At 61.8% G+C, this 57,671-nt stretch carries 46 protein-coding genes and 4 pseudogenes; 32 read left to right on the top strand and 18 right to left on the bottom strand.

The window, feature by feature from the left end:
* Positions 1 to 24 precede the first annotated feature (24 nt).
* From DID99_RS28780 to DID99_RS28755, 6 genes are all read left to right on the top strand, one after another.
* Positions 25 to 801 carry an SDR family oxidoreductase gene (locus tag DID99_RS28780; protein ID WP_124668038.1) on the top strand — a complete coding sequence of 259 codons (777 nt, stop codon included), beginning with the start codon at positions 25 to 27 and terminating at the stop codon, positions 799 to 801.
* 12 nt (positions 802 to 813) lie between these two features.
* The gene (locus DID99_RS28775; RefSeq protein ID WP_124668037.1) at positions 814 to 2,358 is read left to right on the top strand and encodes a sugar ABC transporter ATP-binding protein; all 1,545 of its coding nucleotides are present in this window, start codon (positions 814 to 816) and stop codon (positions 2,356 to 2,358) included.
* A 19-nt stretch (positions 2,359 to 2,377) separates the two neighbouring features.
* Positions 2,378 to 3,415: an ABC transporter permease gene (locus DID99_RS28770; protein ID WP_124668036.1), complete on the top strand. Its 1,038-nt coding sequence runs from the start codon at positions 2,378 to 2,380 to the stop codon at positions 3,413 to 3,415.
* A gap of 98 nt (positions 3,416 to 3,513) precedes the next feature.
* Complete coding sequence (locus DID99_RS28765; protein WP_124668035.1) at positions 3,514 to 4,455, top strand: ABC transporter substrate-binding protein; 942 nt, start codon at positions 3,514 to 3,516, stop codon at positions 4,453 to 4,455.
* 43 nt (positions 4,456 to 4,498) lie between these two features.
* Entirely contained in the window at positions 4,499 to 5,389 is an 891-nt protein-coding gene (locus tag DID99_RS28760) for an amidohydrolase (protein ID WP_124668034.1), read from the top strand.
* A gap of 77 nt (positions 5,390 to 5,466) precedes the next feature.
* Positions 5,467 to 6,228, top strand: coding sequence for a FadR/GntR family transcriptional regulator (locus tag DID99_RS28755; protein WP_124523174.1), 762 nt, complete (start codon positions 5,467 to 5,469; stop codon positions 6,226 to 6,228).
* Between the two features lie 16 nt (positions 6,229 to 6,244).
* Here the strand turns inward: DID99_RS28755 and DID99_RS28750 are convergent, their stop codons facing one another.
* Both DID99_RS28750 and DID99_RS37990 read right to left on the bottom strand, forming a co-directional pair.
* Entirely contained in the window at positions 6,245 to 7,486 is a 1,242-nt protein-coding gene (locus DID99_RS28750; RefSeq protein ID WP_124485219.1) for an FAD-binding oxidoreductase, read from the bottom strand.
* 424 nt (positions 7,487 to 7,910) lie between these two features.
* Positions 7,911 to 8,036 (bottom strand): hypothetical protein, encoded by a 126-nt coding sequence (locus DID99_RS37990; protein WP_260444726.1) that lies wholly within the window; start codon positions 8,034 to 8,036, stop codon positions 7,911 to 7,913.
* A gap of 107 nt (positions 8,037 to 8,143) precedes the next feature.
* On the opposite strand from DID99_RS37990, the gene DID99_RS28745 reads away from it, so the two are divergent.
* From DID99_RS28745 to DID99_RS28725, 5 genes are all read left to right on the top strand, one after another.
* Positions 8,144 to 8,875: a hypothetical protein gene (locus DID99_RS28745; RefSeq protein WP_124668033.1), complete on the top strand. Its 732-nt coding sequence runs from the start codon at positions 8,144 to 8,146 to the stop codon at positions 8,873 to 8,875.
* 418 nt (positions 8,876 to 9,293) lie between these two features.
* The gene (locus tag DID99_RS28740; RefSeq protein WP_124668032.1) at positions 9,294 to 10,001 is read left to right on the top strand and encodes a YfiR family protein; all 708 of its coding nucleotides are present in this window, start codon (positions 9,294 to 9,296) and stop codon (positions 9,999 to 10,001) included.
* Entirely contained in the window at positions 9,998 to 11,266 is a 1,269-nt protein-coding gene (locus DID99_RS28735; protein ID WP_124668031.1) for a diguanylate cyclase domain-containing protein, read from the top strand. Before DID99_RS28740 ends, DID99_RS28735 begins: the two co-directional genes overlap by 4 nt.
* A gap of 88 nt (positions 11,267 to 11,354) precedes the next feature.
* Positions 11,355 to 11,864, top strand: coding sequence for an OmpA family protein (locus DID99_RS28730; RefSeq protein WP_044847820.1), 510 nt, complete (start codon positions 11,355 to 11,357; stop codon positions 11,862 to 11,864).
* 398 nt (positions 11,865 to 12,262) lie between these two features.
* A complete protein-coding gene (locus tag DID99_RS28725) occupies positions 12,263 to 15,484 on the top strand; it encodes an RNA-directed DNA polymerase (protein WP_124668030.1) in 3,222 nt (1,073 codons plus the stop codon).
* A gap of 586 nt (positions 15,485 to 16,070) precedes the next feature.
* On the opposite strand, the gene DID99_RS28720 is transcribed toward DID99_RS28725, so the two are convergent.
* Complete coding sequence (locus DID99_RS28720) at positions 16,071 to 19,160, bottom strand: NB-ARC domain-containing protein (RefSeq protein ID WP_124668029.1); 3,090 nt, start codon at positions 19,158 to 19,160, stop codon at positions 16,071 to 16,073.
* Positions 19,161 to 19,875: 715 nt separating this feature from the next.
* On the opposite strand from DID99_RS28720, the gene DID99_RS28715 reads away from it, so the two are divergent.
* Positions 19,876 to 20,094 carry a hypothetical protein gene (locus DID99_RS28715; RefSeq protein ID WP_044846844.1) on the top strand — a complete coding sequence of 73 codons (219 nt, stop codon included), beginning with the start codon at positions 19,876 to 19,878 and terminating at the stop codon, positions 20,092 to 20,094.
* Positions 20,095 to 20,179: 85 nt separating this feature from the next.
* Here DID99_RS28715 and DID99_RS28710 read toward each other — a convergent pair whose 3' ends face one another.
* The gene (locus DID99_RS28710) at positions 20,180 to 20,824 is read right to left on the bottom strand and encodes a hypothetical protein (protein ID WP_124668028.1); all 645 of its coding nucleotides are present in this window, start codon (positions 20,822 to 20,824) and stop codon (positions 20,180 to 20,182) included.
* 784 nt (positions 20,825 to 21,608) lie between these two features.
* Between DID99_RS28710 and DID99_RS28705 the strand changes: the two genes are divergently transcribed.
* The 5 genes from DID99_RS28705 (at position 21,609) to DID99_RS28685 (ending at position 26,593) form a co-directional block, all read left to right on the top strand.
* The gene (locus DID99_RS28705; RefSeq protein ID WP_044846845.1) at positions 21,609 to 22,727 is read left to right on the top strand and encodes a branched-chain amino acid ABC transporter substrate-binding protein; all 1,119 of its coding nucleotides are present in this window, start codon (positions 21,609 to 21,611) and stop codon (positions 22,725 to 22,727) included.
* Between the two features lie 185 nt (positions 22,728 to 22,912).
* Positions 22,913 to 23,839 (top strand): high-affinity branched-chain amino acid ABC transporter permease LivH, encoded by a 927-nt coding sequence (gene livH / locus DID99_RS28700; protein WP_044846846.1) that lies wholly within the window; start codon positions 22,913 to 22,915, stop codon positions 23,837 to 23,839.
* 11 nt (positions 23,840 to 23,850) lie between these two features.
* Complete coding sequence (locus DID99_RS28695; protein WP_124668027.1) at positions 23,851 to 25,122, top strand: high-affinity branched-chain amino acid ABC transporter permease LivM; 1,272 nt, start codon at positions 23,851 to 23,853, stop codon at positions 25,120 to 25,122.
* Positions 25,119 to 25,892: a high-affinity branched-chain amino acid ABC transporter ATP-binding protein LivG gene (livG, locus tag DID99_RS28690; RefSeq protein ID WP_044846848.1), complete on the top strand. Its 774-nt coding sequence runs from the start codon at positions 25,119 to 25,121 to the stop codon at positions 25,890 to 25,892. The genes DID99_RS28695 and livG overlap by 4 nt, the downstream gene beginning before the upstream one ends.
* A complete protein-coding gene (locus DID99_RS28685; protein WP_044846849.1) occupies positions 25,892 to 26,593 on the top strand; it encodes an ABC transporter ATP-binding protein in 702 nt (233 codons plus the stop codon). The genes livG and DID99_RS28685 overlap by 1 nt, the downstream gene beginning before the upstream one ends.
* A gap of 186 nt (positions 26,594 to 26,779) precedes the next feature.
* Here DID99_RS28685 and DID99_RS28680 read toward each other — a convergent pair whose 3' ends face one another.
* Complete coding sequence (locus tag DID99_RS28680; RefSeq protein WP_124485249.1) at positions 26,780 to 27,631, bottom strand: LysR substrate-binding domain-containing protein; 852 nt, start codon at positions 27,629 to 27,631, stop codon at positions 26,780 to 26,782.
* A gap of 133 nt (positions 27,632 to 27,764) precedes the next feature.
* Here DID99_RS28680 and DID99_RS28675 point away from each other — a divergent pair, with 133 nt between their 5' ends.
* From DID99_RS28675 to DID99_RS28665, 3 genes and pseudogenes are all read left to right on the top strand, one after another.
* Positions 27,765 to 28,745 carry a hypothetical protein gene (locus DID99_RS28675; protein WP_044846851.1) on the top strand — a complete coding sequence of 327 codons (981 nt, stop codon included), beginning with the start codon at positions 27,765 to 27,767 and terminating at the stop codon, positions 28,743 to 28,745.
* A gap of 35 nt (positions 28,746 to 28,780) precedes the next feature.
* The gene (locus DID99_RS28670) at positions 28,781 to 29,767 is read left to right on the top strand and encodes a 2OG-Fe(II) oxygenase (protein ID WP_124668026.1); all 987 of its coding nucleotides are present in this window, start codon (positions 28,781 to 28,783) and stop codon (positions 29,765 to 29,767) included.
* A 14-nt stretch (positions 29,768 to 29,781) separates the two neighbouring features.
* Positions 29,782 to 30,585, top strand: a pseudogene (locus tag DID99_RS28665) (DMT family transporter); the annotation flags it as partial.
* A 136-nt stretch (positions 30,586 to 30,721) separates the two neighbouring features.
* On the opposite strand, the gene DID99_RS28660 reads toward DID99_RS28665, so the two are convergent.
* The 3 genes from DID99_RS28660 to DID99_RS28650 form a co-directional block, all read right to left on the bottom strand.
* Positions 30,722 to 31,129, bottom strand: coding sequence for a DUF2000 family protein (locus tag DID99_RS28660; RefSeq protein ID WP_124485251.1), 408 nt, complete (start codon positions 31,127 to 31,129; stop codon positions 30,722 to 30,724).
* Between the two features lie 44 nt (positions 31,130 to 31,173).
* The gene (locus DID99_RS28655; RefSeq protein WP_124668025.1) at positions 31,174 to 32,043 is read right to left on the bottom strand and encodes an AraC family transcriptional regulator; all 870 of its coding nucleotides are present in this window, start codon (positions 32,041 to 32,043) and stop codon (positions 31,174 to 31,176) included.
* A gap of 86 nt (positions 32,044 to 32,129) precedes the next feature.
* Positions 32,130 to 33,431: an aspartate aminotransferase family protein gene (locus DID99_RS28650; protein WP_124523218.1), complete on the bottom strand. Its 1,302-nt coding sequence runs from the start codon at positions 33,429 to 33,431 to the stop codon at positions 32,130 to 32,132.
* A gap of 77 nt (positions 33,432 to 33,508) precedes the next feature.
* On the opposite strand from DID99_RS28650, the gene DID99_RS28645 reads away from it, so the two are divergent.
* On the top strand, positions 33,509 to 34,393 hold the full coding sequence (locus DID99_RS28645) for a LysR family transcriptional regulator (protein ID WP_185733834.1): 885 nt from the start codon (positions 33,509 to 33,511) through the stop codon (positions 34,391 to 34,393).
* Between the two features lie 170 nt (positions 34,394 to 34,563).
* Here DID99_RS28645 and DID99_RS28640 read toward each other — a convergent pair whose 3' ends face one another.
* Positions 34,564 to 35,724 carry an IS30 family transposase gene (locus DID99_RS28640; protein ID WP_124573287.1) on the bottom strand — a complete coding sequence of 387 codons (1,161 nt, stop codon included), beginning with the start codon at positions 35,722 to 35,724 and terminating at the stop codon, positions 34,564 to 34,566.
* A 149-nt stretch (positions 35,725 to 35,873) separates the two neighbouring features.
* Complete coding sequence (locus DID99_RS28635) at positions 35,874 to 36,752, bottom strand: PhzF family phenazine biosynthesis protein (RefSeq protein WP_124668023.1); 879 nt, start codon at positions 36,750 to 36,752, stop codon at positions 35,874 to 35,876.
* 126 nt (positions 36,753 to 36,878) lie between these two features.
* On the opposite strand from DID99_RS28635, the gene DID99_RS28630 reads away from it, so the two are divergent.
* On the top strand, positions 36,879 to 37,244 hold the full coding sequence (locus DID99_RS28630; RefSeq protein WP_124668022.1) for a nuclear transport factor 2 family protein: 366 nt from the start codon (positions 36,879 to 36,881) through the stop codon (positions 37,242 to 37,244).
* A 160-nt stretch (positions 37,245 to 37,404) separates the two neighbouring features.
* Here the strand turns inward: DID99_RS28630 and DID99_RS28625 are convergent, their stop codons facing one another.
* From DID99_RS28625 to DID99_RS28610, 4 genes are all read right to left on the bottom strand, one after another.
* Complete coding sequence (locus tag DID99_RS28625) at positions 37,405 to 38,043, bottom strand: SGNH/GDSL hydrolase family protein (protein WP_260427234.1); 639 nt, start codon at positions 38,041 to 38,043, stop codon at positions 37,405 to 37,407.
* A 301-nt stretch (positions 38,044 to 38,344) separates the two neighbouring features.
* Positions 38,345 to 38,728: a cytochrome c gene (locus DID99_RS28620; protein WP_124668020.1), complete on the bottom strand. Its 384-nt coding sequence runs from the start codon at positions 38,726 to 38,728 to the stop codon at positions 38,345 to 38,347.
* Positions 38,729 to 38,822: 94 nt separating this feature from the next.
* On the bottom strand, positions 38,823 to 39,077 hold the full coding sequence (locus DID99_RS28615) for a hypothetical protein (RefSeq protein WP_185733833.1): 255 nt from the start codon (positions 39,075 to 39,077) through the stop codon (positions 38,823 to 38,825).
* 108 nt (positions 39,078 to 39,185) lie between these two features.
* A complete protein-coding gene (locus DID99_RS28610; RefSeq protein ID WP_260444724.1) occupies positions 39,186 to 39,914 on the bottom strand; it encodes a helix-turn-helix transcriptional regulator in 729 nt (242 codons plus the stop codon).
* Between the two features lie 202 nt (positions 39,915 to 40,116).
* Between DID99_RS28610 and DID99_RS28605 the strand changes: the two genes are divergently transcribed.
* A complete protein-coding gene (locus DID99_RS28605) occupies positions 40,117 to 41,463 on the top strand; it encodes an MFS transporter (RefSeq protein WP_260444723.1) in 1,347 nt (448 codons plus the stop codon).
* Between the two features lie 457 nt (positions 41,464 to 41,920).
* Here the strand turns inward: DID99_RS28605 and DID99_RS28600 are convergent.
* Positions 41,921 to 42,223 (bottom strand): annotated as a pseudogene (locus tag DID99_RS28600) (aminotransferase class III-fold pyridoxal phosphate-dependent enzyme); the annotation flags it as partial.
* Between DID99_RS28600 and DID99_RS28595 the strand changes: the two are divergent.
* A pseudogene (locus tag DID99_RS28595) lies at positions 42,178 to 42,333 on the top strand (LysR family transcriptional regulator); the annotation flags it as partial. The pseudogenes DID99_RS28600 and DID99_RS28595 sit on opposite strands and share 46 nt — an antisense overlap.
* Before the next feature lie 723 nt (positions 42,334 to 43,056).
* Positions 43,057 to 44,211 carry a right-handed parallel beta-helix repeat-containing protein gene (locus DID99_RS28590; protein WP_311767503.1) on the top strand — a complete coding sequence of 385 codons (1,155 nt, stop codon included), beginning with the start codon at positions 43,057 to 43,059 and terminating at the stop codon, positions 44,209 to 44,211.
* Positions 44,212 to 44,344: 133 nt separating this feature from the next.
* Here the strand turns inward: DID99_RS28590 and DID99_RS28585 are convergent, their stop codons facing one another.
* A complete protein-coding gene (locus DID99_RS28585) occupies positions 44,345 to 44,974 on the bottom strand; it encodes a response regulator transcription factor (protein ID WP_124668017.1) in 630 nt (209 codons plus the stop codon).
* 375 nt (positions 44,975 to 45,349) lie between these two features.
* On the opposite strand from DID99_RS28585, the gene DID99_RS28580 reads away from it, so the two are divergent.
* Both DID99_RS28580 and flhC read left to right on the top strand, forming a co-directional pair.
* Positions 45,350 to 45,751 carry a flagellar transcriptional regulator FlhD gene (locus DID99_RS28580; protein ID WP_124668016.1) on the top strand — a complete coding sequence of 134 codons (402 nt, stop codon included), beginning with the start codon at positions 45,350 to 45,352 and terminating at the stop codon, positions 45,749 to 45,751.
* Positions 45,748 to 46,341: a flagellar transcriptional regulator FlhC gene (gene flhC / locus DID99_RS28575; protein ID WP_124668015.1), complete on the top strand. Its 594-nt coding sequence runs from the start codon at positions 45,748 to 45,750 to the stop codon at positions 46,339 to 46,341. Before DID99_RS28580 ends, flhC begins: the two co-directional genes overlap by 4 nt.
* A gap of 35 nt (positions 46,342 to 46,376) precedes the next feature.
* Here the strand turns inward: flhC and DID99_RS28570 are convergent, their stop codons facing one another.
* A complete protein-coding gene (locus DID99_RS28570) occupies positions 46,377 to 48,203 on the bottom strand; it encodes a hybrid sensor histidine kinase/response regulator (protein ID WP_124668014.1) in 1,827 nt (608 codons plus the stop codon).
* Positions 48,204 to 48,637: 434 nt separating this feature from the next.
* On the opposite strand from DID99_RS28570, the gene DID99_RS28565 reads away from it, so the two are divergent.
* The 3 genes and pseudogenes from DID99_RS28565 to DID99_RS28555 all read left to right on the top strand — a co-directional run bounded on the left by DID99_RS28565 (position 48,638) and on the right by DID99_RS28555 (position 52,042).
* On the top strand, positions 48,638 to 50,992 hold the full coding sequence (locus tag DID99_RS28565) for an RICIN domain-containing protein (protein ID WP_311767504.1): 2,355 nt from the start codon (positions 48,638 to 48,640) through the stop codon (positions 50,990 to 50,992).
* 74 nt (positions 50,993 to 51,066) lie between these two features.
* Positions 51,067 to 51,456: pseudogene (locus DID99_RS28560) on the top strand (hypothetical protein); the annotation flags it as partial.
* Positions 51,443 to 52,042 (top strand): SCO family protein, encoded by a 600-nt coding sequence (locus tag DID99_RS28555; RefSeq protein WP_124668012.1) that lies wholly within the window; start codon positions 51,443 to 51,445, stop codon positions 52,040 to 52,042. The pseudogene DID99_RS28560 and the gene DID99_RS28555, both read left to right, overlap by 14 nt.
* 109 nt (positions 52,043 to 52,151) lie before the next feature.
* Here DID99_RS28555 and DID99_RS28550 read toward each other — a convergent pair whose 3' ends face one another.
* Positions 52,152 to 52,736 carry a recombinase family protein gene (locus tag DID99_RS28550; RefSeq protein ID WP_124668011.1) on the bottom strand — a complete coding sequence of 195 codons (585 nt, stop codon included), beginning with the start codon at positions 52,734 to 52,736 and terminating at the stop codon, positions 52,152 to 52,154.
* 675 nt (positions 52,737 to 53,411) lie between these two features.
* Here DID99_RS28550 and DID99_RS28545 point away from each other — a divergent pair.
* Both DID99_RS28545 and DID99_RS28540 read left to right on the top strand, forming a co-directional pair.
* Complete coding sequence (locus tag DID99_RS28545) at positions 53,412 to 54,311, top strand: EAL domain-containing protein (RefSeq protein WP_185733832.1); 900 nt, start codon at positions 53,412 to 53,414, stop codon at positions 54,309 to 54,311.
* Between the two features lie 655 nt (positions 54,312 to 54,966).
* A partial coding sequence (locus DID99_RS28540) for an ESPR-type extended signal peptide-containing protein (RefSeq protein WP_311767502.1) occupies positions 54,967 to 57,671 on the top strand: 2,705 nt, incomplete at its 3' end.

Genomic DNA, 57,671 nt, shown 5'->3' with positions numbered 1-57,671 from the left:
CAACATGAACGACGGAGACGCGAAGTGGATTTGAATCTGCAAGACAAGGTCGTGATCGTGACCGGCGGCGCGTCGGGCATCGGCGCCGCGATCTCGATGCGGCTTGCCGACGAAGGCGCGATTCCGGTGGTGTTCGCGCGCCACGCGCCGGACGACGGCTTCTGGCGCGCGCTCGCGCAGAAGCAGCCGCGCGCCGCGTGCATGTCCGTCGAGCTGCAGGACGACGCGCAATGCCGCGACGCAGTCGCGCAGACCGTCGCGCGCTTCGGCCGCATCGACGGCCTCGTCAACAACGCGGGCATCAACGACGGCGTCGGGCTCGATGCCGGGCGCGACGCGTTCGTCGCGTCGCTCGAACGCAACCTGATCCACTACTACGTGATGGCGCATTACTGCGTGCCGCACCTGAAGGCGACGCGCGGCGCGATCGTCAACATCTCGTCGAAGACGGCCGTCACCGGCCAGGGCAACACGAGCGGCTATTGCGCATCGAAGGGCGCGCAGCTCGCGCTGACGCGCGAATGGGCGGTCGCACTGCGCGACGACGGCGTGCGCGTGAACGCGGTGATCCCGGCCGAGGTGATGACGCCGCTTTACCGGAACTGGATCGCCGGTTTCGGCGACCCGGAAGCGAAGCTCGCGGAAATCGCCGGCAAGGTGCCGCTCGGCAAGCGCTTCACGACCGCCGACGAGATTGCCGACACGGCCGTGTTCCTGCTGTCGGCGCGCGCATCGCACACGACGGGCCAGTGGCTGTTCGTCGATGGCGGCTATACGCATCTCGATCGCGCGATCGGCTGAGGGCGGCGAGCCATGCAACCCGATCCGAACCCGACGACCCCCGCGCCCGCGGCGCTGATCGAGCTGACCGGCGTCAGCAAGCGCTTTCCGGGCGTGCTGGCGCTCGACGATTGCCGCTTCGACCTGCGCGCCGGCGAAGTGCATGCGCTGATGGGCGAGAACGGCGCGGGCAAGTCGACGCTGATGAAGATTCTCGCCGGCGTTTATCAGAAGGACGAAGGCGAGATCCGGATCGACGGCCGCGCGGTGGACATCGACGATCCGCGCGCCGCGCAGGCACTCGGGATCGGCATCATCCATCAGGAACTGAACCTGATGAACCACCTGAGCGTCGCGCAGAACATCTTCATCGGCCGCGAGCCGCGCGGCCGCTTCGGCATGTTCGTCGACGAGGACAGGCTGAACCGCGACGCCGCCGCGATCTTCGCGCGGATGCGGCTCGATCTCGATCCGCGCACGCCGGTCGGCCGGCTGACGGTCGCGAAGCAGCAGATGGTCGAGATCGCGAAGGCGCTGTCGTTCGACTCGCGCGTGCTGATCATGGATGAACCGACCGCCGCGCTGAACAACGCGGAAATCGCCGAGCTGTTCCGCATCATCGGCGACCTGCGCGCGCACGGCGTCGGCATCGTCTACATCTCGCACAAGATGGACGAGCTGCGCCAGATCGCCGATCGCGTGACGGTGATGCGCGACGGCAAGTACGTCGCGACCGTGCCGATGGCGGATACGTCGATGGAAGCGATCATCGCGATGATGGTCGGCCGCCAGCTCGATGCGACGTTCCGCCCGCCGCCCGATACGTCGGCCAACGCGGTCGCGCTCGAGGTGCGCGGGCTGTCGCGCGGCCGCGCGATCCGCGACGTCGGCTTCACGCTGCGGCGCGGCGAGATCCTCGGCTTTGCGGGGCTGATGGGCGCGGGCCGTACCGAGGTCGCGCGCGCGGTGTTCGGCGCGGACCCGGTCGACGCGGGCGAGATCCGCGTGCACGGCAAGACCGTGACGATCCGCACGCCGGCCGACGCGGTCAGGCACGGGATCGGTTATCTCTCGGAGGACCGCAAGCACTTCGGGCTGGCGGTCGGGATGGACGTGCAGAACAACATCGCGCTGTCGAGCATGCGGCGCTTCGTGCGCCGCGGCATGTTCCTCGATGCGCGCGGGATGCGCGACACCGCGCAGTCGTACGTGCGGCAGCTCGCGATCCGCACGCCGTCCGTCGCGCAGCCGGCGCGGCTCCTGTCGGGCGGCAACCAGCAGAAGATCGTGATCGCGAAGTGGCTGCTGCGCGACTGCGACATCCTGTTCTTCGACGAGCCGACCCGCGGCATCGACGTCGGCGCGAAAAGCGAGATCTACAAGCTGCTCGACGCGCTCGCCGCCGACGGCAAGGCGATCGTGATGATCTCGTCGGAGTTGCCCGAGGTGCTGCGCATGAGCCACCGGATCATCGTGATGTGCGAAGGGCGCGTGACCGGCGAATTGCGCGCGGCCGACGCCACGCAGGAAAAGATCATGCAGCTCGCGACGCAGCGCGAGTCGACCGTATTGTCCTGATTCCGACGCTTACCCGATCATGTCCAACGATACGCATCCCGTTCCGCCTCTGGCCACCGGCGACACGCCGGCCGGCGCAGCGGGCCTCCGTGCCCGCTTCTTCAACCCGGCCGCGCGGCAGAAGCTGCTCGCGTTCGCGAGCCTCGTGCTGCTGATCGTGTTCTTCAGCTTCGCGTCGCCGAACTTCCTCGAAGTCGACAACCTCGTGACGATCCTGCAGGCCACCGCCGTGAACGGTGTGCTGGCCGTCGCGTGCACCTACGTGATCATCACGTCGGGCATCGACCTGTCGGTCGGCACGCTGATGACCTTCTGCGCGGTGATGGCCGGCGTCGTGCTGACGAAGTGGGGTATGCCGCTGCCGCTCGGGATCCTGGCCGCGCTATCGTTCGGCGCGCTGTCGGGCAGCGTGTCGGGCTTCGTGATCGCGAAGATGAAGGTGCCGCCGTTCATCGCGACGCTCGGCATGATGATGCTGCTCAAGGGGCTGTCGCTCGTGATCTCGGGCACGCGGCCGATCTACTTCAACGACACGCCGGGCTTCACGTCGATCGCGCAGGATTCGCTGATCGGCAGCCTCGTTCCCGCGCTGCCGATCCCGAACGCGGTGCTGATCCTGTTCCTCGTCGCGGTCGGCGCGTCGATCGTGCTGAACCGGACGATCTTCGGCCGCTACACGTTCGCGCTCGGCAGCAACGAGGAAGCGCTTAGGCTGTCCGGCGTGAATGTCGATGCGTGGAAGATCGCCGTCTACACGTTCAGCGGCGCGGTGTGCGGGATCGCAGGACTCCTGATCGCGTCTCGGCTGAATTCCGCGCAGCCCGCGCTCGGGCAGGGCTACGAGCTCGACGCGATCGCGGCCGTCGTGATCGGCGGCACGTCGCTGTCGGGCGGCGCGGGCAGCATCGTCGGCACCATCATCGGCGCGTTCATCATGAGCGTGCTGACCAACGGCCTGCGCATCATGTCGGTCGCGCAGGAATGGCAGACGGTCGTGACGGGCGTGATCATCATCCTCGCCGTCTACGTGGACATCCTGCGCCGGCGCCGCCGCTGACGCATGCGCGCACGAACCCGAACACGAACACGAACACACATGCGCTTCACCGCCGGCCGGGCCGGCATTTCAGTCGATACCAACCAAGGAGACGCGAAGTGATCAGGAGCAAGGTGTTGAACGCGATCGTCGGGCTGACGTTCGCCGTCGGCGTGACGGCCGGCGCGCAGGCGCAGGAATCCTACATCCCGCTGATCTCGAAGGGCTTCCAGCATCAGTTCTGGCAGGCCGTGAAGGCGGGCGCGATGCAGGCCGCGAAGGACTACAAGGTGAAGGTGACGTTCGAAGGCCCCGAAACCGAGGCGATGGTCGACAAGCAGATCGACATGCTGTCCGCCGCGATCGCGAAGAAGCCGGCCGCGCTCGGCTTCGCGGCGCTCGACAGCAAGGCCGCGCTGCCGCTCCTGAAGAAGGCGCAGGCCGAGAAGATTCCGGTGATCGCGTTCGACTCGGGCGTCGACAGCGACATCCCGGTGACGACCGCCGCGACCAACAACAAGGCCGCCGCCGCGCTCGCCGCCGACAAGCTCGCCGCGCTGATCGGCGACGAAGGCGAGGTGGCCGTGGTCGCGCACGACCAGACGAGCCGCACGGGTATCGACCGCCGCGACGGCTTTCTCGAACGGATGAAGTCCGCGCACCCGAAGGTGCAGGTCGTGACCGTGCAGTATGGCGAGGGCGATCAGCTGAAGTCCACCGAAGTGACGAAGTCGATCCTGCAGGCGTATCCGAAGCTCAAGGGCTTGTTCGGCACCAACGAAGGCTCGGCGATCGGCGTGGTGAACGGCGTGCGCGAGATGAAGCGCAAGGTCGTGATCATCGGCTACGATTCGGGCAAGCAGCAGAAGGACGCGATCCGCAGCGGGCTGATGGCCGGCGCGATCACGCAGAACCCGGTCGGGATCGGCTACAAGACGGTCGAGGCGGCCGTGAAGTCGGTCAAGGGCGAGAAGCTGCCGAAGGTCATCGATACCGGTTTCTACTGGTACGACAAGACCAATATCGACGACCCGAAAATCACGGCGGTGCTGTACGACTGAGCGCGACGTGACGCGGCGGGCAACGGTGAATCACGAGGACACCATGGGCGCAGTGCGTATCGATTCCCACCAGCACTTCTGGCGTTACCGCGCGGCCGACTATCCGTGGATCGGTCCCGGCATGGGCGTGCTCGCCCGCGACTACCTGCCCGACGCGCTGTGGCCGCAGATGCATGCACAGGCGCTCGGCGCGTCGATCGCGGTGCAGGCGCGCGCCGGGCGCGACGAGACGGCGTTCCTGCTCGATCTCGCCCGCGACGACGCGCACATCGCGGCGGTGGTCGGCTGGGAGGATCTCGGTGCGCCGGAACTCGCCGAGCGCATCGCCGAATGGCGCAGCCCGAAGCTGCGCGGCTTTCGTCACCAGGTGCAGGACGAAGCCGACGTCGGCGCGTTCGTCGCGGATCCCGCGTTCAATCGCGGTGTCGCGTGGCTGCAGGCGAACGGCTATGTGTACGACGTGCTCGTGTTCGAGCGCCAGTTGCCCGAGGTGCGCGCGTTCTGCGCGCGGCACGATGCGCACTGGCTCGTGCTCGATCATGCCGGCAAGCCGCCGCTCGCCGAATTCCACCGCGATGGCGCTGCGCTTGCCCGCTGGCGTGCCGGGTTGCGCGAGCTGGGCGCGCTGCCGCACGTCGTGTGCAAGCTGTCCGGGTTCGTGACCGAGACGGACTGGCGGCGCGGCCTGCGCGGGCAGGACATCCGGCACATCGAGCAATGCCTCGACGCGGCGCTCGACGCGTTCGGCCCGCAGCGGCTGATGTTCGGGTCGGACTGGCCCGTGTGCCTGCTTGCGGCGTCGTATGACGAAGTGGCGTCGCTGGTCGAGCGCTGGGCCGAAGCGCGGTTGTCGGCGGCCGAGCGCAACGCGCTGTGGGGCGGCACGGCCGCGCGTTGCTATGCGCTGCCCGGCGATTCGAAGCCCCGCATATAAAATAGGCGCGAACGGCCCGACGCGCGCGCTCCATTCGTCAGACCGTCCGCAATGCAATCGCTTACCTGTATCAACGTATGTCCATCCAGCCGATTCAGAACCGCCGCCTCTACCAGCAGATCGCCGACAAGCTCAGCACGATGATCGAGTCCGGCGACTTCCCGCCGGGCAGCTATTTGCCGCCCGAGCGCGAACTGGCCGAGCAGTTCGGCGTGTCGCGCACGTCGGTGCGCGAGGCGCTGATCGCGCTCGAAGTCAGCGGGCTCGTCAGCGTGCGTGTCGGCGACGGCGTGAAGGTGCGCCAACCCGAGGCGGCGGCCGCGCCGGAGCCGCGGCCCGATACGAAGGTTGCGCCGTTCCCGGTCGTCGAGATCGATCCCGAGCTCGGCATCGCGCTCGACCTCGATACCGAAATCCCGCCGTTCGCGTTGCTGCAGGCGCGCCGGCTGATCGAGCCGGAAGCCGCGTCGCTCGCCGCGAAGCACGGCTCGGACGCGCAGATCGAAGGGATTCACGCGGCGTTCCTGCGCAACCAGGAAGACAACCGCAGCGGCTCGCTCACGCATCCGGGCGACCGGTTGTTCCATATCCGTATCGCGGAAGCGAGCGACAACCCCGCGTATGCGCTGATGATCAAGCAGCTGCTCGCGCACAAGTACGACCTGATGTTCCAGCGGCTGCAGTCGCTGTACATGCCCAACGACATGCCGCACCGCTCGGAGCTCGAACACCGCGCGATCCTCGACGCGATCCGTGCGCGCGACCCGGAGGCCGCGCGCCGTGCGATGGCCGAGCATCTCGACGAGGTGATCCGGATCTTCGGCCGCGCGCTCGACTGAGCGCGGGCGAGCGCAATCAGAAGCGGTCGGCGCGGTAGGGCGTCGGGTCGGTAAACGGCGCTTCGCCGGTCATCATCTCGGCCAGCAGGCGGCCGGAGACGGGGCCGAGCGTGAGCCCGTGATGGTTGTGTCCGAACGAGAACCACAGCCCGCGATGCGCGGGCGCGGGGCCGATCACCGGCCGCATGTCGGGCGTGCACGGCCGGAAGCCGAGCCACGGCTGCGGGTCGAGCCGTTCGCCGAAGCCGAACACCGGGCGCGCGACGCGTTCCGCGCGCTCGAGCTGTACGCCGGTCGGCGGCAGGCCGCGCCGGGCGATCTCGACGCCGGTGGTCAGCCGCAAGCCGCGCCGCATCGGCGCGATCACGTAGCCGTATTCGCGATCGACGATCGGCGCCGATGGCGCGCCGCGTTCGGACGGCGCGTAGTGCATGTGATAGCCGCGCTTCTCGCGCAGCGGAATCTTGTAGCCGAACTTGCCGAACACCGTGTCGGACCACGGGCCGAGCGCGACGACCACGGCCGGCGCGGCGATCTTGCCGTCGTCCGTCGTGACCTGCCAGCCGGGCGACAGCGCGTCGAGGCTCGCCGCATCGCCGGTGAGCAGCGTGCCGCCGCCTTGCACGAAGAGTTGCGCGTAGGTTTTGACGAGCGCGGACGGATCGACGACGCTTTTCGGATCGAGCCAGTGCAGCGCGCCGCAGAAGCCGGGCGCGAGGCTCGGTTCCTGCGCGCGCAGTGTCGCGGCATCGAGAGGCGTGATGCCGAGCCCGTGACGGCGCGCGGTGAGTCCCGCATCGGTGACGGCGCGTTCGAACGCGGCCGGCGTGCGGAACGCTTCCATCCAGCCGCTCGCGCGGATCAGTTCGGTGGCGCCGGCGCGTGCGATCAGCGCGTCGTGCTCGACGATGCAGCGCTCGATCAGCGGCAGCATGTCGCGCGAGGCCGCCGCGTGACGCAGCGGCGCCGATTCCCACCAGAACCGCGCGAGCCACGGCGCGAACGCGGGCAGCGACGTGCTGTGCCAGTAGAGATCGGTGGAGCGGTTCAGCGCGTAGCGCATCAGCGTGAACGGGCTGCGCGGGAACGGATACGGCTCGACCGACGAGCGCTCGATCAGCCCCGCGTTGCCGAAGCTCGTGCCTTCGCCGGGCGCGCCGCGGTCGACGAGGGCGACCTTGCGGCCGCGATCCTGCAGGTGCAGCGCGGCGGAGACGCCGACGATGCCCGCGCCCAGAACGATTACGTCGAAGTCCATGAGGGAAGGCGAAATAGACGGTTAGTGATCAACACTCGAAGTCGGCGACGGCGCTTCGGTCGGGTGCTCGGAATTGCAATCGAATGATCAGCTAGGATACTCGCGAACGCGACGATGCGCGAATCGGGCGCTTGGCCGTGAGGTTGTCGCAACAACCATTCCGGTTGTACGCTAGGCGGCCGTCCGTACGCAGCCGGATACGAAGGCGTCGCGCAAATTGCACTTCTCACTTCCGGAGCGATTCGAGTACCTGGAGAGCGGGCGACTTCGTCGAATTTGCCAACTGGTCACGAGAGCGCTCCATGCCCGAAAACAATATTCCCGAGGCCCGACAACCTGCCGCAATTCCGTGGCATCGATCGCCGCTCGTTCGCAGCGCAGGCGTTTTGGCGGGACTGTTCGTCATCCTGCAGCTCCTCAGGTTTCAGCTGGTGATCAGACTTGTGGTCGGTGCGATTTCAGCAACGATGCTGTATGGGATCTTGCGTGAATGGATCCCCATGCTGCGGCCATTTCGAACATGGCTGATCCGCCGCACGGTCAGAGTCATGCGGAAACTGCGCCCGATCGCGAAACTTCCTCCGGATGTCACCGTGGCTTATGGTCTGGTCGCAATGATGTTGCTGCTTTCCGGAATCCTGTGGGATTGGGCTGGATATGCCGCGGATCGGCCGTTTCTCCATACCCGTGTTTCTTCTCCTTGCATACGCGGCTGCTCGACACATCTACCATGTGTTGAGCCAGGTCGCGCGCCGGACGTGGAGCAAGGTATTGGGAAAGGGCGCCTATCTGGCGGTGGCGTCGATCGCGCTTTGGCTCGCGCACTCGGACGCGGAGCGACTGGTCCTGACGCTGACGCATGAAACCGCCGACCACTTTTCCAGCTTCACCGGCCTGTCGGCTTCCGTATTTTTCGCGCTGCGTCTGGTTCAGGCAGCGGGACTTATGCTCGTTGCGTTCTTCGTATTTCAGTTGGTTTTCCTGGTCGGCAGCATGATCATTCAGCATGCTGCAAATCAAGTCAGGATATTCAGCACGCACGGAGCTGAACGGATGACCGTGACCTGGAGAAGGCTCAGGTTCGGGCTAAAGAAAACGGAGCCTGACGGCCGGAAGCGGCTTCGCCAGGTGATTGCCATGCTGGCGCCGTGTGGCATGGTGTTCTGGGCAATAGCGTTGCTGATGGGGCCCACCTATCTCATAGGCAGTATCGAGACTCGGACGCTGTTTTCTCACGTGCTGGTACGGACGACGTATTCGGCGGCAAGCGCGTGCCGTGGAGACAGTCGTGCGGGGTTGTTCGCACGCATCGGTGACGACAGTGTGTCGGAGGCCGTGAAGGACGGGTACGGGTATGTATTCCGGACCGTGCCGTGTAAATCGAAGTAGGTACCGTTTTCCGCGGGCGCATGAACCCTTGTCGTGTCGCGCATCGTATGACGGATCCGTTTCGTCAGGCGCGGAATCGTGCAGCAACTTTTACTGGCTGTGCATCGATGCGTATTGGAAACCGGCCCGGTGCGCCTCTGCGAAACTGCATGTGCTTGATGCGCACGGTCGTCCTATCCGCTGATCAATCTGCAGAAGCCGAATTCAGATAGGCGTTGCGCTTCGCTTTCACCGCCATCACCAGGCTCTACGCTGATTCAACATACTTTCCGACGGTTATTTGGCGGGAGTATCCCACTGGTTCGGGTTGCGAATTTTTACCTAAGATGGAAGCAATCATGTGCGTGACACGGTACCTGCGCGCGCACACGGCAGGCAGGAGGCAGGGCCGGGAACGACTGCAACCGATGTTTCCATCATGGATGCGAGTGTGTGCGCGACGGCCGCGAAGCATGCGGCCGCATCGACGCCAGCGGGCGCGGCGGCAATCGCCGCGCGGACGGCGTCCGGCCGGTCGGGCCGAGTCGCGTCGTTGCGTCACGCATTCATCGCAATCGTTTGCGTTCTGAGCGTTGTCCCTTCCGTCCTCGCCGGATCGCTTGCCGACAGGGACGACCCGGTCGATACGATGCACGTCGCAGCCACCGCGACGCCCGCCGGCCCGACGGGTCCCGCCTTTTCGTCACACGACTCCAACGTACGGCAGGTCGTGCTCGGCATCGTCAGTTTCACGCGCTGGCCGACGACGCCCGTGCGCCTGCATCTGTGCGTGACGGGCAGGCCCGACTACGCGGGCGACCTCACCGACACGATGCAGGCCGGCTCGACCGTGCTCGACGTGCAGCGCGTCCGCTTCGACGATCCCTCGCTCGGCATCGCCTGCGACGTCGTGTATCTCGGCGCGCTCGGCAACGACGAGCGAATGCGGGTGAGAACCGCGCTCGCCGGCCATCCGGTGCTGACCATCGCCGAACACGATCCGTCGTGCACCGCGGGCAGCATGTTCTGTCTGACGGTCGAAGGCGAGCACGTGACGTTCGACATCAATCTCGACGCCGTCGCGCGCAGTGGCGTGCGCGTGCATCCGAACGTGCTCAACCTCGCGCGGCGGACGCTGACGCCATGACACGTTCCGCGCCCCCCATCGCATCCTCACGCGTGCCCCGCCCGACGCTGCAAAGCGTGTTGCGCCGCGCGCACCTGCGCCTGGCGTTCGTCGCGGTGACGATGGCCGCCGTGTCGCTGATCGTCGTCGCCGTGATCGCGTTGCGTGCGTACGCCGGCAACAACCTGAACCTGCTCGCCCGCTCGCTCGGTTACACGGTCGAGGCGGCGCTCGTGTTCGGCGACCGTGCCGCGGCGAGCGAAGCGATCGCGACGATCGCCAGCGATGAGGACGTCGCGCAGGTGGTGGTCACGGACAACAAGGGGCAGTTGTTCGCGACCTGGAAGCTGCCTGCCGGCGGCCGGATCGCCGGGCTCGAGCGCGTCGTCGCCGGTCTCGCGTTGCCGGGGGCCGTGACCGTTCCGGTGATGCACGACGGCATCGTCGTCGGTCAGGTGATCGTGCGTGGCCGTGGGCATCAGTTCTTCGGATTCCTGCTCGGTGGCATCGGCGGCATTCTCGGCTGTCTCGTCGTCAGCGTGTTCGGCGCTTACATCAGCTCGAAGCGTCTGCTGCGCAACATCGTCGCGCCGCTGCGCGCGCTTGCCGCCGTCGCGCACGCCGTGCGGCGCGAGCGTGCGTTCGCGCGGCGCGTCGAGCCCGTGGCGATCGCCGAACTGAACCAGCTCGGCGACGACTTCAATGCGCTGCTCGATGAACTCGAGGAATGGCAGAACACGCTGCGCGACGAGAACGCGTCGCTCGAATACAAGGCGACGCACGATGCGCTCACGGGTTTGCCCAACCGCGTGCAGTTCGAGTCGCGTCTGTCGCTTGCACTCTGCGACGCCGTGTTGACGGGGCAGCGGGTCGCCATCCTGTATCTCGACTGCGACCGCTTCAAGGAAATCAACGACTGCCTTGGCCACGATGCCGGCGATGCGGTGCTGGTCGGTGTCGCGGCACGGTTGCGCGCGCAGGTGCGCGAAACCGATCTCGTCGCTCGCCTGGGCGGCGATGAATTCGCGGTGATGCTGACGGGTGTGCGCGACACGGACAGCGTGTGCCTGATCGCCGACCAGATTTTGTCCGGCATGGTGTCGTCGATCGAGTTGCCCGACGGACGCATGGTGGCCACCATGATGAGTGCCGGCGTTGCGCTGTATCCCGACCATGCGTCCGACGCGAGCGGCTTGCTGCGCGCGGCGGATGCCGCGATGTACCGCGCCAAGCGTGCGCGGCCGGGGTCGTGGCAGTTGTCGGAAGGCGTAGCCGGGCCGGTTTGACGTCGATCGTTTCGCGCTGCGGGCGAGGCCGCGGCGGCGGGATAAGAAGCGCACGCGATGCGGGCGCATGCGAAGCAAGGGGACTGTGATGAAAAACGCGTTATCTGTGAGCATGGGGAGGATGTGCGTCGCGAGCGCGGTGCTGCTGTGCCTGCTGCTCGGCGGGTGCAAGACGCCGCCGCTTCATCGTGGGCTCACGCAGACGCAAGTCACGGCGCTGAAGTCGGCCGGGTTTCAGGAGACCGAGCAGGGGTTCGAGTTCGGGTCGACGGGGCCGATTTTGTTTGACTTTGATCGGTATAACCTCAAGCCGGTCGTCAGGCGGATCGTCGAGCGGATCGGGAGGACGTTGAGGTCGGCCGGGATCAACGGTGTGCGGGTTTATGGGTACTCGGACGAGGAAGGGGAGACGGCTTACGATCTCGAGTTGTCCCGGCGGCGGGCGGAGGTGGTGGCGATCGAGCTGGTGGATGTGGGGCTGGACGGCAAGCAGATCGCGGTGGTCGGGAAGGGGAAGAGCGATCCGGTGGGGGATAACCGGACACCCGCCGGGCGGGCGCAGAACCGGAGGGCGGCGATTGTGGTGTCGCCGCGGTGAGGGGGGGCGAAGGAGAGCGGTGGAAAAATTCGACGTTTGTGTACAGCGACTGATTGATGGTGCTTGGCCGTCAGCTAATAATCAAGTCGATATATATGCTCTGGCCCGCAAAAGCCGGCATGCCCAAACATTGTCGCAACGTGTCACCTGCTCATTGCGTTCTTTGACCGGTTAAAGTTCCTATTCTGTACAGAAAGCAGTTGTTCGATCGGAATGGGGACGTTCTATCGGGAACGAGAATCATTCTCGCGATTTTGACTCTACTCTCCCAAAATAATATTTTCGTGCAGACATCTGCGAGTTAACCTCTGCAGAATCGCGATCTTGCGGTTCTTGGAGTATGATTTCCTGGCGTCTGCGTGACTATTTGCGGTGTAAAAAATAAAAAGGAAACGAAAATGGGGTATCGCTTGGAGTTCGATGGGTTTAAAAGCTTGACGCTTGAAGATTTGGTTGTAGCTTATCGGAAGGCGAAGGCGGATTGCTTTTTTGAAAACACATTTCCCGCAGCGATTAAATTCGCTATGTATGAGCAGGATTTGATGGAAAATCTGAGAAAGCTTTTAAAAATACTTCATAGTAAAAATGGATTTTCCAGTAGGGAGCATCTTCTTGGCGATTTTAGATTGCTTCCGAAAAAATTGTCCACGACTCCAAAGATGGGGGCTGCTAGTAACGGGCATGTTCATTTTTCGAATCCTGATCGTGCAATAGAGCATTTGCTTAATCAATTTGATATCACGCCTGAGTTTAGGGTTGTTGGTGACTTTCCCGTCGATAGTCATATTATATCTGCCCTGTGGGTGAATTTTATTGGCCGAAAATTTGATGCTGGTTTGGATGAGAGCTGCTATGGGGCAAGATTAAAGAGAATTCGAGATGATGAATTATTGTCGGGTGATTCGAGTGAGAGGGAGTTTCATATAAGCGCAATCGGATCTTTTGTTCCATATTTTCAGCCATATCAGAGGTGGCGGGGTGATGGTCTAAGTGCGATCCGAGGCGAACTCGAAAAAGATCGTGACGTTATAGCGGTGTCTTTGGATTTAAAGAGTTATTACCACTTCATCGATCCGGCGGCGCTAGTTTTGCCAGAATTGCAAGCGTTATTGGGCTTGAGTTTGACTGATGAAGAGAAAAAATTCACGGCGGATCTGGTCGATTTCTTGGTGCGCTGGGCGAAGGGGGCGAAGGAGTTTGCGGGTAGTGTTACTTCGAGGAAGGTGGCGGTTTCTGGTGGCCTGGTGATTGGGTTGACCGCGAGTCGAATAATTTCAAACGTTTTGTTGCATCGATGGGATACTTTAATTAAAGAGGAGGTTGCGCCTATTCATTATGGTCGCTACGTTGATGATATGTTTCTTGTGCTTCGGGATACGGGCACAATTAGTAGCAGCCAGGATTTAATGAAATTTCTGGAGGCGCGTCTCGGGTCGAAAGTTATATCTCAAACCGGAAAGCCTGAGGATAAGACTTGGTTAATTCAACAAGGGAAAGCTGTTCAAGGGAACAGTGATATTAAGCTTCAATCGAGTAAGCAAAAACTTTTCCTGTTGCAGGGGCGAGCTGGTCTGGATTTGCTTGATAGCATTGAGAAGGAAATCTACGAACTCTCTAGCGAACATCGACTAATGCCGTCTCCGGACCAGTTGGACGACTCCACCGCTGCGCGGGTACTGTCAGCCGCTGGAGCTGTCGGCGAAAATGCCGACACCCTTCGTCGTGCCGATGGTCTCACGATTCGTCGATTGGGTTGGTCGCTGCAATTGCGGCACGTTGAAACTATTGCTAGGGATTTGCCGCCTCAAGAGTGGATAGAGCAACGCGAAGAATTTTATCAGTTTGGTCACAATCATATATTGCGTCCCGATAATCTTTTTGCTCATTTCTCGTATCTGCCTCGCCTTTTGGGTTTTGCAATTAGTATGAGTGAGTGGCCGCAGGCCGAGCAAATTGTACTGCGATCTTACGAATCGCTAGGTCGATTGGCGGATGCGGCCCCGGAAGGTGCTTCTATTGCGATAAATGGAGTCGAGGTTAAAGCGGGGAAGGACCTCTGGCGTTTGGTGAAGGGTACATTGGCTTGGTTGTTTATCGACTCTGCAACTCGGTACTATGATCCAAATCGGCTTTTGCTTGATTGGCAATCGAGAAATGAAAAAAGATTGGCTGATTTATTCTTGGGGGGAGTTTTTGAAAGTTTAACTGAAGTGAGTAGTTTGCTTAAATTCAATTTCGGATCAGAGGATTTTTATAAAAACGCGCCGCTAGTTGCTATGGCTGATTTGGCCAAAGAGCCTTATAAGTATATTCTGAGAAATGGTTCGGCGGGAAAATTGGTTGAAATTCGCGATGCAAAAAAGGAGAGTGAGATTTTGAGGTGTCTCTCATCTGCAGATTTAATAAATGTTGGAATGGTGAGGGAGTTTTTGAAGTCGACGCGTAATAGTCGATTGTCTAGGGTGGCGCGCCAAAATAGAAAAAATGAAAGCTGCTTGCCTTATGTTTTTCCGACGAGACCGCTTACTCCGGCCGAGATATCCGAACTTGCGCCCGAGTGTGTGGGCTTGAGAAAATCTGATGGAACTATTTGTCAGCGGCGGCCATCTGTTATTTGGGCGCTATATACCCAGGCGCTTCGTGGAGTGTGGATAAAGCCGACATTGCTTGCCACAGAGCAAGACAAAAAAGAAAAAATAGAATCTGATGTTTCGCCAAAATATATTAAGATTGGTACTGGCAAAAAACGGAAAATTACCGTAGCGTTGACGAATCTAAAGACAGACGATCGAGACTGGTCGGCAATGGCCTGCAACAAGTCGAATTTGTCTCGGGAACGCTACCAGAGGATCTCGGGTCTGGTTAATCAAACTATTAAGCTTAGTCCTCGCCCTGATTATGTTATTTTTCCTGAGCTTTCTGTGCCATTGAGATGGTTGGATAGTATTGCAACCCGATTGACTGCTGCTGGAATTGGTTTGATTGCCGGGACGGAATATCGTCATTTTGAAAAAAATAAGATTCTGAGCGAGGCATGTTTGGTATTGTCGGATAATAGGCTTGGGTTTCCCGCGACCGTAAAAATATGGCAGCCAAAGCTTGAGCCGGCGGTTGGTGAGGACAAGGAGTTGACGTCGAGGTTCGGAAAGAATTGGGCATATGAAAAATTGCGGTTGAAAAGAAAGAAGCCTATTTATTCTCATAATCAAGTTAGATTTGGGGTAATGGTGTGTTCCGAGCTTCAAAATAGTAAGGCTAGGATAAAATTCCAGGGAGAGATTGACGTTCTGATGGTTCTCAGTTGGAATCAGGATTTGGAGACGTTTTCTTCGCTTGTTGAGTCGGCGGCGTTGGATATACATGCTTATACTATTCTTGTTAACAATAGAAAATACGGGGATAGTCGAGTTCGAGCGCCAGCGAAGGAGTCGTTTTTACGCGATATCGCTCGCGTTCGTGGTGGGGATAACGATTTTGTAGTGGCTGCAACTTTAGATGTTGATGCATTGCGAGCATTTCAAAGTAGGGCAAAGCGTTGGCCGCAAGAGGGTGATAGGTTTAAGCCCGTGCCAGAAGGTTTCAGGCTTGCGAGTGACCGACGAAAATTGCCGCCTGAATGATGCGAATTCCATGGGATAGATTGCTTTTCGATCTCATGATGATCTGCACTGGATGGGTGGAGTTGACTCTATATTCCCGGATACAGCATCACACTAAAGCTGCTGAGCCCATTGAGGGCCGGAATTCGCGAGGCGAACGTTACTTCGGTGTGTCACAAATTGCGTTCAGCTGTGGCTAAGTTTGGCTTCGGCATGACGACGAGGCAGTCGCGTTTTATCGCCTGCACGAGGCTCTCCGCCATTCCGTTACTTTGCAGATCTTGCATCGGCGTGGCCAACGGCTTCGGATTGAGGGCCGCTGCGAACCGGCACGTGTCATGGGGTATGTATCCAGCCCCATTCTCCATCAGCCACTCGATTTCGACGGGGTATGCAACTCCGTTTCGAGCTTCAACGTTGCAGGTGTCCGCTGGCACTGCCAGCGGATGCGGTTATCAATTTGACATCGTTATTTGTTCATTTATTGAGGAATTGCACGATGACGAGTTAATGTCGGCTGCATTAATAAGAAATGATGCCATCGACGCGAGCGCGCTTAGTATTTGCCTGTCACCCACAGCGCAAAACGATTTTGTATTGGTATCGTTTATGCGTTTATCCATTGTAGGAAGCGATTTTCGAGTCGCCAAGGAGGTAGCTTTTCTATCGCTTGTAGCGACGGATGGTCATCAAAAAGCTGTTCTAATGCATCTTCGATTGAGTTTGCCCGTCTCGGGACAAGGCCTTTCCAAATTTCGTATGCCGCCCGAAAGAATACTCCTGCTTCCTCGAGCCGACCTTTGTCTTTCAGAGCTTCCCCGACCCAATGTCGGATATATCCCCGGTTAGTGACCGAGCCGCTACCGTCCTCCAAGAGAATTGCTGATTTCTTATAGCAGATGAGCGCTTCATCAAGCTTGCCGCTCAGATGATAGCAGCGGCCAATATTTCCGTAAAAGCTTCCGTTTCGGTGCTTATCAATATGATCAGAATTTAGTAACATATCCTCGCTCATATCCTCAAGAAAGTATTGCATCGCCTCGTCGATGCGGCCATGGTCCCGTCTTGCCAGGGCAAGGTTGTGCTGGCAATCGTAGACGATATCAGCTTCTGTACTCGCTTTTAGAGTTACACCCATTTCACCCCAATACATCGCTTCTTCAAACTGTCCTTCAAACCACAGTTTGTAGCAGCGAGTATTGCAGAGGTTAACGTACTGTCCACCTCGTCCTTGTATGCTGGACTCGTATCGCTCAAGTAACGCTGCTGCTCGATCGCTCATTCCGAGCTCCGCCATCAGTTTTACTGCCACTGACCAAAGCTTGGAAAATTTTGGTGAGGCGGCGCATTGGTGTTGCCAGTCAGCCATCTCAAACACGCGATGACTGAGCCTGATGAGTTCTTCGCCCATACCGGTTTCGATCATCGGATCTTCAATCTCGACCAATGATTCGATAGCTGCATTGACATCCCCACGATTTAGACTTAAATCGATCTTGTGGGTCCAAACCTCCAAAGCGTTCGTGGGTAACGAATTAGGGAATAGCTTGCGAAAAGAGGTCAGCTGCCTGTCTAGAACAATAATGATCTTTCCAATGAATTTCTCGCGCTCCGTTCGAGGGAAGTTCTTTCGGACGTATTGCCGGATCAAAGGGTGTAGATCGAGTACTGGTTTTCCGGAGTCAGTCTCCTTGAGTTCGACCAACGCCAGAGCTTTCAACGCTTTTAGCGCTTTCGTAAACTGGTTGTAGTTGATGTCGAAGTCGATTTGGCTTACGTCCTCTTCCGGCAAAGGACGCTCCAGTTCTGCCAGCGTGCGAAGTACCGTCTTTTGCTTATCATTGAGCGCACGCCAGTTTGATGATAAAGCGCGATCGGGCAGGTCGCCACGCCCACTCTCGATATCGCGTAAGATATCGCCTATCGACAATAGGCCTTGTCGGCAACGCGCCGCAATCAATGAAATCCAAAGGGGATGTCCTTCCGTAAGCGTATGAAGATCCCCAAGTTCCATGGCGGAAGGTTGACGCTCACTCTTCTGCTCGAAGAGCAGTTTCGTTGTCTCCTTGCTCAGGCCACGTAATGCAATCGAAAAAACAGTCGGGCTTGATGATAGCGCTAGGACAGGACGAGCAGTGATTATAATTTTTCCGGAGAGTGTTCGGTCATTTGCAGTATCTATGAGAATTTTTAATGGACCGAGAGCATCGCCGGATTCGAGATCGATATATTGATCAACATTGTCAAGGACAAGAATGCCATTGTGCTGCTCTAGAGTCTTTACGATTGCGTCCACTAACTGCTCGATGGATAGATCTCGGAGTAGTTCTAGACCAACTGTCTTGTGGAGCCGCGCGTGCGCAATTCGGATAAAAATCGTTTGGAGTGTGTCACCCTGTTCCCGGCAGTCGCGCCAATCTACGAAATCGTAGCGGCCTTGCTTCTTACACTCCAGAGCGTACGCCGCAGCTAAGCTCGTTTTACCTTGGCCGCCGATCCCGCTGATGCTGACAATATGTGTCTGATCGTCTGCGATAATTCTCAGTTCATCGCTGCGGCCGACAAGTTCGAAACTACTGGGAATGGCATCTGACTGAACAACTTCTCCCCCGGTTGATTCTCTGCCTACATATGTAATGCTGTCATATACAGTCGAGATGCTCTCGCTGACTGCATCGGCAATTCGTTGATGCATCGTCATGCCAGCGGTATCTACTGCGCCGATTTCATCGGCAAGCCGATCTAAGAAGGTATGACAGTCAATTCCTTTGAATAGTTGGATGCGTCCGCGGTCGAGACCTGGTCCCAGGAGTTCCAATGTTTGGGAGTGGCGTGAAAGAAGGTCTGCATCATGCTGCCCGTAGAAGGTCCAGAGGATTTCTGGCCGGGACTCATCGTCTTGCACCACTTCAACGAGCGTTTGAGTAAACACGTCGTCCCATCCACCATAGGCGATAGGTACCACGATGCATCCCCTTAGAAGTTGAGCCAGAGATGATTTGAGTCGAGGTCTTGACTGCGACAATTGACGTGGCGTGTGCAAAGTGTCCACGCCGTGCCAAAAGCCATGCAAATGTACTATGTGTGCACCGCCGGCCTGAACCTGTGTCAAGCTTCCATCCCGAGCGAGGACTGATCGGAAGGTCGTCACGCCTTGCTTTTCCGCCGCAATTGAGAGAAGTGGATCGAAGTTTGTTGTCAGATGTAAGTTGCCGAGGGTTACAGGGCTAAACTTCATTAATCTTGCGAGAGCGTCGAGGGCCGGAGGAATGTTCCATTGCTCCACGTCTCGCTCAAGGGATCGAAGGGCCGCGTCTACACTACTTGCAGCATTGAGCGTGCGTACTACTTCCGCCCGGTCTTTTCGAGCTTCGATCACGGCGCTGCGAATGACATCGTTGACGGCATCCTGTCCGCGGCGACCAAGGAGAAATGTCATTGCCGCTTGGTAAGCATTTGTCGACGCTTGCGTGAGATCACGTTCCAACGCGGATAAAGAGCTTGGGCTGTCGCTGAAATGTGCACGAACGAGTTCGACGACACCGTCGACGTCAGGAACGCCGGATACATCACCAACGCTTCCTGAAGCGGGAGCCCCGAGAAGGAAGACGATCGGCTTTTGCTTTGTTGTAATGTTGTAAGCCAACCGATCTCGTAGTGTATCAGCATCGTGGAAAGTTATCTGTTCAAGAGTCATTTTAGTGTTTAGCTGTTGTGTGTCATCTTGGTGGCGTGCGGTGCGACAGATCTACGCAAAAGACTCCGTCGCTCTTGCTATCTTACCGATATTTGAATAGTTGGCGATTGCCTCTATACCCGCATCGCGCACAAGCCTTTCGGGTCCGCTTCTTAGTTGTTATTTGATGGTGACGGGTTTTCGCGGCTTGACAAATCTCCATGGGTGCGATATTGGAGGAATCATCTGAAATTTTTGCTCATATCTCATTAATTTCTCGGAGATGTAGAGGGGATGATACATTGATCATCTTAGTTGTATCAGAGTTTAATTTTGAATTTATTTTGACTGTTGCGAATTGTTATGATTTTTCACCGTCAGCTGGAGGGGTAGTGCTCGTTTCCATTTGTTATCTGTTGTCCTGTAGTCGATCTACATGCCAAATCGAGATTGAGTGAATCCAAAACATCTAACCAATGGCTAATGTTTTGCCAAACAAAAAACATTGGGAGGTAATGATGGTCTAATGGGCAATGTCCAATGGGTAATGATCACCTATGCGTTGTGCGCGTAAATGGACACCGCGTAGCTAGTAAGCCGGGGTGAAGCCCGGTTTTCACCGAAACAGAAAAAAGGGAGGGATTCGAAAAAATATTCCGCAGTAAACGAGCGCGGGCCGCAAGTGCTACCAACACTCACGACCCGCTAACCAAAGCCAACTATCGAGGAGTTGCCCATGGCTAAGCCGAATCATAAAGCACGACCACCGAAGACGGAACGTTTCGTCACGATCCAGGAAATGTGGGGTACCCCGAAAACCGACATCAAGCCGGAGAAGTTCTACCCGTACATGAAGATTGGTGGAATGTGGCTGATTGAAGATGCGTGTTTCGTACCCGGCCAGAAGGCGCGGATTGATATTGAGCCTGGCAGGCTGATCATCACGAAACTGTAAAAGGCAACGCCGCAAGACGCGGCCGCGCTGCGCGCCGTCGCGCAGCGCGCCAGGCAGGGTAGCCGCTATCGGCCGCCCCAACGCATCACCAAGCGATATTGCACGACGACCGCGACGTTCCGGCGCCACCTGTAGCCGTGCAATGCGTACCGGCGCCGTTGTCGTAGAACGTCCGTGTCTCCGGTTGCGGCACTGACGGATTAAACGGATTCGGCGTACCGTGCGGCCCGCGCGCGGCATCGTAAGCCCGCGTTGGCGCATACGAGCCGCCGCTGCCGACAGGTCGCGAGCCATTTGCCCGCAGGTATTCGTTCCAGTTCTGCTCACGCTGTTCATATCCGGGCAAAGCGCGCCCGAGGCTGTCGCTCCCACCTGCGCCGAGCGCAACGCGATTCGCGGGCAATACGAAATCGGATTCGGGTACGGCCGGAGTGTGCGATTCGAGCGTATCGCCTGACACACGCACCGGCCGCGTATCAGGCGTATCGAACGGGCTGCGTTCAGCCGGCGCAGCGTACTTTCCGCGCCGGGTTGCGCGTGCCGAGCGCCCATCCTCGCGAGCCACGGCCTGACGTTCCGAACGAAACACGTTGGCACCGCCCGAACGATCGACGAGCGAATCGCGGCCCGAGGCGTCGACGGTAGAAACAGAAAGCGCACAAGCAAGCGCGGCGGCGGAAGAAAGACGGAAGGGATGATTCATATGCGATCCGACGCAGGTGATGTGCATTGAAAAAACGGCAGATCACTGGCTGGCGAGACTGAACGACGGACGGGCGTTGAAGCGGCCCTGAAGCGACGGCGAAGCGCGGCGGGTGCGGTTCGCGGGGGCTGGCTGGATTGCAGAGGCGAGTTCGCATTATTTCATAAAAATAACAACCAGCTTTCGTTGGCGCCTTAAACGTCAGCATATGGAAGGATTAACCGATCCAACCGGCCGCCCCGCGTTGGTGCGCGCCCACGCAATCCTCAGTCGATTGATTTAAAACACACCGACCCCTAAAAACGAAAAATCTCGCGATCCACAATCACAAATCGCCGCAAAGCCCCACCCATCAAGCCACCACCCCAAAACCCCACCCAAAATCGCAACCCAATTGCACCCACCGCAAACGTTCTCCACCAGCCCGAGTTGCTCCCAAATCGCCACCCCACACCACTCAAGTTTCTCCGTGTTTTCCCTCATAGAAGCGGCATTTTTGACAGACGATTTAAAAACCCCCATATAATTTCGACTGCCTTGCCAACGGCTGTCGGACCATCCCTCCGAACAAGCAGTTGGCAAGCGGGGCAGGCGAAACGCTTGCGCAATGCAAGACGCATCACGATGTCTTTCCGAACCAGACGTCCCCCTTGGGGGACTGCAAGAGCCGGGCCCCGCTACGCAACATTCATCCGCAGGTCCGTCTTCATGTGTCTCGGGCGTGTCCCATGTCCTCGCCCCGGGTGCTGTTCGATTGCGCAAGTCATGCCGCCTTTGCCCGTATGACTAAACAACATCGAGGAGCTCCCAGATGACGCTGTCCCGTCTTACGTCCATTTCCGTCGCCGCCGTGCTGTTCGCCGCCGGCGCCGCCGCCGCGCAAGCGGAAACCGTGAAGATCGCCATCGCTGGTCCGATGAGCGGCTCGGTCGCCCAATACGGCGACATGGTGAAGGCCGGCGCGCTGACCGCGATCGAACAGATCAACGCGGCAGGCGGCGCGGGCGGCAACAAGTTCGAAGTCGTGCAGATGGACGACGCATGCGAACCGAAGCAGGCCGTCGCCGTCGCCAACAAGATCGTCAGCCAGAAGATCAAGTACGTGATCGGCCACGTGTGCTCGGGGTCGACGATTCCCGCGTCCGACATCTACGAGAACGAAGGCATCGTGATGGTCACGCCGTCGGCCACCGCGCCGCAGCTGACGGAAGGCAAGAAGCGCCACTTCATCTTCCGCACGATCGGCCGTGACGACCAGCAAGGCCCGGCCGCCGCGCACTACATCATCAACAACGTGAAGCCGAAGAAGGTCGCGATCCTGCACGACAAGCAGTCGTACGGCCAGGGCATCGCGTCGTCGGTGAAGAAGGACCTCGAAGGCGCGAAGATCCCGGTCGTGCTGTTCGAAGGCATCAACGCCGGCGATTCGGACTACTCGGCGATCATCACGAAGCTGAAGTCGCAAGGCGTCGACTTCGTCTACTTCGGCGGCTACCACCCGGAAATGGGCCTGCTGATGCGCCAGGCGCGCGAGCAGGGCGTGAAGGCGACGTTCATGGGCCCTGAAGGCGTGGGCAACAAGGACGTGACGGCGATCGCCGGCCCGGCTTCGGAAGGCATGCTCGTCACGCTGCCGGCCGACTTCTCGGCCGATCCGGCCAACGCGGCGCTCGTGAAGGCGTTCGCGGACAAGAAGCGCGACCCGAACGGCCCGTTCCAGATGCCGTCGTACGCAGCGGTGAAGATCATCGCCGACGCGATCGCCGGCGCGAAGACGACCGACCCGACCAAGGTCGCCGCGTACATGCACAAGACGACGTTCGACACGCCGATCGGCAAGGTCGCGTATGACGCCCAGGGCGACCTGAAGGCGTTCAAGTTCGTCGTCTACACGTGGCACAAGGACGCGACGAAGACCGCCGCCAAGTAATCCGGCGTACCCGCCCGCGCGCCCGCCCTGTCCGAGACCCGGACGGGGCGGGCGTGCATTCGCGCCGCGCATGACCGCATTGCGCGGCCGACGGGCGGCCCGAGACGACACCGTGCGTTGCACGCGGCCGACCGCCGTGATCCGGCGACGGCCTGCGACCCAGCGCCAACGGGAGCTTCCCGCACATGACTGACTTCTTTCCTCAATTCGCCCAGCAGCTGGTCAACGGCCTGACGCTGGGTGCGATCTATGCGTTGATCGCCATCGGCTACTCGATGGTCTACGGCATCATCGGCATGATCAACTTCGCCCACGGCGAGATCTACATGATCGGCGCATACGTGGGCCTCGTGACCCTCACCGCCATCGGCATCTCCGCCGGCTATCCGCTGCCGCTCGTGCTCGGCGCCGCGCTGATCGTGTCGGTGCTCGTCACCGGCCTGTACGGCTTCGCGGTCGAGCGCGTTGCCTATCGCCCGCTGCGCGGCGGCCCGCGCCTCGTGCCGCTGATCTCCGCGATCGGCATGTCGATCTTCCTGCAGAACTACGTGCAGATCGGCCAGGGCGCGCGCGACGTGTCCGTGCCGGTGCTGATCTCCGGCGCATTCGACATCCATCTCGGCGGCGATTACGACGTGACGATTCCGTATGCGCGTCTGCTGATCGTCTGCGTGACGGTCGTGCTGATGATCGCGCTCACGCTGTTCATCTCGCATTCGCGGATGGGCCGCGCGTGCCGCGCGTGCGCCGAAGACATGAAGATGGCGAACCTGCTCGGCATCGACACGAACCGCGTGATCTCGTTCACGTTCGTGCTCGGCGCGATGCTGGCGGCCGTCGGCGGCGTGCTGATCGGGCTGACGATCGGCAAGCTGAACCCGTACATCGGCTTCGTCGCGGGCATCAAGGCGTTCACCGCCGCGGTGCTGGGCGGGATCGGCAGCATCCCGGGCGCGATGCTCGGCGGCGTGCTGCTGGGCCTCGCCGAAACCTTCGCCGCAGGCTACATGCCGGCCGAGTACAAGGACGTGGTCGCGTTCGGCCTGCTCGTGCTGATCCTGCTCTTCCGCCCGACCGGCCTGCTCGGCAAGTCGGACATCGAAAAGGTCTGAGGGAGACGCAGATGAGTCAAGTCATTTCCGTTCGCCGCCCGGCCGCCGACGCGTCGGTCGGCCAGGCGCTGAAGAACGCCGCGGCCGCCGCGCTGCTGACGGCGATCCTCACGATTCCGGTGCTCGGCCTGCAGCTGAAGCTCGACGGCTATCAGGTGGTGCTCACGCCGCACTGGCGTCCGGTGTGGATCGCGGTCGCGGCCGTGTTCCTGTTCCAGCTGTTCAAGCCATGGCTCGTGCGCGCGAAATCGGCGGTGAAGCTGCCGGCGATGCCCGCGATGGGCGCGCAGCAGCAGCGCGCGATCATCTGGGGGCTGCTCGCGGTCGGCCTCGTGTGGCCGTTCTTCGGTTCGCGCGGTGTCGTGGACGTCGCGACGCTCGCGCTGATCTACGTGATCCTCGGCCTCGGGCTGAACATCGTGGTCGGTTTCGCGGGGCTGCTGGATCTCGGCTATGTCGGGTTCTACGCGGTCGGCGGCTATACGTACGCGATGCTGAACCAGTATTTCGGGCTGTCGTTCTGGGAGTGCCTGCCGATCGCGGCGATCGCCGCGGCGACGTTCGGCTTCCTGCTCGGCTTCCCGGTGCTGCGCCTGCGCGGCGACTACCTCGCGATCGTCACGCTCGGCTTCGGCGAAATCATCCGCCTGCTCGCGAACAACCTGACGAGCCTCACGGGCGGCCCGGACGGCATCTCGAGCATTCCGAAGCCGACGGTGTTCGGCTTCGAGATGGCGCGCTCGGCGAGCGTCGAAGGCGCGAAGACCTTCCATGAACTGATCGGGCTGGAATACAGCGGCGAACACATGGTGATCTTCCTGTACCTGATCGCGCTGGTGCTGGTCGGCTTCACGCTGTTCGTGACGAGCCGCCTGATCCGCATGCCGATGGGCCGCGCGTGGGAAGCGCTGCGCGACGACGAGATCGCCTGCCGTTCGCTGGGTCTCAACCCGACGCGCATCAAGCTGTCGGCGTTCACGCTCGGCGCGGCGTTCGCGGGCATCGGCGGCGCGTTCTTCGCGGCGCGTCAGGGCCTCGTGAATCCTGAATCGTTCACCTTCATCGAGTCGGCGCTGATCCTCGCGATCGTCGTGCTTGGCGGGATGGGCTCGCAGCTCGGCGTGATTCTCGCGGCGATCCTGCTGACCGTGCTGCCGGAAGTCGCGCGCGGCTTCGCCGAGTACCGGATGCTGATCTTCGGTCTCGTGATGGTGTTGATGATGATGTGGCGTCCGCAGGGCCTGCTGCCCGCGAGCCGTCCCCACGTGGAGCTGCCGCAATGAGCGCGAATACGGAACTGTTGAAGGTCGCCGGGCTGCAGATGCGCTTCGGCGGGTTGCTCGCGGTGGACGGCATCGATTTCGACGTGCGCCGCAACGAGGTGTTCGCGATCATCGGGCCGAACGGCGCGGGCAAGACCACGGTGTTCAACTGCGTCGGCGGCTTCTACAAGCCGACCGGCGGCGACGTCGTGCTCGACGGCCACGCGATCGCCGGGCTGCCGAGCCACCAGATCGCGTTGAAGGGCCTCGTGCGCACGTTCCAGAACATCCGCCTGTTCAAGTCGCTGACGGTGGTCGAGAACCTGCTCGTCGCGCAGCACCGCAAGGTGAAGTCGGGGCTGTTGCCGGGCCTGTTCTCGACGCCCGCGTATCGTCGCGCCGAGAAGGAAGCGCTCGAACGCGCGGCCGTGTGGCTCGACCGGATGGGGCTGAAGTCGGTCGCCAACCGGCAGGCGGGCACGCTGTCGTACGGGCACCAGCGGCGTCTGGAGATCGCGCGCTGCATGATCACCGAGCCGCGCCTGTTGATGCTGGACGAACCGGCGGCCGGTCTCAACCCGCAGGAGAAGATCGAGCTGCAGCACCTGATCGACAAGCTGCGCCACGAGTTCGGCGTGTCGGTGCTGCTGATCGAACACGACATGAGCCTCGTGATGGGCGTGTCGGACCGCATCCTCGTGATGGAGCACGGCCGGCCGATCGTGATCGGCACGCCGGAAGCGGTCCGCAACGACCCGCGCGTGATCAAGGCGTATCTGGGGGAAGAGTGATGCTGAAGCTGGAACAGGTCCATACGCACTATGGCGCGGTCGAGGCGCTCGCGGGCGTGTCGATCGAGGTGAAGAAGGGCGAGATCGTCACGCTGATCGGCAGCAACGGCGCCGGCAAGACGACGCTGATGATGACCGTGTGCGGCACGCCGCGCGCGTCGTCGGGCCGCGTGCTGTTCGAGGGCAACGACATCACCGCGATGTCGACGCACCAGATCATGCGGCAGGGGATGGCAATCTCGCCGGAAGGACGGCGCGTGTTCCCGAGCCTGACGGTGCTCGAGAACCTGAAGATGGGCGGATTCTTCGCGAGCCGTCATGAAATCGACGACGGCATCGAGCACGTGTTCAAGCTGTTTCCGCGCCTGAAGGAACGCGCGGCGCAGCGGGCCGGCACGATGTCGGGCGGCGAGCAGCAGATGCTGGCGATCGGCCGCGCGCTGATGAGCAAGCCGCGCCTGCTGCTGCTCGACGAGCCGACGCTCGGCCTCGCACCGCTCGTGATCGCGCAGATCTTCGACATCATCCGGACGATTCGCGACGAGGGTGTCACGGTGTTCCTGGTCGAGCAGAACGCGAACAAGGCGCTGGGTGTGGCCGATCGCGGCTACGTGCTCGAAACGGGGCGCGTGGTGCTCGCCGACACGGGCGCGAACCTGCTGGCGAACGACCGGATCAAGCAGGCGTATCTCGGCGGTTGACGAGAGAAAGCCGCCGGCCTGCAATGGGCCGGCGGTTTACGGGAATTGTGTAGCCGATTCGGCTTCGATCGTAGCAATTTCGACTACACCTGGCGAAGCACTCGGATCGACGCAAAATCACTACGGCGACGCGAAACACCTCTATCAGCAGCGGTTCGGCCTCGACCTGCTGATGACTCTTCTACCCTAGCTGATCCTGAACGTGCTTTTCAGCACGTCGCGCAAATGCAGCGCGGCGCGATTGCTGTCGTCCGTGAGGATCGTGATCAGGTGCGGCGGCAGATCGGGCAACGCGATCCCCGCGACGTTGCTCGTCAGGTTGCCGGACACGCGGTCGTGCTCGATGATGCCGACCGCGAGGCCATTCGCGATGCACGCTTCGACCGCCGGCGAGCTCGCGCTCTCGAGCAGCATCCGGTGCGCGATCTTCGCCTTCTTCAGCGCGTTCAGCGCGGTGTCGCGGTACGGACATCCCTGCAGCTGCACGGCGATCGGCAGCGGCGCGTCGGGATTGAACTTGAACGTGCGCGCGGCAACCCACACCGGATGAGTCTTGCTGAGCAGTTCCGCGTGCGGCAGCGCTTTCGGCACGACGGCAATCGTGATGTCGAGCTGGCCGCGGGAAAACAGCTGCTGCAGTTCCTCGCTGGAGCGCGCTTCGACGGTCAGTTCGAGCAACGGCCGGTCGGCGGCGAAGCGCGGCAGGAATTCCGCCATGAAATGCGCGGCATACGAATCGGGGATGCCGAGCCGCAACTTGCCGGTCAGGATCTGCGGCGACAGCGATTCGACCAGCCGGTCGTGGCTCGACAGAAACTCGGTGGTGTCGCCGAGCAGCTTGTGGCCGAACTGCGTGAGCTCGACGGCCTGGTTGTTTCGCGTGAACAGCCGCTGCGCGACCATCTCCTCGAGCTTCTGGATCTGTGCCGTGACCGACGACGGGCTGCGATTCACATACGCGGCCGCATCCTTGAAGCGGCCGAGCTTCGCGACGGCGTGGAAGGTACGCAGCAGGTCGACGTCCAGGGTGCGCGGCATGATTTTGATTTTCCGAATCAGTGATTCAGGTAATGTCGATTGACGGAATTATTGCGCCTCCCTATCCTCGGGTCAACAGGCGGACGACGGCAGGCATTCGATCGAGCGTGACACGTATCCCGGGGAACGATTCATGTCTATCAATGATTTTGTAGTGGATGCATTGGTGCGGGACAGGAAGCTGAAGGCGGAGTCGGTATGGACGGTCGAGAATCACGAGAAGTATTCGACGTTGCAGCGCACGGACGATGCCGCGCGGCAACGCGAGGCGGGGCGTGAAGTCTTCTCCTTGATGCGGAACCTGAACGAATTGGGGGTTCGGAGTCCTGCATTATGTGCGGATCGCAACGGAAAAGGATCGTTGCGGGAAGCGATCGGTGCGTTGAGCGAGCGTCTCGCCACGTTGTCGCGCGGCCGCCATGTTCACTACATCGAACTCGGGCCCGAGCCGGTCAAGACGACCGAACTGATGAAGGGCGTCAGCGGCGGCGGGCCGGACCATCTGCGCTACACGGCGGTCGACATCAACGAGTCGTCGGAACACGCGATGCGCGACGCGATCATGCCGTTCCTGAAGACGCCCGGCTGTTTCAACTACATCGCCGACGACTACCGGAACGTGCAATGGAACCACATCGATCTGGGCCAGGACATGACCTTCATCACGATGCTCGGGTTCCAGGAAGGCAACGAGTTGCCGGTGACGATCGGCCGGCTGATCCGCAATCTCGGCGGCAAGTCGACCTACGTGGTGTCGGAGATGCAGCTGTTCGTGGAAGGCCGCGAAGCGCACATCTACGACTTCTACCGCAACGAGAACATGGTGCGGTTCTCCGAAGTCGTCAGCCGGCAGCAGGGCTTCGAGCCGCACGGCGAGCATGACGTGTCGATCGTCCGGCTGAACCTGCTGGGCGATCAGTTCCACGTCGCGGTTACGCTGCAGCCGGTGTCGAAGGCCGGCGTCCACGGGCATCTGATCACCAACGTCTGCCTGAAATACACGCCCGAGCAATTCCGCCACGTGCGCAGCAGCCACGGCAACTGCCGGGTGATCGACGAGCTGCGCAGCGGGGACGGCAGCGTCGTGTACCAGATTGCGCAGTTCAAGGGCTAGCGCCCGGGGCCGCAACGACGAGAGCGAGGCACGCGATGAACAAGGGAAATGCACTGCCGGTGTTTGCGCGCGGGTTCGATCGGGTGAGGCTTGCGCTGCGGACCTCGCTGGCCGGCGACGCGAATGTCGTGGACGACACGGTTACCGTTGCGGAACGGATGCGCTGGACGAGCGGCTTCCTGCGCGACGGCTATCAGGTGCGGTATCGCCGCAACCTCGACGATCTCGGCTATCGCGACGTGCCGATGCGCGGCACGCAGTCGAACGCGCTCAACGCGGTGTGCAGCCTGCGCGGGTTGTTCTCCGACGAAGCGGTTCACGCGTTGCGCGAGATCGGCCGCACGCTGGAACGCAGCGCGTCGAACAGCAACTGGATCATCTCGAAGCGGGTGCGTGCGGTGACGAACCGCTCGCGCTTCATCGACGCGATGATGCACGACCGCGCGTTCCTGCTGCGGCTGTCGCGTCTGGCCGGCGCGCCGTTGATCCCGTATCCGATGATCAATGCGCGCTCGCAGTTCAACTATTACTACCCGACGCGCGAGCGCGACGACAAGGAGCAGGTCGGCATGTGGCACACCGACGGCACCAGTTTCGTGCTGAACATCGTGCTGTCGGATCGATCCGAATACGAGGGCGGAAACTTTCTCTTCTACGAATCGACTGCCGAGACGTTCGATCGGCACGATCGCGAACGCGCGCATGTGAAGACGGCGGATTTGAGCCAGGCGGGCGACGCGCTGCTGATCTACGGCAGCAAGCTGTTTCATGGCGTCGAACCAGTCGAGGCAGGGCGGCGCATGTCGCTGGTGCTGTCGTTTCATTGCCCGTATACACGCGAAGACGACAACGGCTTCTGGCATCTCGCGTCGGACGACGGCATCCCGCGCACGGTCGTCAACTGGCTGGCACTGCAACGCAGCCTTCGCGACGACGCGGCGATGCAGTACCTTCGCCTCGGTCTCGAACCGATCCGGTTCGAAGAGCTGGGCGACGGGCACACATCCACGGTCACGTTCTGAGGGGCGCCGTTCCGATGCAGCTTTTCCTGATCCAGCTCGTGTTCGTGTTGTCGTGGAGTTCCGGCTTCATCGGCGCCAAGCTCGGCGCGGAGACGGCCGGTGCGTTCAACCTGCTGTTCTGGCGCTTTCTGCTCGTCACGCTCTGTCTGGCGATCGTCCTCAACAGGCGGCTCGGGCGCCTGACGCTGGAAAAGATCCGCTATCACGCGGTGATCGGCTTTCTGTCGCAGTTCCTCTACCTGGCCTGCGTCTACGTCGCGATCCAGCATGGGCTGCCGCCGGGCATCGCGGCGATCGTCGCGGCGTTGCAGCCGCTCATCACGGCGGCGATGACGACGTTCGAAGGCAGCGAGCGCAGCGGCGCGCGCCAGTGGGCCGGGCTCGTGCTCGGATTCATCGGCGTCGGCATCGTGATCGGCGGGCAATACGCGCTGCCGACCGAATCGGTCGGCATCGTCATGTACCTGCTGCCGCTGGTGTCCGCGCTGGGGCTGTCGATCGCGACGATCTATCAGCGGCGGCGCGCGCTCACGACGGTGCGCAGCAACGAGGACGGGTTGTTTCTGCCGCTGTTCGTGCAGGGGTGCGTGAGCCTCGTGCTGTTCGCGGCATGCGGGCTCGTCACCGGCGATCTGCATGTGCCGACGCAGCCGAACGTCTGGTTGTCCGTCGTGTGGCTGACGGTGTTCTCGACGTTCATGGCTTACCTGACGTTATGGGCGCTGCTCAAGCGCATGCCCGCGACGCGCGTGGCGACGCTCGTCTATCTCGAACCGCCCGTGACGCTGACCTGGGCCGCGTGGATGTTCGGCGACCGGATTCCGGTGACGACCTATCTCGGCATCGTCGTCGTCGCGCTCGGCGTGTGGCTCGCCAGCAAGCACGGCGAACGGTTCGGCCGGACGCGTCGGCCAGGCATGGAAGCGGCCCGCGGCAGCGAGCCGGACGCCGGGTTCACGCGTGCAACGCCAGACCCTTCACGGCTTTATCCACGGCCTTCTTCGGCCCGTGCAATGCAAGGCCGACCAGATCGAGATTCGTCGCGTCCCCGGCGCGAAACACTTCGCGATTGGCCGCGTCGTGCCCGGTCGAGAACATCGCGCGCACGTACGGCACGATCCTGACTTCGCGCGACAGCGCGTGCCGATGCGCGGCCTGCAGGCCGTCGAGATCGGCCGCGAACACCAGCATCGGCTGGCCGAACATGCGGCCGTAGCGATTCCCGGCCGCATCCTCGTAAGGCTCGCCGAGCGCTTCGGGCGCGCCGGCCGCGACGCCCGTCGCGAGAAATGCGACCACGTTGAGTTTCTGCCACGCCGCGAGATCGTCGCGCACGATCAATGCCACTTTCGTATCGAACATGAGTGCTCCTCGTTGAAGCGCTCATGATCGGATAGCCGGCGCGATCAGTCTGGAACGTTTGTGCACATCCGCCGATAGGCGGCCGGCGTCATCCTATACGCACGCCGGAACCAGCGGCCGAGGTGACTCTGGTCGGCGAAGCCGACGTCCGCGGCGGCCTGCGCCGGCGTGCGGCCCGCCGCGAGCAGCCGGCGCGCCGCGCGCAGGCGCAGGCGAACCAGATACGCGTGCGGCGACGTGCCGTATGCGCGCTGGAACTGCCGCGTGAGCCGGAAGCGGTCGATGCCGGCCAGTTCGGCGAGTTCGTCGAGGCCGAGGTTGCCGTCCATATGCGCGTGCAGCAGGTCGCGCACGCGCACGATCGCCGGCGGCACGGTGCCCGTGCTCGTGTCGGCGCTTGCCGCGACCGACTCGCGCAATTGGCTGCCGAGGCGCGTGAGGAGACGGTCGAGCGTCTGGTCGCGCGCGAGCTTGCCTTCGTTGCCGTGGATCGCGAGAAACGCGTGGCGGATCGCGTCGACGAGGCGGCGATCGTCGACGAGCGTATGGCCGAACGCGGCTTCGACGCCGCTCAGGCCGGGAAGATCGATTCGGCGTGCCGCACGTTCGACCCACGCCTGCGGCAGGTACAGCATCGAGTAGGTGAAGCCGCCGGCTTCCGGCGCATGGCCGTCGTGCAGCGCGCCCGGTTCGATCAGGATCGCGCGGCCCGGCACGCTCGTGTGCAGCGACCGATGACACTGGAAACGCTGCACGCCTTGTTCCGTGAAGCCGATCAGCATGTCGTCGTGATCGTGCGGATCGTACGCATGCCCGCTGAAATGCGCGCGCAGGCTTTCGATCCCCGTTTCCGGATCGCGGTGCGCGACGAGCCAGTGTTCGTTCGTGCCGTTGTCGTTTGCCGCGCTTGCCATCGCTCGCCTCGCTGCCCGTCGTCGTTGCCTGCCGGATAGTGTACGCAGATCGTACGCGCTTCGTGCGGCAGCGACGGGCGGCGGGGTTACAGCACGCGTGCGATCGCCTGTTCCAGCAGCGACAGCCCGAGATCGATTTCCGCTTCGCTGACCGTCAGCGGCGGCGCGATCCGGAACACGCCGCCCATGCCGGGCAACTGCACGATGTTCATGCTGAGCCCGAGGTTCATGCATTCGCGCGTGATCTTCGCGCCAAGGCCGTCCGCCGGCTCCTTCGTCCGCCGGTCCTTGACGATCTCGACGCCGAGCAGCAGGCCGCGTCCGCGCACGTCGCCGATGCAGTCGAAGCGCTCCATCAGGTCGAGCAGCCCGCGCCGCAGCCGGTCGCCCATCACGTTCGCCCGCTGGACGAGGCCGTCGCGCTGCACCACGTCGAGCACGCGCAGGCCGACCGCGGCCGGCAGCGGGTCCGACACGTGCGTCGTGTAGAACAGGTAGCCGAGTTCGTGCGCGCGTTCCTCGATCCGCGCGGACGTGACGACGGCCGCGAGCGGCAGCCCCGCGCCGAGGGTTTTCGACAGCGTGAGGAGGTCGGGCGTCACGCCGTCGCGCTGGCACGCGAACATCGTGCCGGTGCGCCCGACGCCGGTTTGCGCTTCGTCGAGGATCAGCAGCATCCCGCGCTCCTCGCATTTGCGCTTGAGCGCCGCCATGTAGCCTTCGGGCAATTCGATGATGCCGCCCGAACTGAGGATCGGCTCCGCGATGAACGCGGCGAGGTTGCCGCTCGACTGGCGATCGATCAGGTCGAATGCGTAGTCGAGTTCGGCGAGATAGTCATAAGTGCCGTTGCGCTCGAAGCGCGGCCGGTACGCGAACGGCGCCGGAATCGCGAACGAGCCGACGGCGGCCGGGCCGACGCCCTTGCGGCCGGCGCTGTACGTGGCGGATGCCGCCGCGCCCGTCATCCCGTGCCACGACTGCGCGAAGCCGACGATCTCGTACTTGCCGGTGACGAGCTTCGCCATCCGGATCGCCGCTTCGTTCGATTCCGCGCCGGTGCTCAGCAGCAGCGCGCGATCGAGCCCGGGCGGCGTGAGGTCGGCGAGGCGCGTCGCGAGGTCGACGACGGGGCGCGACAGCATCCCGCTGAACAGGTGATCGAGCTTGCCCGCGTATTCGTTGATGACGGAGACGATCTCCGGATGGCTGTGCCCGAGCACCGCGCTCATCTGGCCCGACGTGAAATCGAGGATCGCGCGGCCGTCCGCGTCGTAGACGAAGCTGCCTTGCGCGCGCTCGATGATCATCGGTTCGAACGTACCGCCGTAGCGGATCAGGTGCTGCCTGGCGTTGTGCCAGAAGGTTGCGTCGTCGTTCAGGGACATCGGGCTTCTCCGGACAAGGGCCAAGGATCGCTTGCAGTCTAGGCGCCGGTCTGGTTTTATGGAAACGAATAGTTCTTATGCAAGGTAGAAAAGGAGCTAATACCTTGGCACGTTCGCTCGAAATCGACCTGCTGCGCTCGTTCGTCGTGATCGCCGAAGTGCGCTCGCTCAGCCGCGCGGCGGCGCGGGTCGGCCGCACGCAGTCCGCGCTCAGCCAGCAGATGCGGCGGCTCGAGGAAAGCGTCGACCAGCCGCTGTTCCAGCGCACCGGGCGCGGCGTGCTGCTCACGCATCCCGGCGAGCGGCTGCTCGTACATGCGCAGCGCATCCTGCGGCAGCACGACGAGGCGATGGCCGATCTGTGCGGCACCGGGTTGTCGGGCACGATCCGGTTCGGCTGCCCGGACGATTACGCGGGCGTGTTCCTGCCGTCGCTGCTGCGGCAGTTCTCGAGCCAGCATCCGCAGGCGATCGTCGAAGTCGTGTGCGGGCCGACGCCGCGGCTGCTCGAACAGCTCGACAAGCGCGCGGTCGATCTGGCAATGGTGTCCGTGCCGGACGATGGTTCGGACGGCGACTTCATTCGCCGCGAGCAACTGGTGTGGATCGGCTATCCGGGGCTCGATGCCGCGCGGTTCGATCCGTTGCCGCTCGCGCTGTCCGATCCCGATACGCTCGATCACATCGCGGCCTGTGAGGCACTGCATCGCGCGGGCCGCGATTATCGCGTCGCGTATGCGAGCAGCAGCCTCGCGGGGCTGACCGCGCTGGTGCGTTCGGGGCAGGCGTTCGCGGTGATGACGCAGACGGCGGTGCCGGCGGATCTGGCCATCCTCGCCGGCGATCGCGGACTGCCGCCGCTGCCGGCGGTCGGCATTACGCTGCGGTTCGACCGGAAGCGGCCGTCGCATCTGACGGCGGCGTTTGCGGAGCATATTCGGGCGGTGTTGCCGGTGCTGTGAGGACGGGGCAGGGCGTGTAGGTGTTTGATCGAGCGATGCGCCGTTTTCTGATGGAGAGGGGGAATGCTGATGCAGCAGTACCTGCGCCTTGTCTGACAGGGATCGGCACACGAAGCTACGCCACGACCTACGCTCGATCTTTTTAGGACTGGCCGATGCCGACGGTGGATTCAACCGGTCGATGCAACAGCTTGATGGAATCGTTCAGCCGGTGTATCGAAGTTTAGTGTCTTGCGGGGACGTTCGTTGAGCCGTCGGGCAATGGCGTTAAGCTTGGCCTGCGAGTAGGTAGAGAGGTCCGTTCCTTTTGGGAGGTACTGTCTCAGAAGCCCGTTCGTGTTTTCGTTCGTGCCGCGTTGCCAGGGATGCTGGGGATCGCAGAAGTAGACCTTGATGTCCGTCGCGACAGTGAAGCGCTTGTGGCCAGCCATCTCCGTACCCCGATCCCACGTCAGCGATTTATACAATTCCTGCGGAAGCTTGCCGGCGTGTCTTATCAGAGCATTGACGACAGCGTCAGAGTCCTTGCTGGCAATCTTCACCAACATCACGAACCGGGTCTGGCGTTCGACGAGTGTTGCAATCTGACTGTTGGCGTTGCCGAACAGAAGATCGCCTTCCCAGTGCCCGGGTATTGCTCGATCCTCGGCCGTGCCCGGGCGTTCACTGATCGATATGGCATCGCGGATGTTCGTGCGGTCCTCGGTCTTTAGTGTGTGTTGACGCGATCGACGCATCGCCCGAGAACGGCGCAGGTGTTCCAGCAGTTCTCTTTTCAGCGCACCACGGGCCTGGATATAGAGGCTCCGATAGATAGTCTCGTGCGACACCTGATAGTCCTTGTTGACTGCATACACGTGCTTGAGCCAACCCGCAATCTGCTCCGGCGACCACTGCAATCGGAGCTTGCTTGCCACAACCTGGGCGAGTGTCCGATTCCTGACCAGCTTACATGTCTTTGGGCGCCGTGCGCGGTCCCAGGCGAGCGCGTCGGCCTGGGTCGCCCGATAGTACTGCCTTCCGCCATTTCGCTGCACTTCGCGGCTGATCGTAGATGGCGCACGTCCTAACCGCGCCGCTATCGATCGAATCGACTGGCCGGCGACGACTGCGCGCGAGATTTCCTCGCGTTCGGCAAGCGTCAAGGCCAGCTTTGAACGGTGTCGAGGCGCTGGCTGTATTCCGCCAGTCCTGACGAGAATCCCCTGAATAGAGGAATGGTGGCGATCGAACAGTTGGGCAATCTGATGAAGCGTGTCACCCTTGCGCCACCGCTCCCACATCAGGGCCTTTTGAGTCTCGGTGTAGTAGATCCTGCGCCGCTGTTTCATTTGCAACACCTCCACTGCATACGCAGCGTCTAGTGTGTTGCATCGACCGGTTGAATCCACCACCCTAACGAGACGTTCCGCCTTCTCGTCAGCGGACGCTCAAAGACAACGATCCGGATTGATTGTTCGGGATCCGCCGACCTTCCGGCTCAAATTTCCACTAGGGCACTTTGTTTGATGGTCGCGCTTCCGCCGGCCATCAACCGCGCAACCTTTCCGTCCTCGATGTCGAGAATGATCTTGATGATGCTCGGAGACGCAGGTTGCATCATCCATCCCTGTTCGATAATCATTTCGGGATCTCTGGCGCCCATGCGCTCATAAATGAAGCATGCCAGCGGGCCGGCGGCCGTTCCAGTCGCGGATTCTTCCGGAATGCCGAATCTTGGTGCGAACATGCGTGTCCCGGCATGCCGGCCGGGGATGACCGTCTCGCGAGAAAACAGGTAATAGCCGATCAGGTCGAGTTCCTCGCTAATCAACGCAATCGCTTGATGGTCGGGCTTAACCTCGGCAACCGAGCAACCATCGGGCAATGCGATCATCAGAAAGCTGTTTCCCGTGTTGACCACCGTCGGGCTTGTAGTGCGATAGATATCTGCCGTTCTCAATCCTATCGACTCCGCAATTTTTTTCGCCAGGTCAGACCGTGCTTCGATCGATGTATATGCCGGAGCGCCTTGTTCCATCAGAACCGATTGGTCGTCTACCAGAATATTCCTGTATCCGTCAACCGTTTCCTTCGTTACCTTCCCGTCACTGACCCGGCCAAGCTGCCTGAGAAGTGAAAAGGTAGCAATCGTCGCATGTCCGCAATGTGCTATCTGCCGAGTCGGCGTGAAAAATTCCAGCTTGATTGTCGCGACACTGGATTTCGACACGAACGCCGTTTCAGACAAACCGACCTTTCGCGCGACCGCCAACCTTTGTTTCGTGTCGAGCGCATCCGCGTCAATCACTACGCCAGCCGGATTGCCCCCGGCTTCGCCATCCGTCAGCGAATTCACGATGTGCACCTGTACCTTCATGGCCGCTCCCGCTCCAGATACCATAGTTGCGTAAACCTATTGAAATTCCTGCTTGATGAACGGCAATATACATCGAGGCAAGCCGTTCAACCTCTTTTCAATTCTACCGGGCCCTTCAAATCAACCATGAAAACTATCACACGGGAATTCGCGCAAGCGTTTAGTCAAGAATGGATCGAAGCATGGAATTCGCACGACCTCGATCGCATTCTCTCGCATTACTCGGACGGGTTCGAGATGTCGTCTCCGCTGATTGCACAGATCATGGGCGAGCCCGATGGGATGCTTCAGGGTAAGGACAACGTTAGAGTCTATTGGGAAAAGGCGCTGAAAATGGTTCCCGACCTTCGCTTTGAAAGCATAGCGACGCTAGCCGGAGTAGGAAGCATCGTCATTCACTATCGAGGTGCCAACGGACGGCTCGCTGCGGAAGTATTTTTCTTTGGGCCTGACGGTCTGGTCCAAAAGGCGTTCGCCAATTACGCTTCTTGAGCCCGCTGCTGCTCCACTCACTCGGCGGGCGATCTCTTGGACACGATGGCTTGCGGTGATTGTCGACCAACTGGCCGCCTACCTCGAAAGTCCGCTCCTGGCGACTGCCGCCCGACGCGGTCGGCCGTAGCCGACGGCGGATTCAGCCAGTCGCTTTCCTCTACAGCGGACGTTCAAGCTTTACGTTGCACATGCCCAGATCGACCACTGGCCCGGAATCCTTAGCCAGTAAATCCACGATCTGCTCGCTGACGAGCTCAGCCCAACAGCGATATTGCCCAGCCCCGGGGTGAAATCGATCACGGGCCATCTCGAGCGGCTTTGCTGCCCAATCAAGTGATATATAGCGCGCGGCAGCATCCTGGCTAATCCACCGCCGCAGCGTGCGGTCCAGAGACGCGGCATATCGGCCCAGGTACCAGCGCAGCGGGTGCTGCGCCGCTGGCAGAATTCGCAATGGCGGTAGCCCTGTTGCTACCAGACCGAATGCGCCGGTGCGACGGCGGACTTCTTCAACCAGTCGCCGATAGTCTTGCAGGAATTGGCGTGGCGAACGTTGCGACGTTACATCGTTAGTACCCAATGCGGTCACGAGAAAGTCCGCCGGCTGTAATTCGCTCTGCCTTAATAACGCTAGAGACTCTTCAGTGTTGACCCCCGACTTTGCCACCAGTTGCCATGTAACGGGCCTGCCCAGTTTGATAGCCAGCATTTTGGCAACCGGTTGCGCTAATGCCTGTACCTGATCGTCGACCCCCACTCCTGCCGCCGACGAGTCACCGACAACCAGAATTCGCAAGTCCGGTTGCAGGGCCTCTCGCGAGCCTTCCCTCCCGCAACGAGGCCCTGCTGCCTCCGGTAGGCGTAGCGCCGTTCGCCTTAGCCTGCGTGCCTGTATCACCAGAATTGGGCCGAGGACAAACTTGTAGAGTGGCAACATTTTCAGTTCAGATCAGAAGAGGAACAACGGTAGCCCCATGCACGTTTTGACACGGTCTGGGCCGAACCCGGCCCGACGATTAGCCAGCAATGCGCTCTGCCGATGATGCTTCCGAATCCGACAGTACCCGGCCCATCGCGGTCAGACGGTCAACACGGAATCATCGGCTTTTGGAAATCACGTCACTCATGTAGTTATTCAGATCGCGAAAATCCTGAACGGTCCAGGAGTGCGGCGCAAGCTTTACGCCGTTCTCCCTCAAAGTTCTCGGAATCAGGTCCCCGTTCGGACGAAGTATTACCGATGAAACAATGACGCCTGGATAATCATGGAGTCGCCTTTTGAACGCAGCAGTTGTGAGGTCAGGCGTGGCAGGATTGCTTTTCTTGGCCAATGGCCCGGTGCCCTTGATATCTGCGCCATGGCAAATCGCGCATCTTTGTATATAGAGATTTTTCCCGTTAATGTTTTGCGAGAAGGATAGTGAAGGTTGAGTCAACACCAACGCTCCTAGCGAAGCGATCAACAATTCTCTTGTTTTCATTTGGCCTTGTCGTGTCACGCAGATTGCTGTGCCCGGGAGTATAAACGCGTGATCGTGGAATGGTCGCTCTTGGCCGTACATGGAAATTGGCCGATCAGCCTGATTGGAGGTTGGCTATGCAATCGTTGATTGCCTGTTCGAACTGCGGATTGGATAAATCGACACCGACACGCGCAAGCGAAAGCAGCAATTGCTCGACGCCTTCAACAACCCCTACGATGCATCCGTTTTTGACGGGATCATTGAAGCTGGGGAGCGCTTCCGGCAAGTCGGATTCAATACTTGCGATTCCGTCTTCAACCCTGAGGTCGATTCCGAACGGTAGCAAGAATTTTCGAGTCTTGTTCATATCTGCGATCTCCACGTCCTCCGCAGCCGACAGCCGCCGGCCGTTACCGCCGCCAATCGGCGTTGCAGGCGGTCGACGCGCCTGCGTGATGCCCCCGCGGCCTGCCGGTCAGGCCGTCTCGCGTTGTTCGGCGAAGCGCGGCGCGCCGCGCTGCGCCTGCGCGTCCAGTTCGGCGTCGCGCTCGATGCCGAAATGTTCACGCAGCGCATCCCAGCCGGCCGGCGTCACGGCGACGACGCGGGTCTCATGACCGCGGGTCATCCATCCCCACGTACAGAATGCATTCATCAAATGGGCGCCGAGTGCGCCGGCAATATGAAATTGCCGCTCGGTCCAGTCGAGGCACCGGTGCGCGTATCCTGCCTGATTGGCGAAGGGACTGCCGACGTCGAGGCCGAGTTGCTGCAGCCATGAATGCCCGCTCGGTGTGAGTTCGTACGCGTATTCGCCGTGCCCGACGAGGTAGCCGCGCTCGAGCATGCGCTGTGTGACGGCAACGCCGATTTGCCCGGCGAGATGGTCGTAGCAGCAGCGCGCAAAGCGCAATTCCCGCGCGGAACGATTCGGCGTCGTGCGCCATGCCTGCGAGACGGGGCCAACGGACGCGAGGCTCTCGAGCACGCGGGGAACCTGCGGGCCGGCCAGACTGTAGTAGCGGTGCCGGCCCTTGCTTTCCACTTTCAGCAGGCCGCCGTCAAGCAGTTTTGCCAGGTGAGAACTCGCCGTTTGAGCGGTGACGCCGGCGACTTCCGCAAGCGCGCTCGCCGAGCGGGCACAACCGTCCGTCAGCGTGATCAGGATCACGGCACGCACGGGCTCCGCGATCAGGTGGGCCACGGTTGAAATATTGTGCTGACTCACTGTTTCTCTCCGGTTCCATTTATTGTCTTTTGCGTATCGCGAATCGATGTTCGATCCGGCACACTTCCACACTTCGATACGCGCCGAAGCATTGTCGAAGGCCTCGCGCTTATAGTCAACGCGCTATTCCGCAAGGGGCCTCATTCACGTGAATGAAACAATCGCATTTAAGAAAAGCGTGCTGTTGGCGACGAGCCTCAGCTATGTCGTCGTCATACTCGACACGTCGATCGTCAACGTTGCGCTCGCGCGGATCGCGGCAACACTCGGCTCGGATTTATCGGGTCTGCAGTGGGTCGTCAATGCCTACACGCTGACGTTCGCGAGCCTGCTGCTGACGGGAGGCTTGCTCGGCGATCGTCTCGGTGCGAAGAACGTGTACCTGACCGGCTTGCTGGTGTTTGCAGCCGCGTCGGCGTTATGCGGCGCCGCGCCCGATCTCGCGACGCTGGTCATTGCGCGCGTGCTGCAGGGTGTCGGCGCCGCGCTGCTCGTGCCGTGTTCGCTGACGCTGATCACCTCGGCGTACCCGGACGCACAGGAGCGAGCCGGGGCGATCAGCGTCTGGGCCGGTTGTGGCGGCATCGCGATGGCGGCCGGCCCGCTCGCGGGCGGTCTCCTGATCAACTGGTTCGGATGGCGAAGCATCTTTTTCGTGAACGTTCCGCTCGCCGTTTGCGGTGCATGGCTGACGACGCGCGTTCCTCGCGCATCGCATCGCCAGGGGGGAGCGCATATGGATTTTGCCGGCCAGGTGGCGGCGATCGTCGCGCTCGGGAGTTCGGTTGCGATCCTGAGCGAGGGCGCGAAGCTGGGATGGGGATCGACGCCGATTCTCGGCGGCATCGTGCTGGCCGTCGCGGCCTGGGCCGGCTTCGTCACGATCGAGCGCCGCCGCGCGCAGCCGATGCTTCCGCTCGGCCTGTTTCGTCTTCCGGTGTTTTCCGCGTCGGTGTTCGTCTCACTGGTGTCGGCGTTGATTTTCTACGGATTGCTGTTCCTGCTCAGCCTGTATTTCCAGGAGAACCGCGGCTGGCCGCCGTTGCAGACCGGTCTCGCATTTCTGCCGCTCACCGTGCTGGTGACGGCCGGCAGTTTCTCGGCAGGCCGGTTGTGCCGGTCGTTCGGCGCGCGCCGGGTCGTGGTCGCGGGATTCCTGCTCTACGCAGCGGGTTTCGCGGGGTTGCTGGCGTTGGCGAGCGATGCGCCGTACTGGCGCGTGGCGTTGTGTTTTCCCGCGGTCGGATTCGGCTCGGGTGTGATCACGCCGGCCGTCACGGCCGCGATGATGGGCGCCGTCGAAAAGAGCCGTGCGGGCATCGCGGCTGGCGTGCTCAATGCGAGCAGGCAAAGCGGCTCGGCATTCGGCGTGGCGATCTTCGGCGCACTGATGAGCACCGCGCAGACCCCGGGCGCAGGCGTGCGTGTCGCGATCTTCGTGGCGAGCGGGCTGTCGCTGGCGGCGGCTGGATGCTGGCGCGTCACGCTCGTGCGAGCAGTCCGCGAGCCGAAAACCGCAATCTGATTCCATTCACTCGAACAATTCAACCGGATCGCCGTCGGACGCGGTCTGCGACGCCGTGTCGGCGCGCATCACGTGTCCGGGCCGCCGTTTCGCGCATCGACGGCGCGACGCCAGCCGGCAGCCGCGTCTCGTTCTTCGATGACGCGCCGGTCCACGCATCGGACCGGTTTGCCGATGCAATAAAAAAACCGCGAAGCCTTGCGCTGTCGCGGTTCTTTTAACGTGCCCGAAACACGGAGCAACCGTGTTCTGGTGCCGACGGCGAGACTCGAACTCGCACTGCTGAGAATCAATGCCCTGGTGCAACGTGTGTTCGACAATTTCGCGGAAGACTTGCCGACACGCTAGCTCGGTGAGTGGGGGCCTGTTGCTCTATGAGGCGGGCGATATCGACACGGTGCGGCGACTCGTGCACGAAGACCCGTTCAACACGGAAGGGGTCTGGAGGACGGTCGATATCGAGCCCGGGCGGCGTGATGTCGGCGAGGCACGTTGCGAGGTCGACGACGTGGCGCGACAGCATCCCGCTGAACAGGTGATCGAGCTTGCCTGCATATTCGTTGATGACGGAGACGATTTCCGGGTGGCTGTGCCCGAGCACCGCGCTCATCTGGCCCGACGTGAAATCGAGGATCGCGCCGCCGTTCGCGTCGTAGACGAAGCTGCCTTGCGCGCGCTCGATGATCATCGGCTCGAACGTGCCGCCATAGCGGATCGGCGGTGCCGGCCGATCTGGCCATCCTCGCCGGCGATCGCGGATTGCCGCCGCTGCCGGCGGTCGGCATTACGCTGCGGTTCGACCGGAAGCGGCCGTCGCATCTGACGGCGGCGTTCGCGGAGCATATTCGGCTCATGCTGCCGTTGCTGTGAAATGCGGCGCGAGTTCGTTGTGCTTTCACATATCGCAATTAATAAGTAAAGCTGAATATAGACATGCGACTCGTCTCGAGACCATATTCACGCCTGTCGCGCGACGTCCCGCGCCGGCACGACGAGTCGTAAGCCGGTTCATATCGCGGATGCGACAGGGGCTCACGACCCGTCCTACGACGTCGCGGGGCTTCTGTCCGATTTACGCGCGCCAACGGCGAAATAGACTTCCAATCGAGCGAAATGATCGTCTGGGTCCGGACACGAAGCCGGCCGACCCGCGTCGCTCATGGAAGGGCTTCGGCATGTCGCTCGACGGTCGCACGCTGCCGGCACCGTCGACGTCGAGCCGCTCTTGGGGGAGCGGCCCGCCCGTATCGGCAGGCGAGCGGGCACCGGCCTGAAGCGAGGCCAGCTGTCCGACTGTTTCCGCACGAAATCGTTCTGCTCCGATGTTCGACACGTGTCGAGCCGGCTTGCCGGCCGACTGTCGACGCGTTGCGACCGGATGCCGTCGCATCGTGCTCCATCGGACGGATGCCTATCGAGGGGGTCATCATGACCAGGTCATTTCGTATTCTTAGCGCCGGCGTGGTTGCATTCGCATGCTGGGCTGCCAGCTTCCCGGTTCAGGTTTGCGCGGCGACGCTTACGGGCTACGCCGCGCCGTGGCGTTTCGCGCATGCGCGATCGAGACTGGCATCGACTGCCGCACCACCGGCCGTGACGGTCAAGCCGGCAAGCGACGGCAGTGACCAGACCGATGCATTGCAAGCCGCGCTCAACGCACTGCAGGTCGGACAAACGCTGATACTCGCGCCCGGACGCTATACGGTCAGCCGCTCGTTGTCGGTGACGGTATCGGGTGTGGTGGTATCGGGTTACGGCGCGACGCTCGTCGCGACCAATCCATCCGACCAGACGATCTTGATGAGCGGCGCCGGTTCGACGCTCGTCGGCGTCACGCTGATCGGTACTGGCACGACGCGGCTCACGGTGCCTGAATCGAGCAAGGTCGAGGTGACGGGCACGGACATCCAGGTGCTCGGTGTGACGATCCAGGGCGCCGCCAGCGGCGGGATCTTCGTGTTCGGCGCCAGCAACGTCGCGATCGTGGGCAATACCGTGCGCGACACGCTGGCGGACGGCATCCACACCACCTACGGCTCGACCAATGTGCTGGTGCAGAACAATACGGTGACGGGCACCGGCGACGACCTGATCGCGGTCGTCAGCTATCTGGGCGACGGCCGTCTCAGCAGCAACGTGCTGATCGACCACAACACCGTATCGGGAAATTACTGGGGGCGCGGCATCTCCGTCGTGGGCGGCCAGGCCGTGACGATCTCGAACAACACCGTCGATGGCGTGCAGAAGGCGGCCGGCATTCTCGTCGCACAGGAGGACAGCTGGCGTACCTACGGCGTGTCGAACGTCGTGATCGACAACAACGTGGTGACCAACATCCAGAACGCGAACGTGAACAACGGATTGCAGCCGACACAGCAGGGCGCCATCGAGCTGGACACGTGGTCGGGCTCGGTGTCGTACGTCAAGGTGATGCGCAATCGCGTATCGGGATCGGCCTACGCCGGGTTCCGGGCAATCGGCAACGTGTGCGAATTCCAGGTCTCCGACAACACGTTCGCGTCGATTGCCGGCACGCCGGTGTCGCTGTTGTCGCGCGGCTGCACGGCCAGTCGGATCGTCGTCAGCGGCAATACGATGGACGGCGTCGCGCTGGTTTCGCCGGTCGGCGCATCGTCGTCCGGAACGATCCCGGCTGCGGGCGCGGTGACGGCGGCGATGCCGCGGGTGCGAACCGGCTTGATGCAGTCGCCGGGCGGCGCTGCGCCGGCAACCGCCACGGCGCGATGACATTGTGCGCACGTCGACTGAACGGCGCCGCCGGCGTGGCCGGCGCGCGCCGGGCACGACGCATGAACGCCATCCCGTTCGTGTCGCCGTGCCTTCGACCGTGCATGCATCGCATGCGTCGCGACGAGGCGGGTCAGAGGAGCCCCAGGCGCTGGCCCGTCGCGGCGGCCTGGGTGCGATTGCGCACGTGAAGCGCCTTGAAGATCGCGGTGATGTGCGCCTTGACGGTCTTCTCCGACAGGCCGAGCCGATCGGCGATGAGCTTGTTCGGCACGCCTTCGGCGATCAGGCGCAGCACGTCGAGCTGGCGCAGCGTCAGGCGCGGGCCGTCGGGTTCGTGCGCGGGCGGGTTGCGATGCGCCGACTGTGTATCGAGCAGCAGCGGCGGCACGTAACGCTCGCCGTTCATGACCATCTTGATGGCCGACAGCAACGTGTGTGCGGTCGCGGATTTGGGAATGTAGCCAAGCGCGCCGTGCGTGAAGGCGGCGCGCACGTCGTGCGGATCCTCGGATGTGGACAGCACGATGATCGGCAACTCGGGCCGGACCTGCGTGATCGCCGCAATCGCGGCGAAACCGTCCATGCCGCTCATTTTCAGATCCAGCACGATGACGTCGAGGTCGGTGTGCTGTTCGAGCAGCCGCATTGCATCGTCGGCGTTGCTTGCCTGAATGTCGACCATCCCGTCATGATCCTGGCGCAACAACGTCGCCACGCCATCTCGCAGAACCGGATGATCATCGACAATGAGTATTTTCATGTAAATAAAAATGAAGTCTGGAGGCGGACCTCTTCTGCTTTTGGAGAACCCGTTTTTTTCGAAAAGTCTTAATACTTTGGTCGTATTCGGTTCTGTTTCGCCACGGGCTAACGTCGGATTTACATCCGGAAAGACATGGTTGACACTGGATCATCGCGGCCTTCCGTGCGGTGAGGCGCACAACGAGCATAACGAAGATCGCGACAGCAGGGCCTGGGCGAGTTACGGAAGCCGAGATTTTTTGGGGGGCGATCGAGCCCGGGTGCAGACTATACGATAAAAAGAGCCGAACGTGCCAATACGGGGCGCGCTGTTTATTTCGATCGATTGCTTTCTGAAAATCGGCAATTGACGTTGAAACCGGCGATTTACCCCGTGAAACAGGGCATGTTCCTTTGCACGAATTTGCGGGATGTCTCCATCGACCTGATTCGATATCAATCAAGGTGCAATATGGGAACTATCAATGAAGAAGAGTCAATTCGCGACCTGAACCTGTCGTATCTGTGGCTGGCGCAGCGGCTGTTGCAGGCGGATCGCGCGACCGGCATGTTTCGCCTCGGCGCCACGCCGGAAATGGCCGGCACGCTGGAAAGCCTGACGATGCGATCGATGATGAGCCTGTCGTCGTCGGGGCAGTTGCTTTGCGTACTGCGCCTGAGTCGATACGAAACGGTTGCGGCGCTCGCGCGGCCCGAACCGCCGGGCGACGCCGCACGGCTTCATGTCGCGATGGCGCTGTCCAGTCTCGGAGCCTTCGACCAGGACGTGCCGTGAGCGGCGGTGCCCGGACGGCGCATGCGTCGAGTCTTGCCGATGACGCGAAGCACGTGTTGGCGGCCGTGACGCTGATTCGGCTCGGCGCGCGCCCGCAGATGCTCGAAATCGAACTGCCGCTGCCGCATGAGCGCCTGGTCCGGCTGTATCGCGAGGTGCGCGGCGTCGCGCCGCCGAAAGGACTGCTGCCGTTCTCGAGCGACTGGTACATGACGTGGCAGGCCAACATCCATGCGTCGCTGTTCCTCAACGCCTACCGCTTTCTGCGGAGCAACGCGAAGTGTGCGCGACTCGATGCGCTCGTGAAGGCCTATGAATGGTATGCGAGGCGATGCGACGCGGCACACTGCGAGCCGCTGCTCGACCTGACGCGTGCGTGGCTGCTGATTCGTTTCTTCGATAGCGGCGTGCTGTCGACGGCGCGCTGTGTCCGATGCGACGCCGCATTCGTCACGCATCGCCACGACCTGCGTCGCAATCGCGTCTGCGTCGCGTGCCGTCCGCCGGCGCGGGCCGGCAAGCGCACCGGTGGCACGAAGCCGCAGCCGTGCGTCGAAAGCCCGTCCGACGCGAACACGCGCATCGTGTAGAAGCCGACCGGAGCCTGCGGCCCCGTGCAGTGCCGCTAGAGCGCGACGCCGTGCGCGTCCGCGTTGACCGTCGAGCGTTGCCGCGCACCTGCGGCGACGAGATGGCCGACCGCCGCGCGCAGCTTGCCGTTCGGCAACGGTCGGTGAAGGAGGACCAGCCCGTGCGTGTGCGACGCGGCCAGTTGTTCGTCGGTCGTATCGCCGCTGATCAGCAACGCCGGAACGGCGGTGTCGAGTGCTTCACGCAGCCGCTCGATCACGACGATGCCGTTTTCGCCGCGCGGCGGCAGGTAATCGCAGATCAGCAGGTCGGGCCGGCGAGGGCAGGCCGACAGCCGGTCGAGCGCCTCCTTGCCCGAGCGCGCCGCGATCGTGTCGTAACCCCACGTCGCCAGCAGTTCCGCCAACCCGGTACGCGTCGTGCGATTGCCGTCGATCACCACCACGAGCCCCGTTGAACCCGGCACGTCGCCGTGGCTGACGATCGGCGTGTCGAGCGGGGCGGGCGTGCCGACGGCGAGCGCCATCGCGACTTCGAAGCACGATCCGCGTCCGGGCGTCGAGCGCACGGCCAGCCGGCATTCGAGCAGGTCGGCGAGGCGCCGCACTATCGCGAGTCCGAGCCCGAAGCCTTTTTCGTGATCGCGCTCGGCATTGCCGACCTGGTAGTACTCGCGGAACACGAGCTTCTGCAGGTGATCGGGAATGCCGCAGCCCGTGTCCCAGACCTGGACCGCAAGGTGTGTGCCGCGGCGCCGGCAGCCGACGACGACCTTGCCGCGATCGGTGTAGCGCACCGCGTTGGACACGAGGTTGCGCACGATGCGCTCGACCAGCAGCGGATCCGAGTGAACCACCGCGCGGCACGGCACGCGCGACAGCGTGATGCCTTTGGCCTGCGCGTCGAGCAGGCAGTCGTTGCACACGTATTCGAGCACAGTATCGATCGCGAACGGCCGGCACTGTGCTTCGACGCTGCCGGCGTCGAGTCGGGACAGGTCGAGCAGCGCGCCGAAGAGCCGGCTCAGCGCATCCGACGAGCGCTCGATGCGCTCGACGAGCCGTCGTCCTTCGGGCGGCATCGGGATGCTGCGCAGCGCGCCGATCAGCAGGTTCAGCGCGTGCGCGGACTGGCGCAAATCGTGGCTGGCTGCCGCGAGGAATTGCGATTTGGCGAGATTGGCCTGGTCGGCGATCCGTCGCTGGCAGTCGAGATCGACGGCGAGTCGCTCGACCCGCTCGTTCTGTGTCTGCAAATCGCCTGCGTACCGTTCGGCGCGGAAGCGTAGCCGGATGTTTTGCGTTGCCGCACGGTTCGCGAGCAACCCGAGATAGCCGACCACGCAGGCGATCAGCAGCATCATCGGTGCGGTCTCCCGCTGGATTGCATGCGGCGACACGATCGCCGCGCCGACATACGGGACGGTGGCCGGCAACAGAAAGGCGATGAACGCGGGCAAGTACGCGCTGAATACCGGAATCGCGCCGGCGACGATGCTGAACGTCGCGATGACCACGAGGCTCGCGATTCCGAAGTCGGCGCCCATCGCGAGATGAATCGATGCCCATCCCCAGCCCATGCCGGCGGCAGTGCTGAAGGCCGACAGCCACAGGGCCCAGTGCCGCCAGTTGCTGACCGAAGTCGGCGACCGGTGATAGAGGCGCGACAGTAGAACCTGGCCGGCCGAACACGCGGCAATATAGATCGTCCACGCAGGACCGGACACCGGATCCGGATGGCCGAGCCGGTCGATCGACAGCGTCGCGGCAACAGCAAGCAAAGTGCCACCGGCGACGTATGGCGTCACGGAATCATAGACGATCCTGACCTGTTCGGCCGCGATCTGGTCCGGCGTCTGCATGTGCGCTCACGGAGATTGTTGCGCATGGCGGCGGAGAGTATCGGCGCGTCCGGCACAGACGCGTATTCCCGTAATCAAGCATAGTCGCTGTACGCAGGGTTTACGGTGTATTCCGGCGAAATATGAAAATATATAAGGACTGGGAACTTATTGGAGGATGTAGCGATTAATTCAACGGTGTCGGTTGAATTGTGTTCCGGTGATGAGCGATCCGCTACGCGTGTTACGGCGCATCGCCTGGGTGCCATTTAATTTCAGAACGGACGAAGAATTCGCAATTCGGATCCGGCTCGAGCCCGTCCAGTCGATCGAATAATTCGAATGGTGTGGAAACGTACAGTTGCGGAAGCTGAGCCGGGATATACGTCTTTCCCGTCATCAACGACATCGACGAGGGCCGTATGCGCGATCTCTGCGGGAAAGCGTTCATCTGGATGCTGGTTTGGGTGGGCACGTTGGCGTTCGACAATGCGTTCGCGATTGGCAGCCCGTCATACACCGATATCGTTTCCGCGAACAGCGGCCTCTGTCTGACAAGCGCGGGGAATTCATCGGCATCGGGCGTCGGCATCGTGCAGACTTCGTGTTCAGGTCAAGGCAATACGACCTGGTCGTTCGTGCCGGTCGCCGGAAACCGGTACCACATTGTGTTGCAGGGCAGCGGCCTGTGCCTCAACGTACCGGGTAGTTCAGGCGCGAGCGGGACGCAGTTGATTCAGTACGGTTGCCAAGGCAGCAACCTGTTGAACGATCAGTGGACAATCGTCGCGGTTGGATCGAGCTACCGGATTGTCTCCGCACTGAACGGCATGTGCGCGAACGTGAGCGGCGGCTCGACCGTCAGCGGTGCGAGCCTGATCCAGTATGGTTGTCAGGGCGCCACACAGACCAGCGACCAGTTCAATCTGTACTTGCCCGTCAACGCGTCGACCAACGTTGTCGTCGCGAGCAGCGGGCTCTGCATGACGATCGGCGGCGGCGCGATCGTGCAAGGCGCATGCAGCAATCAGGGTGCCACCGGCTGGCTCTTGCAGCCGGTCGGTAGCGGCTATCATGTGATTTCCCAATCCACCGGACAATGCCTGAACGTCTATCAGGGCCAGCGCACGAGCGGCGCGCCGTTGATTCCTTACGCGTGTCAGGACAGCTCGCTGACCAACGATCAGTGGACCGTCGCGCCGGTTGGCGGAAAATATCAACTGATTTCAGTCTCGAGCGGAATGTGCGCGAGCGTCAGCGGAGGATCGCTCGCTTCCGGTTCGACGTTGAGCCTGTCTCCGTGTCAGAATGCGGCGGCGAGTGGCCAGTTCGCGTTGACGTTGCCGCAGGCCTTCCCCGTAACCCTGCCGTCCGCATGGAGCCCGGTCATCACGTTACCGGTCAATCCGATCGGCATCGCGAATACGCCCAACGGCAAGCTCGTGATGTGGTCGTCGAACCAGCCCTATACGATCCAGAACGACGTCGGATCCGCGACCACGCAAACGCAGACCGCGCTCTTCGATTCCGCGACGAACGCGGTAACCCAGTACATCGAGACTTCCGCGGGTTCCGACATGTTCTGCCCGGGCACCGCGATGCTGTCCGACGGGCGGCTGCTGGTCAATGGCGGCGACAGCAGTCCCAAGACGACGCTCTATGATCCGACGGCGAATACCTGGAGCGCCGCCGCGACGATGAACATTCCGCGCGGTTACCAGGGCGACACATTGCTTTCGAATGGTGCGGTGATTACGCTCGGCGGTTCGTGGAGCGGCGGGGTGGGTGGCAAGACGGCCGAGCTGTGGGACGGCGGCAGATGGACCGTGCTGTCGGGCGTGCCTGAGACGAACGTCATCGGCCCGGATCCGCAGGGCATCTATCGTGGTGACAACCATCTGTGGCTGTTCGCGCAGACGAATGGCAGCGTATTCCATGCCGGCCCGAGCGCACGGATGAACTGGATCTCGACGAGCGGGGCCGGTTCGATCACCTCGGCGGGAAATCGCGGTGTCGACCCATACGCGATCAACGGTACGGCATCGCTGTTCGATAGGGGCCTGATTCTGAAGGCGGGTGGCGCGAAGTCGTATCAGCAGAACGGCAATACGTCGACATATGCGTCGAATTCGGCGTACCTGATCGACATCACGCGCGGTCCGGGACAGCCTGTTACGGTGCAGCGGCTGAACGGCATGACCTATCAGCGCGCATTCGCGAACAGCGTCATTCTGCCGAACGGCAATGTCGTGATCGTTGGCGGTCAGAGCTTGCCGATGCCCTTTACCGACACGACCGCGATCCTGGTGCCCGAGATATGGGACCCGGTGACGCAACGCTTTAACCTTCTTCAGCCGATGCGGACGCCGCGCACTTATCACAGCACGGCGGTTCTTTTGCCGGACGGGCGCGTGTTCGTCGGCGGCGGCGGGCAATGCGGTGTCGGCTGCGTGAACAATCACCTGAATGCCGAAATCCTGACGCCGCCATATTTGCTCAATGCCGACAATACGCTTGCCTCGCGCCCGGCGATCGTGTCCGCGCCGGCCAGCGCGATGCATGGTTCGACGATCACCGTTTCGACCGGGGGCGCGGTCGCGTCTTTCGCGTTGATGCGGATGTCGTCGGTGACGCATTCGACGAACAACGACCAGCGCCGAATTCCGCTGCCGATCCTGTCGACAAGCGGTACGTCATACCAATTGTCGATTCCGGCCGACTCAGGTGTCGCATTGCCGGGCTACTACATGCTGTTCGCGCTCGATGCGAACGGCGTTCCCAGCGTCTCGAAGGCGGTCCGGATTCTGTGAGGAAATACCTGCTGTCCCGATCCAGCCGCCGGTACGTTGCACGGTTGTTGTACGTCGCGTTACTCGGCGCAGGCGGCTCGTGCGCGATGGCGAGCGGCGACCGCGAAGCGGGCCACGCACTTTTCACCGGTGCGGCTCCGCTAACGGGCCGGATGTTGACCCACCCCGGCGATCTTCCATCGAATGTCGTTCGGTGTGCAAATTGCCATGCTTCGGAGATCGGCCCCGCCGTGCGAAATTCGATTGCGCCACGCCTTACTCGCGACTGGCTCGTCGATCTGCAAAGCCGGCGGGGTGGCCCTCCGAGCCGGTACGATCAGGAGGGGTTCTGTACGATGCTGCGCGACGGAGTCGATCCGGCCTATGTGCTGCTCAATGTCGAGATGCCGCGCTATCGCATAAATGATGGCGATTGCGCCGCGCTTTGGCACTTTCTGACCGGTGCGCGGAATGGCCCCGCCTGATTTTCGTGCGCGCCGACGCGCGATACGCATTGCCGCGTTTCCGGCCGTTGCGTTGTCCGCATTCTGCACGTCGACGCTTGTGCGCGGACAAAACGCGCCGATCGCGTATCACGGCGGAAGCATCAAGCCTCCGGTTCTGGTTCCCGACTGGCCGATTCTCACGGCGCAGGGTCGCGAAACGCGCCTGCGCGGGGTGCTGGCCGGTCGCGTGACTGCGCTGCAGCTGTTCTTTACGGGTTGCTCTACCGTTTGTCCGATCCAGGGCGCCGTCTTTCAACGTGTGCAAACGTTGCTTGGCGCGCACTCGGACGTTCAGTTGCTGTCGCTCAGCATCGATCCGTTGTCCGATACCCCGGAGCGAATGCGTGCATGGCTTCGGCAATTCGATGCGCGGCCGGGGTGGACTGCCGCGGCTCCGGAATTGCAGAACGTCGATGCCGTCCAGGCATTGTTCGGAGCCGGCGTGACGGGCTTGGACAATCACGGAACCCAGGTTCACGTGATCGACCGACGCGGACAACTGATATGGCGCACCTACGAATTGCCATCGGCGGAAACGGTCGCCGCGCTGCTGAAGCAGGCATAGACGCGAGCGTTGGCGCAACCGTTCTAGACACGTTCAAGACGTGAAGCAGCGATTCATGCCCGGGTGACACGGGGGCATTCTCCGAATGATCGATCGGCGACGCTTCTGATCAAGCCTGGCTCGTCTCGCACGTGACACCGGTCTCGGATCGTGCGACGAGGGCGCGCTTGATCGTTCGAGGATGCACATTGAAGTGTGCGGCGACCTCCGCGACCGACTGGGTTTCAAGCAGAACGCGGGCATGGGCGCACTGATCCGGCGTCATGTGCGGCTTTCGCCCCAACTGCTTGCCGCGCGCGCGCGCGGCAGCCAATCCTGCACGGGTGCGCTCGCTGATGAGGCTGCGTTCGAACTCCGCCAGCGCGCCCATCATGTGGAAGACGAGTCGCCCGCCGGACGAAGCCGTATTGATCGATTCGGTCAGGGAAATGAAGTCCACCCCCCGGCGCGCCAGAAAGTTGATCAGGTCGATCAGCTTGCTCAGCGAGCGACCCAACCGGTCGAGCCGCCAGACGACGAGCGTGTCGCCTTTCATGACCTTTTCGAGTGCTGCGTCGAGACCCGGGCGATGGAAGTCGGCACCGGAGATACCCTGATCGGAAAAAACGACCTCACATCCGGCGCGTGTGAGCGCGTCGATCTGGAGTCCGAGACTTTGCTCGTCCGTGGAGACACGGGCATACCCGATATTCATCGCCCGACTCCTGCCGCTTTATCGACTGGGCGCTGGCGTGCGCGGTCCGGCTGAAGTGCTGCATTCATCAAGACGCGCTCGTCGAAGATTCCGCGCGGACGGCGTATCGAGCTTCCCGCCGAGGCGCGAAGAAACGGCAAACGTGGTTGCTCACAACTGGGATTCCTGTGTTCCTCCGCGGGGCTTGCTTCCATGAAAGGCGCATGCCGCCGCCGTCGGCATGGCGTGCCGATAGTCAAATTGCAAAGGATGGTGAATTTCCGTGTCACCAAGCAGATATTACTGGACGGAAAGGGACGTTTTTGTCCGACAAGGCTTACAGAAAGGCAGCCCAGCATTCACGGGCGGTTTCACGAATCGGTAATTTTTTTTGTAACTCTGATGCAAACGTCCGTTTGTGTCTTTCATGGCTTTCAGTCAAGGGCGAGTGCAGCGAGGCAGCGTATGCATCGGATTACAAGCGAGGGCCTACGAAAGGCTCGGTATCGTCGGGGAGGTATGGAGATGGGTGGCGCATTGTTCATAAGGGTCCTCAATCGACCTATGTTGGTAAGCCGCTTCGGGCGTACGTTTGTCGAGGTCACCGACGTTGAGTTCGGTGAGCGAGCTCGAAAACTGTATGGCGGAGTTGTACAGGGGCCGACGGCTCGCGACGCGTATCGGTCGATATCCGGGATGGCGTTGCCGGCCCCCGACGCGGATCGTTCGACGGCGGACCACTCGACGGAAAGCTGGCTACTTCGATTGAGCGGACGAACAACGTCACACCCGCAAGCAGCATGGCTCTCCAGCTTGAACGCGACGCGGGGCGGTGATGATGTCGCCCCGGCGGTCGAGGCGCGGAGCGTCAATTCGAATGCCGGGATGGAGACGCAAGCGGATGCGGCCATGGTCGACACCGTCTTGCGTGCGATGAAGGTCGATGCGATTTCGCTGGTGATGTCGGCGGTGCACGCACCCGACGACGGTCGCAAGGTGCTCTATTTCAAGTGCGTGCCGTGGTGTTGCACATTTGACGAAGGAGAGTCGTCACCGGATGCATATCTGTCGAGCGTCGTCCGGGCGGGACTGATGGGCTGCTTCGATCGCTATGTGGTAGCACGTGTGCTGGATGTACTGGAGAGTTCGCCGCAGCTGAGCATCGGCATGAATCTGTCGGAACAGAGCCTCGTATCGGGATTGCAATGGGAAAGCCTGCTCGATCGGCTCACCCGCGCACCGGAGCTCGCCGAGCGTCTGGTCGTGGAGGTGAGCGAGGGGGCGCGAGTCGCAGGTGGACGCGCGCGTACTTTTCTCGATCGACTCAGGGTACTCGGCTGCCGTATCGCGATCGACGACTACGGGCTCGCCTATGGCGTCGACGTGGGAATGGCAATCCCCGAGCCGGACATCGTGAAGATTGCGCCGGCGTTCATTGCTGCAGCCCGATGGAGTGAGTCGGCGCGGAACAGGCTTCGGCATCTCGTGCGGCTCGGTGCAAGCATGGCACGTGACGTCGTGGTGCTTGGTGCGCAAGGCGCGGTCGATACGGCGCTGGTTTGTGACGCCGGGGCGAAATGGATGCAGGGCGATTGAACAGACGAAGGTTGCCAAGGCTGAGTTGCTGCCCAGTACGGCGGTCGACTGACCTGCGACGGGACTGCGCGCAACCTGGACGAGGGCGGTGGAGTGGGCGTTGATATTGAAGCGGGCCTCGGAGATTCGGGGGATCCGGAATCCGATGGCAATGGAGGCGACGATCTGGAATCACGGTGCTGCGAAGTACGGCGTGAGCGCTTGATGATGGATATTCGATCGTGTCTGCATGTGATTGCCGACTGCTGTGTACCTGAGAGAGATAGGGAGATCGTGAAGGCAGCTTGCGACGCGGGTATGGCCGCCGGGTTCTACGGATCTGGGTCGGCTATCGCGCAAGGTCTGAAACGAAAGCTAGAGGGCGTGCTCGGTATGGGCAGCCGGGACGACGAAGCGCGGCTCCAGAAGATGATCAGCGGTGGCTTCGACGCTGGAATGAAGTGTCGTTCCGTGAACGTGTGGCGCGCCGTTGAAACTGAGAGATCGTAGAGAACGAGTATTGAAGTTGGCTGGCAAGAAGGCCTAGCGGGAAGCGTTTCAACGTGGAATAAGAAAAAGTAAATTAGTTCGTACTGCTTTAAAAATTGTGAAGTCCTGACCGGAAGACTGGCCGGCAAGCCTTCTTTCGTTAGTGTCTACCGAGCATCGGCATACCATGAATCATACATATCGCACCGTCTGGAACGAGACCCTGGGAACGTGGGTCGCTGCATCTGAATTGGCCACCGCACGCGGCAAGAGCAAACGCTCGGCGGTGGTCAAATTGATGGTCAGTGCATTGCTTCTTGCTGCCGGGCAAGGGAGCTACGCCACCGTGGTCTCAGGGTTCACTGGCACCTGCACTAGTGGTGGCGGAACGAGTCCGGATGCTTCGCGTACGATGGCGGCCAGCGCCGCGCCGATCGACGGAAGCGGCACGTTTTCGACGGTGGCGGGGTGTAATGCGAACGGCGGAGGGGCCGCCTATTTGGGCGTAACCCTCTACGGTGCGTTTACGACGGCCGTTGGCGATGGTGCGGTTGCAGTAGGTATGAGCGCGTATTCCGCCAAATGGGGGACGGCTGTCGGTCTGGATGCAACGGCTAGCGGCACAGGTGCCAGCGCGTTCGGCTACGGTGCGAGTGCCGTTGGAACGTCTTCTGTTGCAATCGGCGGAGTCAATCAAAACGGGGGAGCCGGCGGCGCGGTGTCGTACAACTCCGAGGATATCGCTATCGGTGCGTTTTCGACCGCAGGCGTTTCAGCGTCGTCGATCATTCGCGATACAGCAATCGGCAGCCATGCAGTCGCGACCGGTGGAGATTCGGTTGCAGTCGGAGATTACAGTACTGCGTCCGCCAGCTTTGCAAGTGCGTTCGGCGAAGGGGCGATTGCATCCGGTAGGTCCTCCACTGCACTGGGCAATGTGGCGACTGCGTCCGGTATACAGTCCGTGGCAGTCGGCCAGTTAGCCACCGCGGCGTCCCAGTCGAGTATCGCGATGGGTAACAGTACACGCGCGACTGCCAACAGCGCGACGTCGATCGGGACTTCTTCTGTTGCCAACGCTACCAATGCGACAGCAATCGGCCCGACGACGACTGCGAGCGGAACGGGGTCGGTCGCGCTGGGCGGTAATGCGACTTCGGGGGCGAATGCGGCAGCGCAGGATTCGATCGCGATCGGCGGACAGTCTTCGGTTGCGTCGACGGCGACCTCGGGTATCGCTATTGGTCGTGGTGCAACCGCGAGCGCCACATCAGGCGTCGCGCAAGGCGATGCTGGCTTAGCGTCCGGCAATTATGCCGTTGCGGTTGGGAGTGCCGCCACTGCGTCCAATCAACAGGCCGCCGCGCTTGGTAATCGAGCGCTTGCATCGGGTGCCTTTGCTAATGCGCTGGGTACATTCAGTACGGCGTCGGGTCAACAGTCGGTTGCAATCGGCAGTAATTCGGTTGCGTCGGGCGCCTATGGCAATACGCTGGGTACTGGCGCCACGGCGTCGGGTCAGTTAGCGAATGCGATTGGTGGTAACGCCACCAGTAGTGGAACGGGTGCTATCGCCATTGGCAGCAACCCGACGGGTGGGGGCGCCGTGTCGGCTGCCTCCGACGGTATCGCCATCGGAGGCCAGTCGTCCGTCGTTGCGGCAGCCACGTCCGGCATAGCGATTGGCCGTGGTGCGACCGCGAGCGGCGCATTCGGCATCGCGCAAGGTGATGGCGTCATCTCGGGTGCGACGGGCCAGAACGTCGCGATCGGCTCGAGCGGCACGACGGCCAACAGCAGCACGGCCGCAGGTGGCGCCGTCGCAATTGGCCGCGGCCAGACGGCGACGGGCAACGGCGCGGTCGCGATCGGCGACCCGAACTCGGCGATCGGCACGGGCGCGGTTGCGCTCGGTGCAAATGATTCGTCGAATGGACAAGGCGCGGTTGCGATCGGCAATGCCAATTCGGCAACCGGCCAGGGCTCTCTCGCATTGGGTAACAGCAGCACGGCCACCGCGGCCGGCGGCACCGCGCTCGGCGATACCGCGGTCTCCAGCGCCGCCAATGCCCAGGCATTCGGCACCGGCGCGAACGCGAGCGTGGCGGGCTCGGTCGCACTCGGTTCGGGCGCCGTCACGATCGGCGCCGCGAACACGGCGACCGGCGGCACGGGTTCCGTCACCAGCACGACGATCGGCGGCCAGACGTTCGGCACCTACGCCGGCGCGAGTTCCGCCGCCGGTGTGGTCAGCGTCGGAGCGGCCGGGTCGGAGCGGCGCATTCAGAACGTCGCTGCGGGCCTGGTCAGCGCGACCAGCACGGACGCGATCAACGGTAGCCAGCTTTATGCGGTCGCCAACACGACGACGTCGAGCATTGCCAGCCTGTCTACGTCGACTTCGACGGGTATCAGTTCGCTGTCGACTGGACTCAGTTCGACCAATAGCTCGGTGGCTTCGCTGTCGACTTCCACGTCGACGGGTCTTTCGTCGGCGAACAGCTCGATTTCGTCGCTCTCGACCTCGACCTCGACGGGCATCAGCTCGCTGTCGACAGGCCTGAGCTCGACCAATAGCTCGGTTGCCTCGCTGTCGTCGTCCACGTCGACGGGCCTGTCGTCGGCGAATAGCTCGATCTCGTCGCTGTCCACCTCGACCTCGACCGGCATCAACTCGCTGTCGACCGGACTGAGCTCGACCAATAGCTCGGTCGCTTCGCTGTCGACTTCCACGTCGACCGGCCTCTCGTCGGCTAATAGCTCGATCAGCTCGCTGTCCACGTCGACCTCGACGGGTATCAACTCGCTGTCGACTGGCCTGAGCTCGACCAATAGCTCGGTTGCCTCGCTGTCGTCGTCCACGTCGACGGGCCTGTCGTCGGCGAATAGCTC

Source organism: Burkholderia sp. Bp8986 (assembly GCF_003854225.1).
Classification (GTDB): domain Bacteria; phylum Pseudomonadota; class Gammaproteobacteria; order Burkholderiales; family Burkholderiaceae; genus Burkholderia.
The sequence above is the reverse complement of the archived record's forward strand: the minus strand, read 5'-3'. Positions and strand labels throughout refer to the sequence as shown.

Excerpts from the sequence above, each read along its gene's own strand:
- DID99_RS28740 (WP_124668032.1), top strand. The coding sequence starts at position 9,294 with ATGGATGCGAGTGTGTGCGCGACGGCCGCGAAGCATGCGGCCGCATCG.
- DID99_RS28650 (WP_124523218.1), bottom strand. The coding sequence starts at position 33,431 with ATGTCCCTGAACGACGACGCAACCTTCTGGCACAACGCCAGGCAGCAC.
- DID99_RS28635 (WP_124668023.1), bottom strand. The coding sequence starts at position 36,752 with ATGAAGGTACAGGTGCACATCGTGAATTCGCTGACGGATGGCGAAGCC.
- DID99_RS28670 (WP_124668026.1), top strand. The coding sequence starts at position 28,781 with ATGAACAAGGGAAATGCACTGCCGGTGTTTGCGCGCGGGTTCGATCGG.
- DID99_RS28565 (WP_311767504.1), top strand. The coding sequence starts at position 48,638 with ATGCTGGTTTGGGTGGGCACGTTGGCGTTCGACAATGCGTTCGCGATT.
- DID99_RS28755 (WP_124523174.1), top strand. The coding sequence starts at position 5,467 with ATGTCCATCCAGCCGATTCAGAACCGCCGCCTCTACCAGCAGATCGCC.
- DID99_RS28645 (WP_185733834.1), top strand. The coding sequence starts at position 33,509 with ATGCAAGGTAGAAAAGGAGCTAATACCTTGGCACGTTCGCTCGAAATC.
- DID99_RS28750 (WP_124485219.1), bottom strand. The coding sequence starts at position 7,486 with ATGGACTTCGACGTAATCGTTCTGGGCGCGGGCATCGTCGGCGTCTCC.
- DID99_RS28660 (WP_124485251.1), bottom strand. The coding sequence starts at position 31,129 with ATGTTCGATACGAAAGTGGCATTGATCGTGCGCGACGATCTCGCGGCG.
- DID99_RS28710 (WP_124668028.1), bottom strand. The coding sequence starts at position 20,824 with ATGCACATCACCTGCGTCGGATCGCATATGAATCATCCCTTCCGTCTT.
- livG (WP_044846848.1), top strand. The coding sequence starts at position 25,119 with ATGAGCGCGAATACGGAACTGTTGAAGGTCGCCGGGCTGCAGATGCGC.
- DID99_RS28745 (WP_124668033.1), top strand. The coding sequence starts at position 8,144 with ATGCCGCGGATCGGCCGTTTCTCCATACCCGTGTTTCTTCTCCTTGCA.
- livH (WP_044846846.1), top strand. The coding sequence starts at position 22,913 with ATGACTGACTTCTTTCCTCAATTCGCCCAGCAGCTGGTCAACGGCCTG.
- DID99_RS28555 (WP_124668012.1), top strand. The coding sequence starts at position 51,443 with ATGGCCCCGCCTGATTTTCGTGCGCGCCGACGCGCGATACGCATTGCC.
- DID99_RS28620 (WP_124668020.1), bottom strand. The coding sequence starts at position 38,728 with ATGAAAACAAGAGAATTGTTGATCGCTTCGCTAGGAGCGTTGGTGTTG.
- DID99_RS28735 (WP_124668031.1), top strand. The coding sequence starts at position 9,998 with ATGACACGTTCCGCGCCCCCCATCGCATCCTCACGCGTGCCCCGCCCG.
- DID99_RS28715 (WP_044846844.1), top strand. The coding sequence starts at position 19,876 with ATGGCTAAGCCGAATCATAAAGCACGACCACCGAAGACGGAACGTTTC.
- DID99_RS28570 (WP_124668014.1), bottom strand. The coding sequence starts at position 48,203 with ATGCAGACGCCGGACCAGATCGCGGCCGAACAGGTCAGGATCGTCTAT.
- DID99_RS28640 (WP_124573287.1), bottom strand. The coding sequence starts at position 35,724 with ATGAAACAGCGGCGCAGGATCTACTACACCGAGACTCAAAAGGCCCTG.
- DID99_RS28695 (WP_124668027.1), top strand. The coding sequence starts at position 23,851 with ATGAGTCAAGTCATTTCCGTTCGCCGCCCGGCCGCCGACGCGTCGGTC.
- DID99_RS28615 (WP_185733833.1), bottom strand. The coding sequence starts at position 39,077 with ATGAACAAGACTCGAAAATTCTTGCTACCGTTCGGAATCGACCTCAGG.
- DID99_RS28550 (WP_124668011.1), bottom strand. The coding sequence starts at position 52,736 with ATGAATATCGGGTATGCCCGTGTCTCCACGGACGAGCAAAGTCTCGGA.
- DID99_RS28775 (WP_124668037.1), top strand. The coding sequence starts at position 814 with ATGCAACCCGATCCGAACCCGACGACCCCCGCGCCCGCGGCGCTGATC.
- DID99_RS28720 (WP_124668029.1), bottom strand. The coding sequence starts at position 19,160 with ATGACTCTTGAACAGATAACTTTCCACGATGCTGATACACTACGAGAT.
- DID99_RS28630 (WP_124668022.1), top strand. The coding sequence starts at position 36,879 with ATGAAAACTATCACACGGGAATTCGCGCAAGCGTTTAGTCAAGAATGG.
- DID99_RS28760 (WP_124668034.1), top strand. The coding sequence starts at position 4,499 with ATGGGCGCAGTGCGTATCGATTCCCACCAGCACTTCTGGCGTTACCGC.
- DID99_RS28585 (WP_124668017.1), bottom strand. The coding sequence starts at position 44,974 with ATGAAAATACTCATTGTCGATGATCATCCGGTTCTGCGAGATGGCGTG.
- DID99_RS28725 (WP_124668030.1), top strand. The coding sequence starts at position 12,263 with ATGGGGTATCGCTTGGAGTTCGATGGGTTTAAAAGCTTGACGCTTGAA.
- DID99_RS28545 (WP_185733832.1), top strand. The coding sequence starts at position 53,412 with ATGGCGTTGCCGGCCCCCGACGCGGATCGTTCGACGGCGGACCACTCG.
- DID99_RS28655 (WP_124668025.1), bottom strand. The coding sequence starts at position 32,043 with ATGGCAAGCGCGGCAAACGACAACGGCACGAACGAACACTGGCTCGTC.
- DID99_RS28770 (WP_124668036.1), top strand. The coding sequence starts at position 2,378 with ATGTCCAACGATACGCATCCCGTTCCGCCTCTGGCCACCGGCGACACG.
- DID99_RS28685 (WP_044846849.1), top strand. The coding sequence starts at position 25,892 with ATGCTGAAGCTGGAACAGGTCCATACGCACTATGGCGCGGTCGAGGCG.
- DID99_RS37990 (WP_260444726.1), bottom strand. The coding sequence starts at position 8,036 with ATGACTCTGACCGTGCGGCGGATCAGCCATGTTCGAAATGGCCGCAGC.
- DID99_RS28680 (WP_124485249.1), bottom strand. The coding sequence starts at position 27,631 with ATGCCGCGCACCCTGGACGTCGACCTGCTGCGTACCTTCCACGCCGTC.
- DID99_RS28705 (WP_044846845.1), top strand. The coding sequence starts at position 21,609 with ATGACGCTGTCCCGTCTTACGTCCATTTCCGTCGCCGCCGTGCTGTTC.
- DID99_RS28675 (WP_044846851.1), top strand. The coding sequence starts at position 27,765 with ATGTCTATCAATGATTTTGTAGTGGATGCATTGGTGCGGGACAGGAAG.
- DID99_RS28730 (WP_044847820.1), top strand. The coding sequence starts at position 11,355 with ATGAAAAACGCGTTATCTGTGAGCATGGGGAGGATGTGCGTCGCGAGC.